Raw genomic sequence first — 57,671 nt, 5'->3', positions numbered from 1 at the left:
AACAGAAGGAACGGCCGCTTATCGAATCCTTGCAGGACCATATCCGGAACAAATGCATGCTTCTCGTATTCGACAATTGCGAGCACTTGATCGATTTCTGCTCTTCTCTCATCGAGCGGTTGTTGTCGGCATCCCCTAAGGTCGCCATTTTGGCCACCAGCCAGGAGCCGTTGAACATCGGCATGGAGCGCGTATGGAGGATTCCGCCGCTCACGTTCCCCACGGAGAATGAGCTGCGGAATCATGCAGCAGATGACGCCATTCTGTCCTGCGAGTCCGTTCAGCTGTTTATCGAGCGCGCGACCGCTGTATCTCCCTCCTTCCGTGTGACGGAAGCGGACGTGAAGATCGTCGGACGGATCTGCGAACGCCTGGAGGGCATCCCGCTGTCCATAGAGCTGGCTGCCGCCCGGACGAACGTGCTCAGTATCGAGCAAATCGACGAACGGCTGTTCGATTTGTTCGCCGTCCTTACAGCCGGGAGGCGAACGGCTGCCCCCCGTCATCAATCGCTTCGATCCACCCTGGAGTGGAGCTTCGCCCTGCTCACGGAGCAAGAGCGGCAGCTGCTGCGGAAGCTGAGTGCTTTTACCGGGGGATTCGAGCTGGACGCGGTCGAACAGATATGCGCGGATGAAGAATCGAACCCGTCGCTCGGACGGTTCGATCGTCAGGAAGCCTTAAACTTGGTTGCTAGCCTATTCAATAAATCGTTTCTTTCTGTTGATTTGGCAAGTAGCGGACCTAGACGCAGATATTCGATGCTCGAGACCATTAAACAATTTGGAATTGAACAACGGGAAAAGCACTGCACGGACGAGGAACGCGAACGGATGATCAGTCGCTTCGTCGAGCACTACTGTCGGTTCGTAAATAGAGCGGAACGGGGATTCCGCAGTCGAGACCGGGATGCCGCATTCGTGGCGATTCGGCGGGAATACGCCAACATTCGCTCCGCGCTGAGATTAGCCTGCGATCATCCGCGGGAGGCGGGAGCTGCAATACGAATGGCGTCCTGCCTCTATTATTATTGGCTGCATGAAGGAACCTTGCAGGAAGGATCCGCGCTGCTTCGAACGGCTCTGGCGACGCACGGTCAAGCTTCCGTTCAAGAACACGTGGTCAAAGCGAAGCATGGTCTTAGCGTGTTGCTATGGGTTATGGGAGAAGTCGAGGAAGCCGAAGATTTGGCCAGACAAAGCGCGGATGAAGCTCGCAAGCTCGGACATCCGGCGCTCCTGGCATCTCAGCTTCGCATGCTGACTCAGCTGGCATCGCGTTCGGGCTTAGGGGACGAAGCGATCCGGTTAGCGGAAGAGAGCGTGCTTCATGCCAGGAATTCAGGCGACGATTGGAGCCTCGCGTCATCCTTAGGTTCTCTGGGCAACATTCTGGTGGTGCAACAGCATTGGGAACGAGCCGAACCCTTGCTCGTCGAAAGCGCCTCTCTATTCGAGAAAGCAAAAGACGATTTGGAGTTGTCGGGACCTTTGCGGACATTGGGATATATCGCGTTAAACCGGCGGAAGCCCAGAGAAGCGTTCGCACTCTTCAAGAGAGGCATCGCCATCTGCCAAACGTATCAGAGAACGTGGTTCCTCGCGCGAGGAGTCGAGGGACTTGCAAGCTCGTTGTGCGGGCTGGGAGAATACCGGGCGGCCGCTACGCTTATCGGAGTCTCCGAGAAATTAAGAGCGAAGCTTGGCTCCGCGGCTCAGCCTCAGTTTCAATTGATTTACGAGCAAGCGAAACGAACCTGCAGGCTAGAATGCGGCGATGAGCCGTTTAACGAGGCCATTACGATCGGAAGAGGAATGACGAGAGAGCAGGCCGTTTCTTATGCGTTAGAAGTATAGGGGCACTCCCGAATGGAATGCACAAATGACGCCTTGCCCTACCGATGGCTTCATGCTTCCACCAGCCTCCTTGAACGCTTGAACGGCAAAATTAAAGGGCTATTTTTCGAGGGTGGCCCTTCGGACTTACATCTGATTCTGCAATGACAAGCAGGAGGCCATCCCGCAAGGAATGGCCTATTCGTTAGGGACGGATTTCGGATGTTTTCTTAAAAATTTCGTTTTTATTACAGCTCCTAGGCGAGCAGAAGCTCTATCTTTGGTTTGCCTATATTTTGTAACCATTCATCAAAAGTTAGCAAGCCGGGGTGTAACTTCCGGACTTCAGCAATATCAATTCTTAGCTCCTCATTATTAATAAAGGAGTGAAATAAGAGTTTATGATAGAATGAATGCATGGTAACGAAGCCCAATTTTCCTTAGATCGCATGCTGCAAGTGAAGGAGCATGCGCTACTTTTTAATCTTCAGGGATCTTCGGCTCAGGCCATTTGAAGTTGTCCAAGGGGTACTGTGACATCACAACATACCCTCGTCTGCGCCCCGCTGGGCTTCCGAAGTCATAGACGTTCAGGCCTTCGCTTGGGCTACGCTCCCCTCCATTATAATCCTTACCAAATATTAATTAAAGAACATACGCGGGTAGCATGTAGTGCTTTTAAAGGAGCCTTATCTTAATCTAAGCACTAAGAAAACACTTAATTTTTCAGTCTAGAACTCTATTTTCTTTTGACATCTGTATCCAATGAAGTTAAAACACAGCCGGCCCCAAAGAGCCGGCTGTTCGCCATTTGCAATCCACACACAAAGTCTAAATATTCCGTTCCTCATACTCAAAGGGTTCTTCACATGAGTAAATGTCATGGAAAAAGCCCTTATATGGGATATCCTCTTCCAAACATTTTATGATATACGACATTACCTCGTCACTCCTTGGCTCCTCACCGCTGTTCTGCATCACCTCGAAGTAGTCGACGATATTTTCCATGTCACACACCTGAATAAATAAAGGTAACTGATCCAACATCGAATCTTCGATCTGGGTCTCGGATCTGTATCCCTTGAGGACTATTTCAAAATAATCATCCATAAACGTTTTACGTTTAGCGACATCTGGTTCAAATTGTACCCAGCCCACTCCGCTTATCCAGAGACCTGCCAGATCAAACATATACCAAGCGAAACATGAATTATCGAAATCATATACGGTTATTTGCCCGGTATCAAAATCTATCGAATAATTCCCATCGTTATAATCAAAATGGTTCATACCGAAAGATTCACGATTCCTATCCAATCCTTCTAAGGTATTAAGCAGCTCAACCAGCTTCTTCTTAACCAGAGAGAAGGAGTCGGGTATCAGTTTATTCATATATTCGGCATTGTATTTGTCAAAAAAACTATACCGACGATGGACAGGAGTATACTCTTTCGATATGTGGTGCAGTTTCCCCAGGGTTTTACCACAGTTATAAAAGTATTCGGAGAGAGGAACCCCTTCCCGGTACCGATAATGATTTTCCACAAGCAATTTTCCCTTGGCCTTTTCGAACAGGCAGATATAGAAGGTATGATTTTTATGCGTGATCTCTTCCAGCAGATTCCCCTTTTGGGAGCTGACTACATTCGAGACACTTCCGCCATGCTCAAATAAATATCGGATATACTCCACTTCGGCCAGGAAATCTTCCCGCTTCCTGTCAGGTAAGAAGGCGATTCTGAGAATTTTAGCGTCAGCTCCCTCTTTCTTACAGGTATATACGACATTCCGCCCTCCGTCATGTGCGGGAATAAGCTTAATTTCATAGCCTTCTAATCCGAACAACTCCGTTACTACTGGAAGTAAATAGGTATCTCCGATTGAAACAACATCGTTATGAGTCATGATATTTTCTTTTGTTTGCAACCTCTCAGCGCACCTTCCCTCAAAAAATTCATCATTAATCTACAACTTGACCTAATTGATAACCACCTTGTTTAGCATTGACATAACACTCCCCCCAGCATTTTCTATTTTAAATAGTACCTAAATATCCCAATCAAAGTCTAGTGGATTTTCTATATCCGTATTTTGCAAAAAACCCAAGAAGCGATTTTCCATCAACGACTTCTGAACTTTAACGGGCCTTATTGGGTCTACCCTATCCATATTGGCAACCATATTATTTATGATTCGCTTCATCGGTCTGGATGCAGTCTACATGATGCTGAACTTTCCAATTGCCATTCAACAATTGGTTATTGCTATATGGTTAAACGTGAAAGGATTATTGCTTATTTGTATATCTGCAAAAAAAGAGAACTATATTCAGTTCTCTTTTTTGCGCTTTAATGATTTCACAAGAAAAGGTAATGCCCGACAGTGATTTATTATCTTCCCAAGCCGCATATTTGAGATTAGAAGACGAAGCAATCCAAGTCACAAAATCCGCTGCCATGATGATGATTGCAACTGTGATGCAAGCGCTGTTGCCTATATGGTGGCCCTCCGGATCCATCGCCTCCGTCGTTCATTCCGTTATAGTAGCCTCCGAAGAAATTATGCGGTGACCAATCAGGGCTCGCTTTTGGAGTAGGTGGTGCCAAGGACTGAAACTCTTGTGTGCCGTATACGATCTTGCCTCCTACAACTGTAAAGACTGACTCGATTTTTTTAATATCTTCTTCGGCGACTTGAAAGAAATTGTCCGAGAGAATTGTAAAATCAGCGTAATGCCCGGCTTTAATTTGTCCTTTAACATCCTCCTCTTTAGAGAACCATGCATTCCCGGTCGTATACATACGAAGCGCCTGATGTCTCTCTACACGATTGGAAGCAGGGTACAAACTAAGCCCACCAAGTGTTTTTCCGGTTACTAGCCAGTATAAGGCCAGCCACGGATTATAACTTGCAACTCTTGTTGCATCTGTCCCTACTCCGACACGTAAACCAGCAGTCAGCATCTTCGTTATCGGTGGTGCATGCTCTGCTGCCGCTGCCCCATATTGATCAACAAAATATTCTCCTTGAAAGGCCATGCGATTCTGAACGGCAATCGAACCGCCAAGCGTGATGACGCGTTCCAAATCTTTTTCCTGAATTGTCTCCGCATGATCGAGAATCCAACGTATGTCTTGGAAAGGAGCTTCTTTATTCACCCGTTCAAATACATCAAGAAAGCGCGTAATAGATTCTCCATAGGTTGCATGAAGACGAAACGGCCATCGATGCTTGGCAAGATGCTCTGTTACCTCGAATAGTTCATCTTCCAGTACGGCGGGCAGTTCTGGACGAGGTTCAACAAAATCTTCGAAGTCTGCCGCACTGTATACAAGCATTTCTCCGGCACCGTTATGACGGTAGTAAGAGCTGCCCGTGTACGGCTGCGTTGTTTCCGTCCAAGCTTTGAAATCGTTCAGTTCATTATTAGGATGCTGCGTAAATAAATGATAGGCTGTACGAACTGTAATCTCACCACGCTTATCCAGCTCTTCAAACACTTTATAATCATCAGGATAGTTCTGAAAGCCGCCTCCAGCATCAATTAAACTTGTTACTCCAAAACGGTTCAATTCCCTCATAAACAGTCGGGTAGAATTCATTTGATCATCATAGGTAAGCTTCGGGCCTTTAGCTAATGTGGCATACAAAATAGTCGCATTCGGGCGAGCGATTAACAATCCCGTTGGATTGCCCTGGCCATCCCGTTGGATTTCCCCACCTGGCGGGTTCGGTGTGTTTTTCGTGTATCCGATCACACGCAAAGCCGCTTTATTCAAAAAGGCTTGACGATAGAGATTAAGGATGAATACGGGAGTATCAGGGGCAATTCGGTTAATTTCATCTAATGTAGGCATCCGGCGTTCTTTAAATTGAAACTCGGTCCATCCGCCAACAACGCGAACCCAATGAGGCGGCGGTGTTCGATCAACTTGTTTTTTCAACATCCTTAAAGCATCAGCCACAGAAGGTACGCCATCCCAGCGCAATTCGAGATTAAAGTTAAGTCCACCTCGAATAAGATGCAAATGCGAATCGTTTAACCCCGGAATTAACATGCGTTGGTTAGCGTTAATCACTTTTGTATTTGGGCCGACAAGCTTCATTATCTCAGCATCGTCCCCTATAGCACAAAATTGCCCGTCCTTTACTGCTAGTGCAGTCGCTATGGGGTTGTCATCGTTCATCGTTATGATACACGCATTAATAATAATAAGTTCAGCATCCATTCGATTCGGCTGCTCAATCATCTTTTGTCCTCCAAGCCAGCTATCGATTTCGATATCATATAGTTTTTTACGATGGATCCTATAGAAAATTGATGATGGTTTGCCCGTTCATGACCCCATACACTTAAGACATGCAACAGAAGTTCGAAATCAACTCTTTTCCGTTGCCACCATACTTAAAGAAGGAAGGGATCACCATATGTTTAATGACAAAACAGATTTACTGACACCCGAGAACTCTGCAATCATTCTTATAGACCATCAGCCCCAAATGTTGTTTGGAACACAAAGTGCTGACCGTCAAACGATTATTAACAATACCGTTGGATTAGCCAAAACGGCTAAAGTATTTAATGCCCCCATCATTTTAACAACGGTTGCTTCGGAATCATTCTCAGGCCCCCTTCATCCGCATATTCAAGAAGTATTTCCCGATCAAAAGCCAATTGATCGAACATCAATGAACTCCTGGGAGGACAAAAACTTCGTTGAGGCCGTAAAGCAAACGGGGCGCAAGAAGCTGATTATCGCAGCTCTCTGGACGGAAGTTTGTCTTGCATTTCCAACGATTTCGGCCATCAAAGATGGATATGAAGTGTATATTGTTACAGATGCTTCAGGTGGTACGACGACAGAAGCACATAACACATCCATTCAACGTATGATTCAAGCGGGGGCGATCCCTGTCACATGGCTTTCTGTCCTTCTTGAATATCAACGAGATTGGGCACGTGAAGAAACATACGATGCCGTTGTGAATGTTGCAATCCAGCATGCTGGGGCTTATGGTACGGGCGTTGTTTATGCCAAAACGATGTTTGGCGGCCACGAAGGTTAAATCCAAATCCTCTACAATAGCTATCAACGTATAGGTTTAGGTACAGTTCCAATAACACCGGACTGTACCTTTTTTAGAACACGATCTGTTACATGGTAAGTGATTTCGCTGGTTCTAAAAAATAACTTATAAAATTTTGAATCGCGGGCTCAATAAACCGATCCTTTTGAACAATAAGCTTGACTTCACGTGCAGGAATCGGGTCTAAGAAACGTATTACTTTTACTTTCGAACAAGCAGAGCTTTCTAAGAATGAAATTGGCAAAATAGCCACCCCCATTTTTTGAATGACCATATAGAGAACAATGGTAGATGAGGTAGACTGAAATTTCGTTTGAGCAGGCTTGGCAGTTTCGAACCCGGAAGTTTGCATTAGCTCTTCTGTATTTGTATCGCTAACAAACACATCTGAATCTATTTGTTCCAATTCGTGAAGAGAAATGGCCGTTCGATCCGCCCATGGATGATCTGCGTAAACGATGAGCGCCTGTTCTTCTTTATATACATGTACAGCATATAGTTCCTTGTTAAGTTCCGAACAATCACTGAAAGCAATGTCAATATGCCTATTCCGTAAGTCCCCATAACCATTTTCGATATTTACAAAATGAAGCGCAATAGCCGGGTTCTGTTTATGAAATTTTAAAAAAAGGGGCATCAAATACGGACAATCGAATGGCGAGATGCCGATCGAGAGCGAGAGTTGATTGGCTCGGGGATAGTTTAGTTCATATGTTTCGGTTTTCGACTCATCGATTAGCTCCATTACGGAACGAGCTTTCTCATAAAGAATTTGCCCTGCAGCTGTAAGCTTTACCCCTCTACCTGCCCTTTTAAATACAGGAATTCCGAATTCTTCCTCGATATATCGAATCTGCTGGCTTAATGCAGGTTGAGAAATCAGGAGCGATTCTGCGGCTCTAGCAAAGCTGCCTTCTTCGCAAATTTGAATAAAGCACTCTAATTGTCTGAACACGGATTCACACCTCAACCTCTCTTTGTTATCCAGCCATTTGGCCTCGAATAAAATGATTCATCTCTTCCATGAATGCACGTGCCGTCATGTTCCATGCAAAGGAATTCAGATGGATAAGCGATACGTCCCAACAAGGTACGAAGTCTTCAAATCTCACCATCCGAAAAGCATACTCCTTGAAACTTTCAACCAAACATACCGGAAGAAGCGCTGCTCCAAGCCCGTGACGAAGCCACTGAATTAATAAAGAAATGGAAGTAGTTTCGATCATGGAACTCACAGTAAGACCACAGGCTAATCCATACATTTCGATTACTGATTTGTATTGCTGCAGAAACAAAATGGTATTCATTTGCTTCAATGATCGAATAGGAAGGAAGGAATGAGCAGCCATAGAGTGCTTCGAATGAACGAAGAGCGCCATTTCTTGTCGATACAAGTAAGTCGATACGATGGAATTCCTTGTCTTTGAATCGGAAGTAATCCCAATATCAACTTCTCGTTCTAGCACACTATGCTGCACATTCGCAGTCTCAATAACCTTTAGTTGTACATGGGGATGCTTTTCATGAAATTTTATAAAGCAAGGTGCAAGATATTCAAGCTCAGCAGGACAACAACCAATTGCGAGCGTTTCTCTCACTGCTGTCGCTTCGTTTTTCATTTGATATCGAGCTTCTTCAAGCAAATTCATTATGGTGTTGCCCTTATGTAAAAGGATTTTGCCTGCTTCCGTCATCTCCACCCCCTTTGCGCCCCTATTAAACAATGGCGTATTAAATTCATTCTCTAATACACGAAGCTGCTGACTTAATGTAGGCTGCGTTACCCCCAATTCCGCTTTGGCTTTGGTGAGACTTCCCGATTTGCATATTTGGATAAAATATTGAAGCTGGCGCAGTTCCATTAGCGGCACTCCTCTCTATCTGTATGTCAAGCGACTTACTTTTATTGTAAAAATCGCTGCATAAAATGAACATGTGCAATCCTATGCGTATCAGTAGCGATATTACTTCATTAAAAAAAGCATGAATCTGTCATGTAGCTGACGAATTCATGCTTCATATGATAATTACGGTGTTACGGGTTGACTTGAATCGTAAACGCAGAGGTTGGATTGTTTATTTGTGTTGTCCCGGGCCCCATATTCAGAAATTGCAAGTTATTGAACGTAACGGATCCTACTGGCTGGTTCGCCCAGATTCCAAAGCCCGAATTGACTTCAAATGCATCTTCGCTCTTGCGAACGCCCGATATTTTAATGTTTGATAAAATCGTATCCGTGATCGGGAATTCCGGCGTAGAACCTTTATAGTTCGTCTGAAACATAATCCCATGGTAGGTTGGGTCAATAATTTCCACATCACTTATGCGAATACCTCGGTACTCTTTCGAGGCCGAAAATAGCCAGAGAGCCGGGAATGTCTGATTTCCCCAGAAATGACCGCCTGTACGAAGAAGCGAGACATTCTCGATCTTTGTTGGAGGAGCCGAACCAAAACCGCGGAACGCAATGCCAAAGTCCAGCGAACTGACGGTTAGACCCGAATAAGCGAGTGTGTCCGCAATGTAAATATTGCGAAACGTATTGTTGAAGCCGCCGTATACGGCAAGTCCTGCAGCCCGCCATGTGAGTAGCGATGTTAAATTTTCAAAGACGTTGCCTTGATTGTCTTCGGAAGTGCCGCTGTCTACAGCATTAAACAAGGCAAAGCTATCATCACCAGTGCTGCGAGCCTCGTTGTTTGTCACCAAGTTGTTCGTGCTTCCGTTTGTAAAATTGATAGCATCTGCAAATACGTTTCGAATCCGGGAATTTTTAATGATAGTGTTATCGACGTTCTGTCCCCAGAACATACACATCTGATGCTCGACCCAGATGTTGTCGAAAGTCATGTTGGCTACGTTCGTAAATGCGAATACTTTGCCTGCCCTATCATCACGGATGTTATAGTTGCCAAAATAAGCAAAGTTGGCAAAAGTGGAGCCGTCAGCGCCTGCACTTGCTGCAAAACCGATATCTGTATTTGTCTGATTGGAAGGAGCTACAAACCGGGTATACCATGGACCAGCGCCGACCACTTTCACAGGCTTGCCGTATACTTGAAACTTGGCCCCTGTTTCATAGGTTCCGGCAGGCAAATATACCCCAATAAGTTTTCCAGTCGGATCCATACGAACTTGATCCAATGCTTGTTGAACAGCCTGGTGTGTAGTGTTTGTAGGTGTTACGTATTGGGAAGGATCGGGATTAGGCAGTGGCGATACTTGCTCCAGGCTGATGAAATCGATCGCATAGGTCGTTGTGTTTGCCGGATCCTTTTGCAGCTTGATCGTACTTCCCGCAGGAATCGTGTTATCAAACATAATGTTCGCTTCATCGTAGATAAACCGAGCAGCGCCAGCAGAAGGGGAATTGCTTGGCGATGCCTCATTGCCGTAGAGCCACGAATACCTTGATGTCAGATTGAGCGACTTTGCAAACACGTTGTTGACATAAACATTCAGTGTATTACTCAATCCATTCCCGCTAGGAGCATCAGGTATGGAGAAACGCGCAACAAGCGTGTTCGTACTTGCTTTCGTCTTAAATTCAACGAAACTGCCTGTTGAGTTTAACGTGACTGCTTTTCTGCCGGAAGCTTCTCCAGCTAAATCACCAATGTTTCGGTTCGGACCGACGATAACTGCCCCGCCTCCGATAACGCCATCCTCCGCTTCATACCTATCATAAGGCATTGTCGCGCCTTTTTGTGGCACCAAAGAACTGTTGGAGAATTTGAACCAGTTGATATTGAATAGTCCATCCCCGCTGCCCTTAAACTTCAGAAAGACATGGTGTAAACCGCTGATTGGATTTATACTGCAAAATTTTGTCGTCCATGTCTGCCATCCGCCTGTCGGCTCAACTGCACAAGTACCTGCAAGTGTGCCTGCCAAGCTGTCCAATCGGATTTCAATAAGTCCTCCGCCGCCATTACTTGCCACCCGCACCTCAAACTGCGATACACCGGAGCCAAAATCGATATTGTGATAAGCTGTATAGTCATCATTTTCGATAAAGCCGATATTAAATCCGCCTTCACTGGATACTTCCGTTTGAATGCCCATTTGATCGTCGTAGCTTTCTGCTTCGATGGTGGACAATGCAGATCTCGACGACGCGAACACTCCAAACTCAGATAACTGGGCGGCTACCCAACCATTATTGGCAGTGAAATTCAGTTTTACGTATCTTGCTGCCGTAGCTGGGAAATGGATGGTTACCGTATTCCCACTGATTGGACCAAACGAATAGCTGGCCGAGGCAGCCAATGTCGTATAATTAGCATCATCGATACTGCCCGACACGGATAAGGTTTGCTCTCTTTGCCCCCATGTTTCCGGGAGCTGCAGAACGACTTGACCGATCGTGCTCACATGGCCAAGATCGACACGAAGCCATTGCGGGAATGCATTGTTCGCACTTTCCCAATACGTCGACGGATCGCTGTCTACCGCTTTCTCAGGCGTGTAAATATCGTTGTAACTGCTTGCCCAGACGGGCTTGCCTGCTGCCAAATTGGAGGAGGCTTGCACGGGGGTTGCACCTAGTGACAACTGTGTAAGTATTAAGCTTACAATGAGGAATAACAAGAGAATCGTGGACTTTCTCGGGAGTCGTACTCGCATCTTCATAACCTTCCTTTCCTTTTTGGTTGAATCGAATATTTTAGACATACTTGTAACTCTATTTTCACACATGATGCTTTCTTATTTGACTGTCATCTGATTGTAAAACCTCACCTGTACAAGCTGCGCAGCCGCCACCAACACCGTCTTTGGATCTGCATCCTCGCGTGAGAAAATATCCTGAACGACACCGGCCATCGTCGCGTAGTACTCTTGCGTATTGAACTGCGCCTCCAACTTTCCATCCATTAGCTCCAGTGTCTCAGGGGGGTATTGATACACATTGTCGTATTTTTCATAGATCGCCTTAACTTTTTCCGCATAGGCAGAATCAGGTGTGAAATACTCAATAACAGGCGGAACAAAATATTTTTGATCTTTCTGTCGCTGCTGGATACTCGCCTCTATCGACAACAGTCCTTTATCGGTGAAATAATCAAACGTAGCATAACGAAAGGCCATCTTTTGTTCTTCACTCGTCGCTTTCGGATTGATAACTAGGAAATCCCCTCCAAGTACACCTATGTGCTTGCCTCCTTGTTCGACCGCCGGCATCGGATATACGACAATATCCTCAGGCTTCATCTTCCCTTGGTTGAGTGCCTGATCGATTGGGCCGTCAGGACCCGATATGATCATCGCCGTTCTTCCTTGAATCAAGGCGCCTATAGCATCTCCCCAACCAAGCGCCCAGTCTTTCGGGATTACCTTCGCTTCCCAAGCTAGATGTTGATAAAATGTGAGGGCCTTAATGCCAGCTTCCGAATGAAATACGGCCATAACTTTACCGTCATCTGCTTTCTGAATATCGCCTCCTGCTCCAAATAGAAAGTTCGTCCAGTTCCACCCGGCTTCATTCCCCTTGCCCATCAGGGCGATGCCCGAGATGCCCTTCGCAGGCTCAGCCGCCGCCTGTGCTGTAGCAAGCATGTCAATCCAAGTCCAATCAAAACGGGGCAGCGCAATTTTTTTATGAACGAAGAGACTTTTGTTTATAATTGTGCCGGTAACATATCCTTGCTGGGCAATTCCGTATACCCTGCCTCCAATAATGAACTGCTCCTGCAGTATCGGATTCATTTGATCTTTAAACGCATAATCATGAAACAAGCTCGTGATGTCAGCTGCCCATCCCTTATCTGCCAAAAATCTTCCTTCCGTTGCATATGTATTGAATAAAGTTGGCGCCTCATTGGCTCCCATCTTAATTCCGATTTGATTCGGATCATACTGCCAATCGCTTTTTACGACTTCCACATTCGGGTACTGTGCTACAAAACGTTTGATCTTGTCATCTTCAAGCGCCCTCTTCTCGATTTGATCAGGCGGAGGGTAGTAGATGCTGATCGTTACCTTAGCAGATTCCGCTGAATATTTTGATGCATCGTCAGTGGTGATACTTGATGAACGACTACATGCGGTTAGCATCAATGCAGAGATACATATGATTATCGAGGTTACGAGAATAACTCTACGTTTATCCATAAGGATAGTGGCTCCTTTGAGCGAATCTATTTACAATTATTATTGTAATTTGGCAGATTAACGATGAACATGTGTGATTCTCTGAAGATCATAGGCGATTCTACTTTTTGAATTCGCTCAGACTTACTCCATAATATTTTTTGAATATTTTACTGAAATGCTCCGGTGATTCGTAGCCGACCTTTTCAGCGATTTCATAGCGTCGCAGATCAGTAGTTAGTAGCAGCAGCCTGCTTTCTTCCATTCTCAGTTTCACGACATAGTCCCATAGGTTGTAACCCGTTATTTTTTTGAATAAATAACTTAAATAATTTGGACTCACATGACTTTTTTGAGCAATTTCCAAGAGTGTTAATCCCTTTTGGGCAAAATGCTCATGGATATATTTCTTAGCCTTATCTACAATTTGATTAGACTGCATGTGCAGTTCGTCCTTCATAGGCTCTTCCCCATCATGATTCCAGCAAAAATCTCCATAATAAAACACATAATGATCTGGGAATACGCGGTTAAAGCGGACTGCTCGTCGCGCCTGTTGATCCAATACGCTGATATACTCAAACCCCTGTAAAATATGGCTCATGCCGATCACAGATTGCAGTGATAAGTAACCTTGAATATTCAAGCAGAGTAATCTACCAATCACATCTAATTGACTGATTTTGTCTTCACCTGGATCGCCATATGTTTCACTATCCCACTGGAGAATGACCGTAATCTCATGCTCTGACGAACAAAAAGCAATATAATTACACTGCCCTTCAAGCAGTTCATTTGTCATGTTTAAAACGGCATACTGCAGCAACTGAACATCTTCTCCCAACGATCGCTGTCTGTTTACTGGGGATTGCAGTTGAAGATCGATTTTGAGCACCGAAAAATAGGGCCCCACTAATGAGAGATCACTCAACTGCTGAACGGCAAAAGCGTCCTTACATACTATATCAGGATGAACAAGCAGCCTGTTTAATAACGCTGTTGTCGCCGGATCTGGTTCGTTCATACGAAAGTGTTCATTTAATGGAGTGGCAACTCCATCGTGTGTGGTCGTTTTTGTCAGCCTCAGCAGCACGCTGCGCACGGAATCTAGGAACTGGCTGCTGTTAATGGGCTTGATCAAATAATCTTTTGCTCCCAGCCGCATAGCCAATTGTGCATATTGAAAAGTCTCATGCGCGGAGACAACAATGGATTGAACGGACGGCTTTGCCATTTTAGCTTGATGCATTAATTCGATACCGCTCATTTCACCCATCTGAATATCTGTAATTAATAAGTCAATGTCTTCCATTCGGATAAAATCCATCGCCTCATATCCACTGTGAGCGATGAAAACATTATGGATATGTAATCCTGAAGAAGCAAGCAGATTGCTTAATCCTTTGCAAATCCATGGCTCGTCATCTACGATCAAAATGTTATACATATAAAAATTCACCCCATAAGTAGTTGTTTGCCGTGAGTAACTTCGCTTTTAGGCAGCGTAATGGTGACAATCGTCCCCTGATGCTCTTTTTTGCTATAGCTAATCCCATAGGAGCAGCCAAAGTGCAGCTTAATCCTCTGCTGAATGTTGCGGATTCCATACCCGACAGATGGCTCCTCCATCTCTTCATTCAATAATCGGTGGATTTCTTCATAATCGACCTCTTTATATCCATTGTCTTCTACTCGAATAATCACAATATCGGATTGAATGTCGGCAGAAACAACAATTTCACCGTCATCCTCCATATTTTTCACGCCATGAATAATGGCGTTTTCAATTAATGGCTGAAGGGTAATTTTGGGGATCTGCAAATGGCGCACCTCATCGCTTATATTCCATACAACACGAAACCGAAACTCGTATCTACGCTGCTGCAAACTAATGTAAGCTAAAGCATGCGCCAACTCCTCTTCAATGGTTATTAATTCTCTTCCTCTGCTTAATCCGATTTTCATTAATTTGGCTAAGTCTTTAATCATCTCGGCAGATTGCGTGCTTCCTTCCAACATGCTTTTCCAGTAGATGCTCTCCAGCGTGTTATACAATAAATGCGGATTGATTTGCTGATATAAAATTTGCAGCTGCGCTTCCTTTTGCTTAATTTCATATTGATATTTATCGTTCACAAGATGATTTAGGCGGTCAGCCATATCATATACGGACGTAATCAGTGCACCCAATTCATCATTTCTGTTCCCCTCAACTGGTCTGGCCGCATGTTTCCCAGGTGTATAACTGCGAATGAAACGTGACAATTTTTGCATCGGGTTCATCAGCGATCTCCAAAAATAGATGAAGGCCGCAAAAACGAGTAAGGCGTAAACAATTGAAATGAACTGAATAATTTGTTTGAGTTGGCTTTGCTGCTGGAGCAAGGAATGAAGCGGGAGTCGATAGACGAGCTTTTGCTGCAGATGATAGCTATAGTTAATGACATAGATGTGACCCGAATGGATAATGTCTAGATAGCCATCTTTTCGCTCGATTTCTTTTGCACGGTCTGGGAGTTCCAATATGGATCCTACTCCTTCTGCTGTTGAGGCAAAAATTTGATTGGACCAATCTGTTAAAAAAATTTCTCCTTGCGGCAAAGAAACCGTGCTGAAATCGTTTTGAATTATTTTTTCAAGCTTAGTGACTACGAGTACGCCAATCACACCGCTAGCCTGGGATATATTATTGACAGCTCGGACATAGCTTAGCGTCTTTGGCTGGGACGAGGAACTCATACTATCAATGACTTTTAGACTCCCCTTCCCCTGCATCCGAACCGCTTCCAGAAACCAATCGGGCTTGTCTTGCTCCGTTAAAAAATAGACACCGGCTTGAGGAGCGGATCGATCTTTTGGAGCGAACGAATAGTAGTCAGCAGGATCATAAACATACAGGGAAAAATAAACCGCCTCCCCCCCATTTACGCCAATCGAGTAGCTTTTGAGCAGTTTGTCCAACGCTTCGTATTTGCTAACCCGTTCAAGAATGGAGTCGGTACCGCTCGGAATCATATGCTGTGTAAGCGGATTTTGAATAATGGTTTTGGTCATAAGATCAATGGAGTCTATATCTCGATTTACAAGGTTTAAGTTCTGTTTATTTAATTCAAGATAGGCGTTCGTGACGGTTTGCTTCAATATGTGCTCTGCTGTCAAGTTTCCATAATAGGTAAGAATAAAAATAGGACTTACCATAAATATAAACAGGAGCAGAAGTTTGTAGGTAACACTCATTTTTGACCTAGGTTTTGAAAGCATTGTTCGCACGCACTTCGCTCCTTCAAAACTTCCGTTTGTTGAATCGGGCGAATCGATAAGAAATAGGAAAGAAAGATAATATATATTCATCAGGAGTAGATCGTTTAGGTTATATGAGGTGGAAAAAATATTTACTAGGTTTTAGTAATGTGATTACTCTTAGTATATACGATCTATGGACAGCTGCGAGAAAAGAAATATGCAAATTGATGATCATCATCAATAGCTCAAACAACGGGCGGCATATTTTTTCTGTTATCTTTTATTCTCGCCTGAAAAACAGAGATATTCATTTAGTTAAGACTCTCCTAGTCCAATAAAAAAACCAGCGGTAGTCTTTGACTGGATGATCAAGTCTTAGACTGCCACTGGTTTATTGAAAGTGCTTTGTCAATATGGTTACAGCTCAGTAATTGTGATGAACAATTCATGACATTACCAGTAGCTTCTAATTCCGCATTGCAGACGAACCAAAGCCTCAAGATAATAATAATCTCCCCAGATCATGTAATCATCCGGCCCACGATTTCCTCTTACGTGATAAGAGCCATGCTGCAGTAAACCCTCTGCATCTGGCATATTCATTGTTGAATAGTTCGCAACAAGTGACTTCATCTGTTCATGCAGCGAATTGGTGAAATACTCACGATCTGGATCTTCCACATCAAGTAGGCTGTTCAGCTCAATCAAGCCGCAGGCAACAATTGCGGAAGCTGAGCTGTCACGAGGGGTTGACGCTTCAACTGGAACGTCAAAATCCCAATACGCAACATGATCCTCTGGCAGATGATCGATAAAATATTTCGCCATACGCTTAGAAGCAGCAAGGAATTCAGGATCTTGCGTATATCGATAAGCAAGCGCAAAGCCATAGACACCCCAAGCTTGGCCTCGTGTCCAGGTTGAGCCATCCTGATAGCCCTGATGCGTGCCTCCACGCAGAGCATTGCCATTCTCCTGATCGAAATAGAAGGTATGGTAGGAAGAGGAATCGCCTCTTACTAGGTAGCGCAGGCTCTTGCGTGCATGCTTATACGCAATATCATAGTATTCCTGTTCACCTGTCTGCTCATATGCAAAGAACAATAACGGTAGATTCAGCATGCAATCGATGATGATTCTGCCGCCGTTCTCAGGATCCCCTTCCTTGCCCCATGCTTGAATAATGCCCATCTTCGGGCGCCAGCGATTAGCAAGCACACGTGCTGCCTGCAAGGCTACCTGCCTTGCTTCTTCACTCTTTGTTATGCGATACTGGGCAACGGCGGATAGAGAATAGAGAAAGCCGATGTCATGATGATCCAAATCCACATGATGATCCAAACGATGCTTAAAGTTCTCCAAGAAGGACTCTGCTGCTTCTTTATAATACGAATCTTGACTATATTCATAAGCCAGCCATATCATCCCGATATAGAAGCCCTCGATCCAATCGTTGTTCTCTCCCCATTCATAGCACTTGTCTCCCGTAATATGAGGAAGCAATCCTGGATGATTGCGCAGATTATTTACTATTTTAGCCTGTGCATCTTCAATTGCTTTACGCCACATGAGCTCTACTCTCCTGCCTGTTAAAAGTTTATTGATTCCTCTATCATCCCTTGTGATTTGTCCCAGGAGACAAACTCTCTTGGTGTTGTTCCTACATCACGCTTAAATAATTTAATAAAATAGCTTTTGTTCGAATAACCGAGCAAATCTGAGATTTCCTCTACCGTTTTGTTCGATTGCAGCAGAAGCTCCTTGGCCTTCTGAAGTTTAACTCGATTCACATACTCAATAAAATTGATATTCAACTCTCGCTTAAACAGCCGACTGAAATAACTCGAGTTGAGATTTAAATAGCTGGCCATCTCCTCCAGCGTTATCCGCTCCGAAACATGCTGAATGACATATTGCTGCGCCTTAATCACTTCCGGACGCGAAGATATCGTAATCTCACTTAACTTAGCAGCCATACGCGATAAGTAGTCAAAGAACCACTCCGATAAATGCGACAAGGTTACGATTTGGCTTATGGTTAAATAGAGCTTCTCATCGGAAAACTCGCTTTGAAAATGAAGTGTAACTTTTATTTTCATATGTAAATCCAAAAGCAATTGCAGAGCCCATTCTTTTACATAATCAGGATGAAAATGAGAGGCTTTCACCCAATTCGACCAATCTTGTATCGTCTTTACGAGTCCAGACTGATTCTTAGCTGCTATATGCTCACTAATCATGGAATAATACTTTGCATACTCTTGATACATATCAATTTTGCTGAATTCCTGCTTTGACCATGTACTCACGCTGGATTCTGCACTATAAAATCGATGCTCCAACTCCTGCAGCATAGGAAGCAGAGCATCTTGAATTTCTTTGGGTTTGCTTACCGTTCGACCAATGAAGCCGGATACATGGATTTTTATGTACTGTTTTATGTTTGTAATGCAGGTCTGCATCATGTGATAAACATAGGACTGCTCAACACTCGGATCATCCGTTAAATAGAGAACTACCAAGTCGCGACTATTATAGTTAAAAATAACGAAATTCCCTTTGTCGCTCAGAATCTCCTGAAGCACATTCTCCACCGCAAAAATAATCGTATGATCATTCAACCTGTGCAGACGAGTCATCTCATTCAACCGATCTACAGAGAGGATCATTGTGACGTACTGTTTTGATTGAAGATTAATACCGTTTATTCCTGCCTTTTCAATCCAAGCATGCTTCGACCAGGAATTTTGATACAGGGTGTCCTTCAAAAACTTGTTTCTGACAGCGCTCTGATTCATTTTGCCAAGTTGCTTGTAATGTTGAAATTCAGCCAATTGATCCTGTTTGGAGCATAATCGAAGGGTTATCTTCTTTAAAATCTGCTCTAATTGCTCCACTTCCAAGCTTTCCTTCAAAATATAGTCCTGAACATTCAGCTTAAGTGCTTTTTGAGCGTAATGAAATTCATCATGGCAGGATATAATAATCGCCGCAAAGTCAGGGTTAATCGAGCTATACTCCGCAATCAGTTCGAGTCCATTCATCTTCGGCATGCCAATATCCGTAATCACGATATCTGGCAATCGCTCGCACATCCGAATCGCTTCCAACGCTTCTAATCCATTGGAATATGTACCGAGCAATTCGATGTGAAGCTGGTTCCATTTGACGGCTTGAGACAAATATTGAAGAACAGGGTAATCATCATCTACTACAATCGCTGTAAACATGTAGCTTCACTCCACTTCACGGTTTACTTGGGGTAATTGAAGCGTAATTGTAGTTCCTACATCAACTTCACTGCTAATCCTCATCAGAAACTTTCCGCCATATATTAATTTCAATCGCTGATAAACATTCGTCACGCCAATTCCAGAGAAGCCTGATTTATTAGGCGCAGCCTCTCCCTGCCCATTCTCCAGTTTGGTTATCAATTCTTGCAAACGTTCTGGCGTCATTCCGACGCCATTATCATGAATCTTAATCAAGAGGCTGCTTTCTTCATCCACCTTAACCGTATACGCTTCGATTTCAATTTGGCCGCCATACTGATGAAACCCATGAATGATAGCGTTTTCTATTATGGGTTGAATCATAAATCGAGGAACGAATACGTGGTCACTACCCACGTCTATTTTCTCGATCAACTGAACCTGATTCGCATGCCTGAAGTTCATCAAACGTATATAATGCTGAATGGTCTCAACCTCGTCACGAAGCGATATCCATTCATTATCTCGATTAATGGTCATCCGAAGCAATGATGATAATGAACCGATTAACTTCGCATTCTCTTCATCGCCACGAATCAGAATGCTTAAGCGAATCGAATTTAACAGATTGAACATGAAATGCGGATTAATTTGTGCTTGAAGCATCTCAAGCTCTGCTTTGCGCTTCTGAGTCTGCTCAAGCGTAATCTGTTCGATCATCATTTCGATTCGATCCAGCATTTGGTCAATCGATTTGCCAAGTTGGCCTACCTCATGCTGTCCTCTAATCCCTGAACGAATATTTATCTGCCCCATATTGACCTTGGCAACAAATTTACCTAACTGCGTGATCGGATTGGTGATCGCCGAGATCAGAATCATCAGCAGAATGCAGAACCCTGTAAAGAAAAGAAACTGCATAATAAAGCTGGTTACTAATATCTGATTGTTAGGGCCCACTGCCGAAGAATAGGGAACTAGACTGAGCAAGGACCATTTGGTTCCAGCTACGGGCTCTGAAACATAAATATACTTTTCATTGTTGTAGACGAGCGTATTCTCGTTAATCGCATAATCATGGTATCGGAATTGTTGTCCGATGTTTATGGAGTCCGACTGAGATAAGATCGTTCCTTGATCATCCATCAGCATAATTTTCTGTTCCGAATAGCTGTTTAGCTGACGTTGAATCTTACTTTCGTTCACGCTGACAATTACATAGCCCAGCGAATGACCGCTTGAGTTTTTCATGGTACGAGCGATGGTAAGCACCTTCGGAGACTTCTGCTTCGCTTCGAAATTGCCGTAGTAATTGTCCTGTAAACCAATCCATGCCGTTGAAAAAGCAGCAAGCTTATCCAGTTCCTTAAAAGCAATTTTTCCATTAAAGAAATTTGGGTTAAAATCACTAAAAGAATAATTCGTATACGTAAACCCATTAATACCTAACACGGTGATATACATATCTGAATTCTGGGCAAACAGATCATCCAGATTAGAAATCAAACGCATGTATTCTAACTGCTGACCTGAGTTATTACCTCTTGCAAACTGCTCTTTGCTAATTTTCACATGGTTATTGATTTCATTATTCATCAAAATTATATTCGACAAAGATAGCATCTGTTCAACTATACCGGATACATTGGAATCAACTAATATTAACGTATCCTGCGTGCTAGAAACCGCTTTATGCAGTACAATATCTTTGGTTACATACGTAGTTAAGAAGTAATTCACAATCAGGGGAATCATAAAACACATCAAAGCCGCAATAACTAGTTTTGTACGAAGTGAATATCGATCTATTTTCATAAATGGAACCCTCAAATGTTCATCACTCTTAGAATAGGAACAGGGAAACGATTTATCTCATTTCCCCTGTTACCTATATATAATGATTCGATCTAATTTCGGTCAAGCAACAAGATCACATTTTCTATTTTTTGTTACTATTGATTACATCTGTAATTTTCTTGTCCATATTTTCAATTGTCTTTTCGATATCTTGTTTATCTAACAAGTACAATTCAACCTCAGCAATGGCAGCTTTCTCGACCTCACCAACGTAAGGAACCGGAACTGGCGCTTGACCAGGCTTCGTGTTTTTCATTGTATATTTCAAGGATTCCATATCCACCTTGGAAGGATCCTTCGAAGTGCTGACGATTTTCTCTGTCAACTTGTCGGAATCCGATTTAGCCCAACCGGAAAATACACGACCACCGATCTCCAAGCCCTCAGTTGTATACCATCTAACGAATTTGTAAGCTGCTTCTTTGTTTTTGGACTTAGCAGCAACCCCCATGTAAGTAGGTTGTACTGGGGAATAATGCTCAGTTGTACCTTCCAGCTTAGGAATGGGTGCAAACGCTGCATGGAAGGTTGCAGGGATTGCATCTGTACCGCCCGATTCAGCAACCATCCAGTCACCGATTGGTACCATCGCTGCTGCACCGTTAAAGAACTGTGTACGATAATGCAGCTTTTGAGAAATAATGTCTTCGTAAGGATTTGCTGTTTTATCTGTGTACATCATCGTTTTCAGCATTTTCAAGCTGGATGCAAGGAGTGGCTCCTTCGCATTCGAGGTTCCATCCGCTTTCAAGAAATTGTTATCGATTTCTTTACTCTTTAGCTGCAAGTTGTAAAGATCTGGCCAGTTATGGAAGTATGCACCATACACTTTGGAAGCGCCTTCACCTTTCGTGAGCTTTTTAGCATAATCTTCGAAATCAGCCCAAGTCCAATCTTGTGGAACCGGCAATTGTGCTGCGTCAAGCATGTCTTTGTTTAACAGAATGAACCAACGCTGCAGAGAGGAAGGGAGTGCAAAAATTTTCCCATCCACTTGAGTATCTACTAGGTATTCGTCACCGTACTTATAGCCTTCTTTTTCAATGTAGCTATCAAGCGGTTCCAACAGACCAATAGAAGCACGCTGCGAGTAGTTTGTATACGGCATTTCGATAATATCCAATTGATCATCTGATGCAGCCATCAAATCAAGCTTTTGCATAGATGCAACCGAATCGCCTTTTTCGTTTAGGAGATCAAGCTCTACTTTGATGTCTGGATTCGCCTTCTCAAATTCTGGTATGATTTTGCTCCATTGCGCCTTCGCATCTGTTTGCCAAGTGCTCAGCTTCAATGTTACTTTCCCTGCAGAAGTGCCATCTGCTGCTGGAGTTGATGAAGAATCAGAGGAATTGTTGCTGCCGCAAGCAGTTAGCGATAAAGCTAGTGATGCTGCTAATACAGTTTGAATTATCTTTTTCATGTAGACCCTCCTCATATGATGATGTCGAAAGTAACTTCCTAATGTCGGTATAATCGTAACATGATTAAAATCTATTCAAAGCAGACAATTTTTACTGAGCTAAGATTATTTTTACTTCTTTATAAAAAAAGTAGAGCATGATGTCGCTTATGTTGATCGGCATGGTTATAGGCACTATCCCTCGGATCCTAAGCAATTCGCGGATTGTCCAATTAGAGGATATATTCAAAATATAAGGGAAACAGGAGGTAAGTCCTGCTTCCCTCAGACTGTAGACAAACTATTTTTGGAGAGTTCAGATGTAAAAAATAGTCTGTCTCTTGCTTTATAGCATATTTATCCAACAAAATTTATACGTAGTGCTTTCTATGCTACAATTTACTATAAGTGAGGAAGGAAGGTGTTTTATGAAAATATCCGTTTATGTTGCAAGTGCATTTAGCAAGGATCATAAAGGCGGAAATAAAGCAGGAGTGGTATTTATTGAGAATACATTGACCACTACTCAAAAAATGGAAATAGCCAAACAACTGGGCTATGCGGAAACCGCATTTATATCAGAATCTGAAATTGCTGATTATAAATTTGAGTATTTTACACCAAAAGAAGAAGTTGATTTATGTGGTCATGCCACAATTGGCTCTTTCGCGATACTGATGCATTTAAATAAACTTTTCAGGAATCGCTATACGATTGAAACGAACAGCGGTGTTCTTACTATTACTATAAAAGATGACATCATATTCATGGAACAAAACAAACCGATATTCTATGATGTTGTATCTCCCAACGAGTTCATCCACTGTTTTGATAGTAAAGCTATAGACAATAAATACCCAATTCAAATTGTCTCCACGGGCTTAAAAGATATTTTAATTCCTATAAAAAGCGAAACACGATTACATGCACTGCAACCTAATTTTGAAAAAATTAAAGAAATCAGCAAGTATTATAATGTTGTCGGGATGCATCTATATACTTTTAATGACAATCGAATTATATGCAGAAATTTTGCTCCACTATACGACATCAATGAAGAAGCAGCGACTGGAACTTCAAACGGTGCATTAGCTTGCTACCTTTATGAACAGCACTACTTGCAAAAAGAAGTCTATGTATTTGAACAAGGTTATTCTTTACAATCGCCTTCCGAAATATTAGTTAAATTAGCAACCAATAGCAAGAATGAAATAGAAAAAGTTTATGTTAGCGGCAAAGGCTATTACTGTGAAACTAAGTGTTTAAATGTAGAAAATATTGAGTGAAAATAAAAAAACACCGAATAAAAAGGTTGAGAAAATAATTTTTCAACCTCAGACTGTAGACATAGTATCTGATTATTCGATACTTTTTCTTGGTAAAATGGAGAAAAGGAGCCGATTTGATGTTGAAAAAAACAAGATATGAGTAAACGAGATCAAATTGGTTTTTATTCTTTAGATGATCTAGTTAACGATTATTTGGAACAGCTAAAGAATTTCATGGTCTTCGCTATACGAATATGATTGGTAAAGAAAAAATGCATATGAAAATTGGGCTTACTTTTGCTTGTCTAAATATAAAAAAATTAGCAAAAATCCTGAAATTAAGAGACCAAAAGGACTCTATTTTTTTCCTATTTCTGTGTTTTAATTCAAAAATAGAGAAATAGATAAAAAAACAAACACATTATTTAATTGAACAATGTGTTTGTCTTCAATCTAAGGGAAGCAGGAGGCAAATCCTGCTTCCCTATGAATTAGGAATGCCGCTATTGATTTTAGAGGTTATCCATTCTATCTTCTAATCTCGTAATAATAACCGAATAAACCTTCTCCGAGCTGTCTTGTGTAGTTGCCTCATCATACACAGAGGCCGTAACCGTTGTTTGATTCATCATTGCGCCTTTAGGGACTTCCAAACCCAATAGATCTTTCTCTAAAGATAGTTCTTTATCTCCAAGCCACTTCGCATATAATACGATATCGCTTGTAATCGTATCCGTAGCGAAATTCCACGCATTAGTTAATTCTGCATCTCGGAACCAGCCACCGAATTTACTTTTAGCTTTGGTTGGTGCTGTTGGCTCGGTGATTGTCTCCCCTATATCAGCAAACTTCATCGTAACTTCACTGCCACCATTGGAATCAAAAGTTACCGCATAAGGGTTGTGCACGCCGATCGAAGGTGCCCTATCGCCTAGTGGATTTCCAAAAAAGTCCGTTCTCTCTGTCATATGAGGCAGAGCGTTCGCACGATCAACATACGGGCTTATTACCTTGACACCTGAACCATAGGCTATGTTGTCGCCATCGGCAAGGCGGAATCCGTCCATCACACTGTAATCAAGCTTAGCATCAACGGTTCCACTGCTGGCAATCCAATGTTCCGGTGCAATCTTATAATCTTTCAATATGGAATATAGTTCATTTTCCGTTACGTAGCGGTTGGCAGCTGTTGTTACACCTGCACCTAAATATCCGCCCCCGCCTGCGTTCATACTTCCAAAAAGATTAGCTGGATAGACAATGTTGTTCGTAAACCGTCCGGCTTTAAATGGAGCGGAGGTTCCGCCACCTTTTAGACCAACGCTGCTGTTAGCACCAGTATAAGCAAATATGTTATTTTGGAAGTAAATATGCAGGTTGGAGGCCGCTGGGTCAAACACTAACGAACTGTTATTCTTCAATGAAGAGATGATGATATTGTTATAGAATAATCCGCTTAATTCTTCGCTTGTTGAAGAACCTCCCGCAAGTAATACAAGACTGTTATAACTCTTGTTAAAATCCGGGCTACGACCGTCGTTCACGCTAATGTTATAGCGAACGATGTTGCCCTTGGCAGCATTCATCTGCAAGTACCAACCGCCATAGTTGTTCCGGCTGTAGTTATATTCATACACATTGTCCTGACAATAATTGTCGATATCCCAAGCCATACCGTCATTACTTGCATGATAAGGGTTATCTATAGCTTCATTGTAGCGGAAAATCGTGCCTTTACTTGCCATAATCCAAGCTGCGGCATAGTTCTGTGAACCAAGATATGTTGGTGTTGTATTATTTGAACCCCAGTTCGGTACCAGTTTACCGCCCTTATCGCTTAAATAGCTGTATCCACTGTCCGTAACGACATTTCGTTCTACAAGGGAATTGTTCCCGCCGGACAGAACAATGCCATCTCCAACCGAACTAGAAACCCAGTTGTTTCTAAATACAGCGTTAGATGCCCACGGATAGCTTGAATTGCTCCAAGTGAGGCCCGTGTTGTTAGTCCCCGGGTTGTTTGGCCCATAAGCATTGTTGCGAATACCTTCATTATCGCAACGAAGGGTCTTATTGCCTTCAACCCGTACATCTACATAACCATTAATAATGATGCCGCCGGATATCTTACTCGCTCCATTCGCTTGATGCAGTCCATTTACATCATGAACATAGTTGTCTCGAATGACAATTCCTTGCATACGAGCATCCGCATAATCCTGAATGTTAAATTGACCTTGTCCCAACTTGGATATACGAGACATCACTGCAATACCGGAGCGGCCGTCACCTGCTGTAGTGCCGATGTTCGTGACTTCGATTCCACTGACTACCCAATAATTGACGTCGTACAACTCAATTGTACCGTTTAAGGAAATACCTGATGGGCTTGACGCAGTTCCTCCACCATTAATTATCGGTCGTTGGTTAGGATCGGTCGTATTATATTTAGTAAGTGTAATCGGATTTCTTTCTTCGCCGTTGCCGCGCAGTCTGATTTGTTCATTCCATACGCTGTTTGCATCCAAATAGATGGTTGAGCCTGGAAGGAATACGTTTTCATTTATTTTGGAAATGGATTTCCATGCTGTCTCCGGTGTGCGTCCATCTGCACTATCATCACCGTTATTGGAGAAATAATAATTACGTGTTTCACGAGGTACAATGTTCAGATCAAACGTAATTTCAGCAGGGTTGAGGTCGAGTCTAACGGTATATTTTCCTGGCACAATGTTGTTTCTAACAAATGCTTTTTTGAAAATGGTTAGTACATTGCCGCTAACCGTATAATCCACAGCTTGTTCCAAGGTTGCATCGCCGATTTTAACACCAGCTAGATCCGCTAAATCAGGATTCACGGTAATTTTATAATCTTCCAAACCAAGAACATAAGTGCTGTCTTCGGAGTGAGTGTACACTTTAGGTAAGAGATTTAATGTAACAGATGCTGTTGCTGTTTGGGCTGTTACTGCACTATCCATGACATATACGTCATCGATAAAATGCTTGTTCTGCATATCTTTAATCGTTCCGGCTTTATTGCCCCAGTTCGTAGCAAGCTGCAACGCATCAATCTTAAGAACATTGTTCGCTACATTAGTATTAAATGCGCTTCCATCTGCCATTTGTCTCTTTATTACTTGTCCATCAATTTTATAGGTTGTTCCCGTTGATGTAACGAACCATTGGAATTTATGCCAGCCTCTGCTGCGCTTCACGTCGACTGGATAGAACCTTCCAGTTGTTCCGATTCTAACCGCATAGTTGGTCTGGTTCGCCGCCCAGTTTCCATCCGCATTGCCGTAATTTATTGTGATATGTTCATTGGCCGACGGAGTTAAGCCGAATACCGCGTGATCACCGGATGCAGCCCCGCCATCGTCGTAGTACCAGGCAGTGACGATTGTTGTCTTGCCGGCTTTTGGAGCGTAATTATAGGTACCTGGGACAGTAGCAACCTGGCCAGCGCCACTCGTTGTCGCAGCCCTTGCTCCTGTGCGGGACATCACGTCACTTTGGACGTACCCGTTCTCACCATTCGTAAACTTCTTATCCCCTTCAAATCCATCGTAGAACATCGTGTCCGCCTTATTGAAGTAATCAACGCTGACATTCACGGTTACCACTTCGTTCTCTGTTGGAACATAGCCTTTCTTAACTGTTACCCATCCAGCACCATCAACTTCGATCTTTTCTTTGTCTTTATTTGCTGGGCTGAAGCTAATGTTATCAGCTACGAACATATCGGCAGTGTCAACAATTAGTCGTGCGCGCTCCCCTGCCTGTAAAGTTTCGTTCTGACGGACTAGCGCAATATGAGCTGAATATGCTGCACTCTCCCCTGATTCATCAGAATCCAAGAAGCGTGTCGTTGCGCTGCCGATCGCTCTAACTTTAAACGTATCATCAAAGCTCGGGGACATAGCTACATCATTACTTATTGCTGCGACGGGACTTCCTTGTGCAGTTCCGTTACTGAAGAGCTGAACCGAATATGCAGATGCATTAGCAACGCTTTCCCAAATAGCATAGGTACCGTTCCATCTACCATTTACCGGTGTAGATAAGTTCTCGATCGTTAATGTTCCATTAGCTGTAACTTCTTCACTTATGTTCTTTTCTGTATTTAGGACGATGGCTGAAACGGTGTAATTACCCGCTCCTAATGCCCTTGCATATGGCAGAACATGATGTCTTTCATGATTGTTCAGTTGGTCGGGATCCCCATTTTTAGATAAATAATAACCAACGGGTACACCATCTTTGAACAGTGTTATAAGGGTATCCCCGTAATTGGAACCGCCCGTATAAATACCCGTGTTCAGGTCAAGCCTCGGGTTAATTGGCGCATTCACCTGTGTATTTGTCTTAATCAACAACGGTGCTGCGTGGGACGTCACAACTCCCTCTGCCGTAGACACTAGACAATAATAAAACTTACCTTGCTGTGCAGCTGAGTCAACACTCGGCAACGTTAATACCGCATCATTGGCTCCAACTACTTCCGTCCCGTTCAAGCCTGTCTCGTCGTTGGATACATACCATTGGTATGATGCAGCAGCAGTTGATGCTGTAACGCTAAATGTTGCTGTCTCGCCTTGATTCACTTTCGCTGCTGTTGGTTGAGTGATTATTTCCAAATCTGACGCTCCACCTGGAGGTGCTAATTTCAATGTTAACGTTCTTGTACCTGTTACTGGAGCAACGTCTTTTACAACATAAAAGTCGTCGATAAGATGTTTGTTATTAACATAAGAAATGTTGCCTGATTGGTTATTCCATCCCCCAGCAATTTTAGGCTGAATGGTTGTACCGCTCTTCATCGCTTTGTAGATATCATACTTTGCTGAATCAGGAATTGGAATCCCGTCAATTTGCAAAGTCGCACCATTCGGTGTAATGAGCCACTCAAATTTATGCCAGCCTGTGGAACGTTCAACCCCGCTGTCTTTCCAACGTTTCGCTGCTGAGCCAGCTGATGATGGTGCAAATGCCCAAGTATATTTTGTCGGGTTATGAATAACGTCGACCTGTGAACTTTGATAGAATGTCCCGGCGAAGGTCGCGTTTTTACCATCCAAAATCGCAAATTGGGTTCTTGCAGTCGCTGTCTTCTCCTCATCTGGAAACGGGTCGTAATACCATGCCGTCATTTTATAGTTGCTTCCGGCAGGTAAAACCACGTCTTGGCTTACATTCTCCGTATTCGTTGAACTTGTTGGTGTAATCGCTTTCACACCAGTTCGCGACTGAGCATCAGACAGTGTGAATGATGAACCAAGTTTGCTCGTTGCTGTCAGCGGACCATTGTTGTTCTCGAAGTCCTCCATGAATAACACATCTGAGTCATGATAATAACTCGTCGTGGCTGTGATCGTCACCGGGATGCCTGGATCACCTGGGGCCGCAAAAGTATAACCATTTGCTAATGTAATGTTTCCATTATCATCAACAGTCAGTAAATTCGAATTGCTTGAATCATAGCTGAACGCATCGATAACCGGCCCTTTAATCAGATTGCTTAATGGTGCACCTTTGTAAGTAAGGTTCACTCTGCCTGCATGATCCGTCGCTTGTGTCAGTTCCAGTGCAACAGAGTCAAAAGATTCAACCACTCTCTCTGCAGCCGAAACGTCAGGTACAGGCATTAAACCAGTCAGACCTGAGAATGTCAAAGTTGCTGCCATAACAATCGATAAAGCTTTTTGCATCCATTTGGATCGTCTCATCTGGCAATCTCCTTTTCTATGAATTCATATTTATATAAATCTGAACCTATGAGAACCAAAATAGATTCAGATTTATATAAACGTAAGAATAGAATGTAACCTATTTCACTTCTAATTCATTGAATTGATTGCCGTTATACACAATCTTCGCCTTATCAGTTCTAGATGCAATCAACGCCCGCAAGTCAAATTCAGCCCGCCCGTATATCATGGAATCTTTCACTTTTTCCAGTGTAAGGTTGGTTATTTCCGGCTTTGTCATTAATGTGGCGATGACATCCTCACCCATGTATTTACCGATTACCGTCTCACCTACAGAGGCGGCCGCCAATGACTCCCAAAAGTGTAGAGATTCAGTATCATCCTTGGATATATCCAATCGATTTAGTACTTTCTCTTCCATTGCTTGTCCATTTGTTGCGAGCAGGACCGTTAATTCATCAGCAGTGCGAACATATTCTGCGCTCCTTGAAGCATATTCAACTTGTAACTCAGCATCGCCCATTTTCGTTTTTTTGACCTGGGTTTCAACCAACTCCGGCCAACGGGCGCCACTTACATATTGCATGTATTGGTATAAATCTAACTCAGGTAAACCGTAGTAAGTATCCCCTATATCCTCCATCTCAGCCCGCTTCTTGTTTTCGTCCTCCATGTCGGATTTCAGCTCGTCAAAACTTTTGTATGGGGCAATATCCCGCTCGTCAGCAATAATTTGCTCCTGTTTAACTCTTAGCAATGCAGTCATCGCAGATTTTTTGGCATACTCAGATGGTGTTTCCTTATTTTTTCCGTATTGACGTGTCCAGAAGCCTTCATCTACTTGCGTACCATAGGTTCTGTAGAAATAATCTACTGTTACCGCTCTCTGGTCGTTGATATAAAATAGAAATTCTTCATCTGTCACAGCGTATCCATCCACTGTAAATAACCAATTATCAGGCAATGCAGCTTTTTTGTTAGTTAAAATTATCATGAATACAGCAAGTACAATTAGTATTACGGCTGCAAACCATATCATAACTGTTGGTTTTCGTTTCACATAACCCATACCAACCCACCCTTCTAATGATCAATCTAGCTTTGCAGATTTAAATACTTTTAAGTGCATTTTAGGTTAGCTAAAATAATTAATATGAATATCCAACTTGTTTCTTCCTAATTAGATAAATTCGGTTTTATGGATAAAACCGTCTTTGAAAGCGCTTTTATTAATAAATATATCTATTTTCAGATGACCGACCAATTTCATATTTTGACCTTTTTCAGACGATTTTGACCGGATACTTTCCCCATAAAACAAAAGAAATGAACGCAATGGTTCATTTCTTCTCGTTAACTATCTATTTGCACTGCTTCTATCTTCTCGAGCATTTCTATCCCTTAACGCCTCCGAGCGCAATCCCCTCAATCACTTGCTTCTGCCCGATGATAAAGATAATGACCAGCGGCAAGATTGCTGACACAGCACCAGCCATCATCAAGGAATACGTATCTCCATATTGGTCACCGAACAATCTGATTCCAAGCTGAATGGTAAACAACTCTTTGCTTTTCAAGAAAATCAGCGGATACTGATAGTCGTTCCATGTCCAAATAAATCTGAGGATCGCATAGGTTGCGATGGCTGGACGAATAAGCGGCAACGCGATTTGGAAGAAGCTTCGCGCATGTCCGGCACCGTCTATTTTGGCTGATTCGATATATTCGTTGCTGACACTCATAAAGAATTGTCTAAGCATGAAAGCTCCAATTACGCTAAATCCGTTCAGCAAGATAAGACCAAGATGAGAATCAAACAAATGTAAGGAACGGAAGAGCAGGAACTGCGGAACTAATGAAGCTTGAGGTGGAACCATATAAAGCGCGAGGACGAGAAGAAACATCGTATCTCTTCCTCTGAACTGGATTTTGGAAAACCCATAAGCCGCAAGTGCGCACACCGATACATTGAGCACAGTGGTTGCCACTGTTACATAAATCGAGTTTGCATAATATTTGACGAAGCTGCCTGTCCACACTTCCGCATAGTTCTCAAGTGCATTCCAGTTTCTCGGAATCCATTCAATTGGGAATGTAAAGACATCCGCCTCAGGCTTGAATGATGTCGATAACATCCATATGAAAGGAAGCAGGAATAGAAGTCCTATAGCAGCCATAATCATTGTGAAAATGATCTTTGAAACCGAAATTTTTTTCATGGATATTGTTCCTCCGTTCTAGATCTCTTCTAGTAGTTAACCCATTTCTTCTGGGCAATCCATTGTCCGGCTGTTATGAATAAACAAATGAGGAACAATATGAGCGCCATCGAAGAGGCATAGCCTGTTTTCAACTGATTGAATGCAGTGTCATACAAATCGTAAACGATTACATTTGTTGAATTCGCAGGTCCGCCTTGCGTTAATACTTGAATGAGATCGAACACCTTGAAGGAACCGATGATTCCTGTTACTAGCAAGAAAAAGGTCGTTGGTGAAACATTTGGCACTGTGATCTGGCGGAATTTCACCCATGTTCCTGCGCCATCGATGTCCGCTGCTTCATACAGATCCTTCGGAATGGACTGCAGCGCAGCAATGTAAATAATAATGTTATAGCCAAGCATAATCCAAACTTGAATCATCATGAGGGATGGCAATGCATAATCGATATCTGCCAACCATTTAGGTGGATTCTCAATGCCAAATGACATTAGCAGCTGATTTACCGGACCTAATGATGGATGGAAAAGAACCTGCCATACCATTGCGACGGCAACGACACTGGAGATATAAGGCAAGAAATAAACAACCTTAAATCCATCTTTGAAATAAACATGTTTGTCAATGAGAATCGACAGCAACAGCGATAAGATCAAGGTTATCGGAACCGTTATGATAAAGACCAAGTTGTTCAATAAGCTTTGTATAAACACATCGTCTTGGAACAAACGAATAAAATTATCAAAGCCTACGAATTTAATAGCACCATATCCCGCTACGAAATTCCACTCCGTAAAGCTCAGCAATAGAGAGCACACAACAGGAATAAGTGTTAGGACCATTAATCCGATCATTAAGGGGGCTACAAACATATAGCCAGCTAGTGTCTCTCTAGCGCTAATTCCTAGTGATTTCTTACCTTTCATTCCTTATTCCTCCTCTGAGAAAATACGTCTTGTTCTATAGTGTCATTGTAATAAGAACGAAAGTCGCAAATAAGAACTAAAAACGTTCATTTTGAAACGAATTTTACTTTTCTCAGCTCATGCACTTGATAAAAAACAAGCGTTCTCTGAGTCTATCAAGAGAACGCTTCATATATTTATTTTATTTACGCGCTTGCTTAAATGCCTTCACATACTGATCAGCCTTGGCACGAACGAGTGTATAATTGCCTGTTTCAATGGCTTCCTTCGTAAGATCCGAACCAATTCCTACTGCAAATGCACCTGCTTTGATCCAGTCACCCAAGTTCTCTACATTCACTCCGCCGGTCGGCATTACATTCGCGTGAGGCAATGGGCCTTTGATATCCTTGATCATCCCTTGCCCGAATTGACTTCCCGGGAACAGCTTTACGACATCCACTCCTAAATCTAGAGCGCTTTGGATATCGTGAATGGTCATAACGCCCGGCAGGATTGGAACGCGATAACGATTGCACAGCTTAATCGTATCTGGATTCAACGTAGGGCTTACTACAAATTCAGCGCCGCTTAGCATTGCTTGGCGTGCCGTTTCAGGATCGAGCACCGTACCGACGCCAATTATCGCATTCTGAGATGAATCAGGATGATTCCATGAATAATGGTTGGCAAGCTCTTCGATCGCCTTAAGTGCATGCGGAACCGTCATCGTAATCTCAATCACCTTAATGCCGCCAGCAATGGCTTCCTCGGATAGTCGCACCACCTGCTGCCAATTCTCTCCCCGTAATACCGCTACAACTCCTTCTTCATGAATCCGATTAATGATGCTCAGTTTCTTCAATTTCCTCTCCTGCCTTTCATTTAAAGATAGATTCATTGGACTTAACGTTCAACATGCACTTTTCTACTAAGCTTCGCTTCTACCTGTGCCATTGTTGGGAGACCCTGCCAATCGCCTTCCGTCTGGATCACCATAGATCCAAGCAGATTTCCGATGCGAACAGATTCCTCAAGGGATTTATTTCTTAGTAAACCGCTAAGGAAGCCGGCACAGAAGGCATCGCCAGCACCAACGGTGTCTACTACGTGATCAGCAGCAAAATAAGGAATTCTAGCTTCCTTTCCGCCCTGTAATAAAACGTTTTCATAATCTCCGCCCTTGACGACGCATACGTTGCCAAGCTCATGCAGCTTCGCGAACAAAGTACTTTCGTCGTTAATTCCATAGAGAAGCTTCAATTCATCAAGCCCTGGCAGGAAATAGTCTGCTTCCGCCGCTAGAGGCAGAATGAATTGCCGAGCCTTCTCCACGCTCCAGAGCTTCAGGCGCAGATTTGGATCAAAGCTGACTTTAACGCCATGCTTGCGTGCAAGACGCACAGCCTCAATAACTGCTTGACATGCCGTTTCGCTTATTGCCATCGTAATGCCGGTTACGTGCAAAATGCGAGCACCTGCTATGTACGCCTCATCCAGCATATCAGGCGACATTAGACTCGCAGCCGAATTTCGCCGAAAATAATAAACGGAGGATTGTCCGGCTATTACCTCACGCATCATGAGACCCGTTGAAGCAGCAGTTGTGCACTTCACGCGTGAGACATCAATGCCTTCGCCCCGCAATGCTTTGATCATCATCGTCGCCAGCGGATCTTCACCTAGTTGAGAGAACCATCCGACACGAATGCCAAGCCTAGCCAAACCGATGGCTACGTTGGTTTCGGCCCCACCAAGGGTGCATTCCAACGTATGGCTGTATTCGATTCCTTTATTTCCCGTCGGCAGCATGAGTGCCATCGATTCCCCAAAGGTAACTACCTCAGGGCTTGCTTGCATATGGGACATACTTTGATCCTTCATCGACTTCCCTCCCCTTAGGTAATGAAAAGACTGTCATGGGTAATCCATAACAGTCCCCATTTTATGGGTTAATTCTATTGAATCGTTCATTCGGTCAATGCTTTTCAGGATTTGGATGATACATAACGAATATCCATGTTTATACTTTCGGCTATACATATATTTGGTTCTAATCCAAAGCTTATAAATATGATTGTCTTAACTATACACAGTCGAATTTTGCGGTACAGGACATATATTCGTGCATTCTCAAACGAATTTGACATGTTTACAAAAAAAACGACCCAAATGCTTGGATCGAAATGTGTAAGCTATTTCTATATTTGCTCCATGAAACGAAAAAAAGCTTTTTATAGTTACCCTTGTGGGAACATAAAAAGCTTTACTCTGCAATCGCTCAATGAGTACATGACCCAATACAATTCTGATCGCCACCAATGAAAATGGAAATTAAAGAAGCTGACTCCACTTGCAATAAGCGTAAGTGTATCCATTCTACATAGGACATGTAGAATGGGGTATTCTGCTCTGGCAGAATGGCAACTAAGGGAGAATGCCTGTCTAGTTGACTACTCCACACTTGGACTATGTTAATGGATTGAATGGATTCGTTGTGCTTAACATAGAGCGTATGGTACAGGATGGAATACTGCGAGGTGATGAGACGCTAATTAGCGTTAATTTCCAGTTTCTTTACCCATTCATTATTGTTCCAAATATCGGGGTTATCAATGGTCTGATTCTCTCCACGCACCATAGAATCATAACTATCCTTTCCACTAGAATACCAATCCGTAATTACTAACCTTCCATTCAAGTTCTGTACAAGAAATTCAGTCGGTTCTGCAAAGCTGCCTACATCCTTTTTCACGCGCGTGTCTAGTTTGAAGTAGAAATAAGGGTTATCTTCACCAACAAGCTCCACTTTTCTAGCACCAACATCGATATCTGTCACCAAATTATCGGTTAGTTTGTTCTTACGGAATAATTCATGCTGGGAAGTAACTTTCTTTTGCATATATTGTTTCAGGCTTTTATTATCAAAGAAAGCATTCAAGTTGATATCTGTGCCGTTCCAAATCGCCTTGTAATATGCAGACAGAGCACCCTCACACATTTCATAAGCGGTTTTATAATCCCAAACAGACAGACCATTTTTATCTTCTGCTAAAAATTCGAGAGAACTCTTCAAAGCATTCTCTTTCGTGATGGTTGAATTTTCTGTGTTTTTGGCTATCTTCACGTTGACTTCCATAGGAGTATTTTTTTCGTCGATATTCCCAGCAGCATTATTACACGCGCTTAGAGCGAATATAAGCACTAATAACAGGCAAACACGTTTCATTCTTTTCCCTCCCGTAAAAAATAATGATCATGGAGCAGCCATTAGGATTGATGCACACCACTTCTATAAGAATAGTTTGAAGTGATGTGCATCCTTCTTCAAATTTTACTTATAATAGCCAGACAATTTGATAACTCTTTTGCTATCACCTGGATAGACTTCTTCTGCCTTCTTGTTATTATTATATGAACCTTTTCCACTACGACCGGTTACCAATGCTCCTAAAACTAAAGCCGTATTAGTCTCGTAGTATTCCGTGATTATAGTTGAATGCCTCCAATTGTTATATGAACCACTCAGATAGAATTGCAGGATATCTCCAATAGCATATGGGTAACCTGAATTAGGATTATATTTGAATGTTGAGTAAGTAGTTGCGGAACCAGCCGGTCCTTTTGTAGTATTGTTCACCAGAAAATCATGCAAGTTAGGGACACCTGACCAGGATGAAGAACGATTGCTCAGACTTCTGTAGTACCAACCCTTAGAGGAAATACCTGATCCATTTGTGTCATAGGGAATTGCGCCGCCAGCAAGCAAAGCATGAGATACAAAGTTAGTACAATCCCAATTTCCGGATATCTGAGAAAAATCGTAATAAGATACATTAGATCCGCCACTTGCAGGTGAATCTTTAGCCTTGTTGTTTTTTGCATAGTTGGCTATGGCTGTCTTATTTAACGAAGCAAGGGTAGCCAATGGTGTTATCACTTGATTGGTTGCCTCCACCCCGTCTTACTAGTCATTTCTACTGGAAGTTCTCGATTAACCGAGAAATAATCAGTAATTTTTTTCTCAAGTTCCGTTTGTTTTTCGGCAATATTGGAGCTTTCTGAAATAGAGTTCATTGTAAGGTTACTTGAATGATCCACTGATCCTCTGACAAATTCATCATAATAGTCATCTGGCATATACCAATCGGACATCGTTAATCCCGTATCAGTATAGGTAAATACCACATTCGATACCTCGCCAAACCCAGACTGTACCTCCATTCCGACATAATTAAATGAAGCTTCTGTACTGATTGTTAGGAGAATCCCTTCTTTGGTCACTTCTGAAGATAGCAAGTTGAATGTTAAGATCTGTGCCAAGATCAATACGTTCATAATAATTTTTCAAAATATCTTTTGCCATAGAAAAACAAGATTCAACCGCTGACAAATCTAAGACATTCGATGAAGACTTATCGTTCAAATCATTGAGCTTATCAGATGATAGCAAAGTATCTTCAACAGGGCTCAAAGGCGAGTTGCTCTCAGCTAGAACAGTAGAACTACCCAAACTACTGACAAGTGCTGCAACGAGTGCAACAGTTAATAGCTTTTTCAATGATACGTCATTCCCTTCCTTTAATTTGTACCACATTAGTTCGCGGACAATCTGCTCTCAGTCGTAGCTATCAGGTAATGATTTAAACAAAAACAATGAATAACTTGCCTAGCATCGACTCCTCACTTTTAATATTAGTAAGAAGGCTAATCTAAGAGTATAAAATCGCTTGTATGTAACTCCTTACCTTAAAAAAGACGCTCATACGCTTATATGTGCAACACAATTATTCAGATTTTATTTCAACAAAACTGTTGGTACCTATGATTGATCGGACGCGAAAAGTTTGTATTTGGTTGCATAAATTAGTAAGAGTTTTTCTGCGACAATCGAATGTCGCTATAGTGAGTTCAAAGCGAGGGTACCGGGACGAGAAAGGAGGTGAAACTGCGGAACATCTTGATTTTATCAAAAAGACACTACAATGAATTGAACAACGTCAACTAGCCCAACTGCTTCCGGCGGGTTTATGCCGCTGTCTTTTGAGAGTAAGAAGGAATCCGAAGTGATATAACCGGGTTGTGGTCGCCTAACAAGTAAATTCAGAAATAGTACTCTAACAGCTTTCACTGACACAATGGATAAAAGAATGGCAATTAAACATATAGATAACCCCAGTGCAATCTTCAATACTGAAACAATATTAAAAAAACTGAAGATTCTACAAAGAAAAATCCCCCACTTTACTCGTTTCTCAAAATCCCTACTAACTGATTTAGGCCATTTTGAGCAGTAATTCATCATACTCATCCATTAGAGCCTGATGACTCCCTGAAATTTTTTTAGTCACTCTCCCTCACCTCAGTTTTCAGGAGATTCAATGCCCTACGTCTGGCTCGTGTTAAATACTGTCTAACGTTATTCACAGGGATACCCAAATGCCGAGAAATTTCACTATCTTTCATATCCATATTGTACTTGTAATAGAGCAAAGTTTTATCGCGATCTGTCAGCTTAGACAGCCTACTAAATATCTCCTGTCTGTCTTCTCTCCTGAATATCAATTCTTCTACGCTCAGTTGGGAGTCGGGAAGTTGATTAAACATATCATCGGTTTGTGCTGTACTGACCAATATTTTCTGCCGCTCCTTTGCTCTAATATAATCGACACCCATGTTTCTAATAGAATAAATGATGTAAGAAGTCTTTTTGCAATTTTCCATGGTTTGTAAAAGGGGAGTTTTTGGTATCAGTTTTAGGAAAACGTCTTGAATTAAATCATCCACGACATTGTAATCATTGGTTACTTCGTAAGCTTTCTTTCTCATAAAAGGGTAATACTAGTAAAATAAATCAAATAAGAAATCTTTATCTTTTTCTTCCTCAATGACTGAAAAAAGAAGCAATAGCATCTCTCTAACCGCCATTCTGAAATAGGTTCATTACTTTCTATATTAGTTCATTTGGAACTATATGTAAATAAATTCATTATTATGCAGAGTTACTTCATTACAAAGTTTTTAAGCTTTAGATCCATAGCTACATTAACGATTCATAAAACGAAAAAAAGCTTTTTATAATTACCCTTTCGGGTGAACATAAAAAGCTTTACTCTGCAATCACTAATGCAATTCGTTTAAAATTTTTCGGGAAACTGTTTGACAATGCCTTCTGTCAGGATGTCGGCTAAATGAATCATATGGATCTCGTTTTTGTCGGTTGCTGCAATATCCGCTTTCCAATCTCCTTTGAGACAGCTCAGCACGATTTCCGTAATCAATTGAAGGTGCGTATACAGCATATCCTGAAGCTCTTTAAACTGCCAGTTCGGATTCGCATCGCTCAAAAATTTTGCGATCTCATCAGCGTTTTTATGCCAGTCTTCCTCTAGCCTCTTCACATCTGCCTGGTTGCCCGCTTTGGCCGCCTCTACGATTTTAACCGCGATTAAAATATGTTCTCTTAGAATTTCAGCCAGCTTATTGCCTGCGGCTTCCCCGTAATAAGGTTTGATTACATTTCCAATATCCTGCTGGTTCCGTAAAAGCCGATCCATGCACCGTAGTTTATCTCGGAGAGCTTGTAACACGCTAATCTCGAAGTTAAGGGATATCCCGGATTACTCACAAAAAGAACTCTCCAGACACAGAGAATGGCGAAATGTAAACGAATATAAACTAACTGCATCTGTACTGGATCGACGGATCAAACAAGCAAAACACTCAGGCTCCTTCTCTGAGAGGGACAATCGCATTCCTAAAGAGAAGAAGAATATTGTGGTAGCGAGTTCAAAAACAAGTTGATCGATGAACCGCATACTACGTTCCAAATCGAACGTTGAAAGGGTTCCCTTATGATAACGCCGTTGCTGAGGCATGAAACTGATGGTTCTTATAAGCTCCTAGCTTTTTCTCTTAAATAGTGCAGTCAATAAAGCTTCAGTACCGAATACATGACTTGGTTGTTTAACTTCTCTCATTTTGCGCATCTCAATAACTTCAAAGTCATGGAATATTAATTTCAGCTTATCTTCGGTGAATCCTAAACCTCCTTTTAAACTTCTTACCCGATACACGTCCCAATCTGACATCTCGGCCCCGCCGAATTTGCCACCTAAGACAAAACAAGTAATGGCAAATAATCCATCAGGTTTTAGGGCTTTATTTATTAATTCCAAGTAGCTGATTCTACGATGCGGTGTGATATGATGCAGGCAGCCTGAATCATAAACAATGTCATATGAAGCCTCTTCAATATCCAACTCAAAAATGTTCTTATGAAGAAAATTCACCGTTAATTCCTTTTCTTTTGCCCGCTCTTTTCCCCATTCAATTGCTTCCTTCGATAGGTCTATGGCATCCACAGTACATCCACGCTCTGCTAAGTATATGGCATTACGGCCAGGACCACAGCCAAGTTCAAGCACCTTTCCAGGGTTTAATCGTTTGTTTTCGAAATACCCCACTAAATTCTCGTCGGGAACATTCACAAAGAAGGGAATGGGTTTGCCCCTATCGGAGTAAAATTGATCCCAATTAAACTTGGATTGTTCCTTAAGAAGAGTGTCCAGCATTTCAAACACATGTTCTTTTCTGTAAATAATCTCCTCTTGCATATACTATTCCTCCTTATTTTTGAAATGAAAATGAATGGATAACAGAGGATAAATGGAACTTCGATACTGATTCCATTTTCCAAGCCAGGGGCCTGATAGGCTTCACCTTGTCTTAGTCGGGTCATGTCTATAAGTGTGTTCTCAGCTACAAATTTATTTGTTCTGAGGCTTTGGTTGGAATGCCTCGGCCGTTATCAGAAACCGTTGCACTTCCATCCTCATGCTTTCTGCTTTCCCCTAATAAATGCTTGGTTATCTCTGACATCGGACATGCTCAAGTAGTCGCTGGTCTCCAGCAATTCCGAGCTTGCAGCGAGAAGCAATAAAATGAATATCATATCCAGACCTCTTATAGAGCCCAGAGTATGAGATCAGCGCGACAACGCCGCTTTCAATATTGGTTTGTAAGTCATGGTGAGGTTTCCGTACCAACGATTGAACCGTTTCTTGAAGTTATTTGACCTATCTTTTAAGAAATTTCAATTTCAACCGAAATATTATCATTCACCGCTTTCATCATTTTATGTTATTACGTAATTACATTTTATCATGGGTATGTCCAGTTGTATATAATTTCCTTTCCTTACCCTTCAAGAAAAAAAGATTGGACCAAAGTGAATTGGTCAAATCTTTTGTGTAAGTTAAACTATTCTGCTCGTTATCTTAATGAAGTATCGTCAGTCTATCGCTTTATTTTTTAGTCTAGAACTTTATTTTCTTCTGACATCTGGAAGAATGGTCGCCCATCAGATAACTTCAATTTCGTATTTGAAAAATGGACAACAAACATAAAGAACTCCCGCGGTATAGTATTTCACGGGAGTTCGTCTTCAATCTGAGCCCGGCCTTAGGCCTGGTTGTGTGAAGTTGTTTTATTTTTGCGTCCACTTTTTAGGCAAATATTTATTGATCGTATGAATTCCCTCATCGTTGATTGCATAGTACATACATAATTCCCCGTTAGCATCCAGCTCGTAATGAACCTCGTCAATCAGTCCGTTAGCCTGCAAGGACAGCATATGATCCAGAAAGTTTGCTCTTGTAAATTGACGTTCTCCACCATATTCGCTTTTCAATGCGTCCATTGCATCATCAATATTTGCCTGCTGCACAGTGGACATGAAAAGCAGCACCCGGGAGCGAATCGGCAACAATGGCATTTGCTTACGCCTCCTTCTTCTTGAACAGATCCATTGGATTCATCGAAACTAAAAGCGCGCCAAGTGTAATAATAACTGCGCCGGCAATTATTGTTGGAGTCAATGAACTACCGAGGAAGATAGCAGCAAAGACAACCCCCCACAGTACATAGGTAATATTGAGCGACATTCCGACTGCAACACCAACCATACTATTGGCCATATACCACGTCAGGAAAGAGATTGCCGTAAACAGGGCTGCAGCCGCAATAATGAGCATAGGCGATACGGAGCCAAGTACGGAAGTAAAGAGATCTGTCGCGCTGAAGATAGGTATCAGCACAGCAATATATACGAGTCCGGAAACGCCCTCGCGAATGGTAATGGCGATATTGGAATCAAGCATAGACATCCCGAAAGTAGCAAATACGCCTTCCAATCCCCAGCCAAGCGCGGCCACCAGAGCAAAAATAATGCCTAGTGTGAAATTATCCACGCCACCTTCAGGCTTGACATAAGAAATGAGCGCAGCTCCGATAACACAGATGAACATGCCGACGGCCACCCGTTTATCAATTTTCTGCTTAAGGAACATTCGCGCGAAAATAGCACCAAACATCGGACAAAGCGCCGAAATAGGAATAGCCGCCGCTCCAGCCATATCAATTCCAACCAGATAGGCCCCGTTGGCGATTGGACCGCCAAACACCGCGGCAATTGCGACCATCAACCCTGGTATTGTTACCAGACTGCGGCCAATTTCTTTGATCATCCCATTCTTGAAGTTCCAAATCAGAAGCCAGATCGCCGCCAAAGCATCGTTGATCGCCGATGCCACTATAGGCGCAGCAAACGCTCCTACGACCCCCAGAAAAGGCTCCTTCATCATAGCCAGGGCAACGACGGTACTGTAAAGGCCGAACGTTAACCCGGAAATCAGTCCGTAAGCGATTCCATTTCTTCGGAAACGACTGTTCATCTTTTGTTTCAGCATGCCGGCCGAAGCCACTGCTTCCTTCATCATCCATACACCTCTGTTAAGTAGATTTGTCTTCGTAGATGTATCTTCATTGTAAAGCAATGCGGCCATTTCGCCTGTCACTAACCGTACCTCTTATTTGGACTTCCTGAATCACTTTTTTCTTCAATCTGGTACTTTTCGTACTTTTAGGACGACATCGTAAAATAAAAAAACTCCGGCCCGATATTTAGTCGGGCCGGAGTATCCTTGATTCTATCCTATAAAGCGTTTTTACACTCGCGCTAGAGCACTTTTTTTGTATTCCTTCGGTGTCATTTTCATTTGCTTGTAGAAAACTCGGTTGAAATAAGACGGATCGGTAAAGCCGCATTCTGTGGAGATGCGATAGGCGGGATACCCGGTAGTCTCAAGCAGCTTGCAGGCATGTGCAATCTTGAGCTTGTTCACATAATCCGTATATGTAACGCCGAGCTCCCTTTTGAATATGCGGCTAAAATATTGAGCATTCATGTACACATGACTCGCCACCATTTGCAGGGTCAGCTTATCTTTGTAATTCTGCTGAATATAATCGACGGCTTCTTGAATAAAGCGCTGACATTCTTGAGTGGATTCTATCAGATAAGTTTCTGTTACACCATCTTCTTCTGATTGAGCGGCCCTCTCCAGCCCCTTACGAATCAATTGCCGCAATTTGTCCGGCTTGACAGGCTTAAGCAGATATTCGTGTACCTGCAGACTGATTGCCGCCTGTGCATAGGAGAAATCCGAGCTGGCCGACAAAATCGTCACGCAGGCGTTAGGGAGAAAGCGGCGAATTTCCTGCAATGAGGATATTCCGTCCATTTCAGGCAGCATGATATCCATAAAAATAATATCCGGCCGATATTGTTTGGCGAGCTTAATCGCTTGCATACCCGTATCGCAAATAAGCAGCTTATCTTCAGCACCCAGAATTTCCTGCGCGATGGATTGAAGAAACTCTAGTTCTATCGGTTCATCTTCAACAAACATAACTACGCTCATTGCATCACCTCGCAATTGGTTGGGTGGGGATGCGGATGTTAACCGTGCTCCCGCTGTAATCCGATTTCATAATCGATAACCCATACTCTTCTCCGAAATAACGCTTCAAACGGCTGTCGGTACTCCGGAAGCCAACACCGATTTTGCTGTCCGGCTGATGAATGAGCTTGAGTACCTCCGGTGAGAACCCGTTACCGTTGTCTATTACAGAAATGGTGATATCATTTCTGTACTTTTCGGCAATCAGACGAATGGTTCCTCCGTCACGCTTAGGGGTAATCCCATGTATGACTGCGTTTTCCACAATAGGCTGAATCACCAAATTCGGAATGCGATAAGCCTTTAATTCATTCGGAACAATGATTTCATACTGCAGGCGATTTTTGAAGCGCGCCTTTTGTATATACAAATACTTCTCAATGTTATCCAATTCGGATGCGATGGTATGAAGCTGATCATCCTGCTTCACATTGTATCGCAGCAAGTCGGACAGGCAATAGATCAATTCCTCCGTCGTATGGGAGTGTTCGAAATAGGCGATGCGGGCAATGGAATTCAACGTATTGAACAGAAAATGTGGATTGATGACGAGAGACATGTTTTTTGCTTCTAAGTCAATCACTTTCTTCTCCAGTATTTCCTTTTCCGCAGACAGACGATTGATAATCCCTGTGTTGTCCTGCGCGCTTTCGGCGATGTCGAGCGCAATATTCCTTGCAATATGATGGCACAGCTGCTCGTGAATATCCGCTTTATCTTTGTCAATGGTTGGAAAAGCTGATATCGCCTTCGCGACAACTTCCAAATCCAGCCCCTTCATTTCAGCCAATTCCGCCGTGTTAATCAGATACTTCTGATACTCCCTCTCCTGGGAATACGCTTGCATCCCCGATATGAAGCCAACAACTTCATCTTTGACCATAATAGGCAGCAAAATGTTCTCCAGGCCGTAACAGCAAACAAATCGCCCCTGCTCGCCGGTATTAAAGCGCTTCAAATAATCTGCACAAGGTCGCGTAGGATTCTCCCAACAAAAATGCCTGCAGAAATCAGGGGACGGATTGAACTCTAGCAAAACGTCTCCATTGTGATCGTGCAGCAGCAGCGAGAACTTGGAAAGAGACAGGATGCCGCTGTATCGTGCGTATACTTTGGTTGCGATCGGACTATCGGTTTTCAGCATAATCTCGTTGCACCCTTTCACCGAAAATGAACGGGAAAATAGACGTCACATGCTAAATTTTTCACAATATAATATCTCTATTATAACAATTTACAAACTGTTTGGAAATAGTACATCCCCCTTCCTCAAAGCTCTATTTATAGAAATACACCACTTCGACAAGCTTTCGACAAGCGGATTGTTACAGACAAATATAAAAAGACCAAAACCCGTTTTACCGAGTTTTGGCCCTTTGCAGAACATCGATATAAATTATAGCTTAGCAGCGGGAAGAATAATTTCCACTTCACTGTGAGGACGAGGAATCACATGTACGGATATCAGTTCCCCTACACGCTGTGCGGCTGCGGCACCAGCGTCCGTTGCCGCTTTTACTGCTCCTACATCGCCTCGTACCATTACGGTGACAAGGCCGCCGCCTACCATCTCTTTGCCAATCAGGGTGACGTTGGCTGCTTTGACCATAGCGTCCGCTGCTTCGATAGAACCTACCAAACCTTTTGTTTCAATTAACCCCAATGCTTCTGATTTCATGATACATTCCTCCTAAGAGTTTTGTGAGAATAAAGCGCTAGCTCACCGAGCAAAACTTGCTTCGGAAGCATAGGCTTAGTTTTGTGAGAATAAAGTGCTAGCTCCGAACAAAACTTACTTCGGAAGCATAGGCTTATATATATGCTTTATTGAATTATGCCTTAGTAGACGGAAGGATGTTCTCCACTTCACTGTGGGGACGAGGAATCACATGTACCGATACGAGTTCCCCTACATTCTTCGCGGCCGCAGCGCCAGCATCTGTTGCTGCCTTCACAGCGCCTACATCGCCCCGTACCATTACGGTAACAAGGCCTCCACCTGCCATCTCTTTGCCAATCAAGGTAACATTGGCTGCTTTGACCATAGCGTCCGCTGCTTCGATAGAACCTACCAAACCTTTTGTTTCAACCAAACCAAGAGCTTCCGATCTCATGTTCATTTCCTCCTAGCGATTTTTTATGATTTTAACCACAGACGCTGATGTCAGATCCATCGCGTTGGCCTCTTCAACGTCAATATGACAGTCGAGAGCAGCGTCACTGCTAACTCGGATTGCGACCTGATTGTATTCTCCGCCCCGGTGATCATCAAATTGAATGCTGACCATCTCTCCGTCGGTTACGCCGAAGAAAAGAGCATCATTAGGCGTCATATGAATGTGGCGCTGTGCAACCATCAAGCCGCAAGTAATATATACGCTTCCCTTGGAACCGACCAATGTGACGCCAGGTGTGCCTTCAAGCTCCCCGGATAAGCGCACTGGAGCTTTCACGCCCAGCTTAAAGCAGTCTCCCCGCATTATTTCTACCTGAGTCTGTTTCCGCACTGGACCGAGAACCCGCACTTTTTCAATCGCACCCTTGGGACCGCAGACCGTAACAGTCTCATTACACGCATACTGTCCAGGTTGGGACAAATCACGCATTTTGGATAGCGTATATCCGGATCCGAAGAGCGTCTCCACATCAGCCTGAGAAAGATGCACATGGCGATTCGAAATCCCTAAAGGGATGGAGCGCGGCTCCTCCCCAGCCTTGCCAGCACCGGATACCACCTCCATTAATAATGAAAGTACTTGATCATAGCTCCCCACTAGCAGTCACCGCTTTTCTGCAAAATAGACATCAGCTCATCGACCAGATTCAACAGCATTGCATCCTCCTGTTGCTTCGGCTGTTGCGGAGAGGAAGCAGAATAAGGGATTTGTGGTGTGCAGTCCTTAATGCCATAAGCCACACGCTTGATATTAATCAAGTGCTGTGGTCCCACATTATCTGAAGTGGCGCTGCCCCCCCAGGTACCACAACCCAAAGTGAAGGCCGGGGCAAGCCCGGTGCTTGCGCCCACGCCGCCCTGAGTGGAGCCCGTATTCACCAAAATGCGGAATACAGGTTTTTGTGCAAATTCCATGACCATATCGTGATTCTGTGTATGGATGGAGAAGCTATGGCCTATTCCTCCATTACGCAGCAGCCCAACACTTAGATCGCAAGCCTCATGCCAGTCCTGTACGGTGTAAAACGCCAATACGGTAGTAAGCTTTTCATAGGACAGCGGGAATTTTTCTCCCACGCCCTGCTGTTCACCTAACAGCACCTTGACCCCTGCAGGAATTTGAATGCCGGCCGCTTCTGCAATCACCTGAGGCGAACGTCCCACCAGTTTTGAATTCATGGCATGGCCTTTTACAAACAGCTTGGACGCGACTTTGGCAGTCTCCTCCTGATTCATAAAGTAACCGCCCTGACGCTCAAACTCCGCGATCACCTGAGGACGGATGCATTCTTCCACGATAACAGCCTGTTCAGATGCGCAGATTGTTCCGTAATCGAAGGTTTTGCTGGCTATGATATTCGCTACTGCTTTTGGAATATCAGCGGTGCGCTCTATATATGCCGGTACATTACCCGGTCCCACACCCAGCGCCGGTTTACCCGCACTATAGGCAGATTTCACCATCGCCGAGCCGCCTGTGGCGATAATCATGGCGATTTCCTCACACTTCATCAGTTCCTGTGTCGCCGGCATAGAAGGCATGGCAACGCAGCCAATGATTCCTTCGGGAGCCCCTGCCTCAACAGCGGCTGCATGCATGAGTTCGGCGGCCCGCATAATGGATTTCTTTGCCGATGGATGCGGCGAAAAGATGATTCCATTACGAGCCTTTATTGCAATAATCGATTTAAATATCGTAGTGGATGTCGGATTTGTTGATGGAATAATACCCATGAGCAGTCCGACAGGCTCGGCAATCTCTATTAATTGATTTGTCTTGTCCTCGCGGATAACCCCAATCGTTTTCGTATCCCGAATGGATTCATACAGCTCCGTGGAAGCCAGACGGTTTTTGAAGATCTTATCCTCAATCTTGCCAAATCCTGTTTCCTCCACTGCTAGCGCAGCCAGTTCGGCGGCGTTAACCTCCGCTATCCGCACCATGTTTTGTACAATTCTGTCAATCTGTTCAGCATCGTACCCGGCAAGGATATCGGCGGCTGCTTTTCCTGTACGAGCCAAATCCCGCGTTTCCTGAATCGATTGCAAATCATAATCATAATTTTCCAAGTGAAACATCCTCCTCTCGCTTACTGTTTACTGTTGATAATAATGGCGGAACCGCTTGAGCAGTTTCACCTTGTTTGCCTTGGAAATCGTCGTCATGCTCATCCCATACGCAGGGCCGTACTCTCTGGCCAGTCCGCGCAGCTTCACGGCTGTCATCGTTTCCAGCAGCTCCATTGCTTTGTCAAGCCCTGCTTCCTTTACCTGCACGTCAATCTGGTGTTTGAATGGATTGTCCAGCACTGCCTGCTCTCCATCTACCGGATCTTGATTGTCTGTTTCTGGACTGACGTCTTTAGACGCAAGAGCCTGAGCGTGATCGGCTGTTAGTACAGGGAAGTCTTCATCACCACCGATATTGAATGAGACTTCGGGCGCTGCTTCCAGTGGAACCTTAGGAGCCGTGTCTAGTGGAATATTGGGCGCATCGCCCAGTTGAACATCAGACGCTGTGTAACGTTTCGAGGTCTGCTCTGGCGTTTGCTCAGGCAGCTGCTTTGGAAACTGTTCCGCCGCCTGAGTATGCTGTACTGGCAGCGCCAGCTCGTCCTTCTCCTTGGTGAAATTCGAAACGCTGCGCCGGCCGATGATGCTCGCTATGTCGTTGTGGGGTCTTGGAATAACATGTCGGCTGATAAGCACATCACTGCCCAATTGTTGCGCCGCGGAGGCACCCGCCTCCACGGATGCTTGAACAGCGCCAACATCGCCGGTTACCGCGATGGTCACTAGCCCGCCACCCACATTGCATTTTTCTATCAGTTCTACCTGAGCTGATTTGAGCATGATATCCAGACATTCAATCGCCGGAAGAAGTCCCCGCGTTTCAATTAATCCAAGCGCCTGCATGCTATCACCTCCAGTTACTGTAGCTTCCGATCAGGACAGCCCGCCGGATAAGTTATATAAAACATCCTCGCGCAGTTCGACGATCCCTTGGTCGCCTTCACCCCTTTGGGGATGAAGAGTACATCCCCTTCATGAGCGGTGAAGGTTTTCTCGTTCAAAGTGACATCGAGCGTGCCTTCCATCACGATATAAGTTTCTTCGTGCGCCGTCTCCTGCTCGAAGCAACCGTGATCGACAGTCATAAACCCTGCGCTCATGGAACAATCCGGCTTCCCGATTACCTCTTGACGGTATACCTTGGCACCAGATGTTCCCGTATCGTAAGCTTCCATTTTTACCGTTCGGCCCCGTACAAGTTTTAAGCCCGTCGGATCCGTCTCTGCCTGATAAGGTGGATCAAGAGTCATCCCCAACAGCTTTTCAACCATTCCTTTTTCCGATAACATCTTGAAAAATTTGAAAATGGCATTCATGTCGAGATCATCCTGAGTTTCGCTGCCTGCGGCCGCGGAACTCAAAGTGCCACATGGCTCATCGGTAAACTCCAGCCCCAGCTCCCTTGCCTTATCATGGGCTGCCGGTGTCACAATCGTGTTTCGGTCAATGCAGCACCGCTTCTGTCCGGAAGCCACCCATTCTTCCACATCCGCAGCGCAAATCAGTTTTTTCACAGTTCTCGCCCCCTTTCGAATTATAAGTAAGTGTTCAAAAAGTCAAACTTTCAGCACCGAAGCTTATGCTTCCGATGTGCGTTTTTTCAAAACGCTTCAGTTGGATGAAGCTAGGACCTGAGGAGCGGAGCGTACGTTTTGGGTACGTGAGCACCTGAAATGTTTCCGCAGGAAACATGCTTCGGAAGCTTCTACCTAGGCCCGGCTGAATTCAAGATTCGATGTCGAATATGCATTCAGTGTTTCTTCGTGATCAAAGGGGGACTTTTGAACAACCTCTATAAGATTTCTGTTCGATTATTTATTCGAACATACAGTCCGCGTCGATGATGCCTACGACGACGGCATCTACAGGAACATCGTCTGTATGCAGCATTTTGCGGGCCGAAGAGCCGGTGCAGACAATCACTCGATCGCCTGTGCCAGCGCCGATCGTATCGACTACGATCAAGCGGCGCCCGTCGTCGCTTCCTCCTATCACCTCGGCCAGCATCAGTTTCATTCCCACAAGGGAATCTGCTTTACGGGTAGACCAGATATTGTGAATCAATTCAGCGGCAATCATAGCAGTCCGTCCTCCCCGATTTTCCGCTTCTCTGCTTAATCTCGGCGATGGCGTCTTCCACAGAAGCCGTGTCACCAAAAATAGCGAGGAGAATCATGTTCTGCGGGCAGCTGCCGCGAATATCCTCCACTGTCACGCCCACCACTTTTTCAGCTACATCAGCGGCCCATACCATGTCAATCAGCCTTCCCTGCACCAGACCGACCGCGTCGCATTGGGGAACTTCCCGGCTACTGGGCGCTCCTCTGCGACGAAGCAAAATGTCCAGCGTCCCCTTGGATGGAGATTTGATAATCCGAAATTCCACTTACATCGCCTCCCGCGTGCAATTCAGAGCAATGCCCAGTGGCGTGACAAACAGTGGGTTGCTAGGCTTATAGGTAGCAATGCCAGTCCTCTGCTCAATGATCGTCTCCATACCGGTCAAGCAGCAGGTTCCGCCTACCAAGTACAATTCCTTGACTTCATGGCCCACCACATGGCGGTTGATGATAGAGGAAACCTTATCAATAACCGGCCGAAGCAGCGGCAGCAATTCTTGGTGATGGGCAGGGTCGCGCTTAAAGCAGTCCGCTTCAGAAAAACTCATCTGGTATGCCCCGGCAACCACCAAAGAAAAATGGGTGCCTCCCGTTGCTTCGTCTGCGACATAGACAACCTTGCCATCCTTCAGAATCGAAATGCCAGTCGTTCCGCCGCCAATGTCTACAATGGCTCCGTTGGATATTTGCAGCACGGCATTAGCCGCCGTAGGTTCATCCAGTAAAGCCGTAACTTCAAAACCCGCACCTTGGATCACATGCTTGATGGCGCCAGCATCCAGTAAATCGGTACCCGGTGGAATCGCCGAAGCTGCATATTCAAGTTCTGTACCCAATTGCTGCTCCAACTGTGCTTTAAGCTCCCTCACGATCTGAATCGCTCCAAGGTAGTCCACCACCATTCCGTCGCGGACGACATCGGCGTAACGGTAAGCTCCCGCCACCGGCTTCCGAGAATCATCCAACACCGTAAGCACCACACAGGCCGTTCCCAGATCCACACCGGTATAGTAGAACGAAGACCGTCCTGGAATCGGCTTCTGGATGACCGCTTCAAATTGCTTTACGAGTTGATCGCAGTATGCAAAGGGTTTTGTCTCTGGCATGTTCCACCTCCTGTAGTTCTGCAAATAAGCGAGCTCAATTCATTAATCATAAAGTTGATTCCAGCAACAATAGGTTCCTCCGGCTTTTCTTGAGGACTGCCTGCTGCGGCTTCCAACATCCCAAACCCAAGCTCCCGCAAAGCGCATCGCAGACGGTGGAGCAACGCAATTTCTCTGCCTTTCTCCAATTGAATGTGAAACTCGGTTACCTCAAAGCAATCTCCTGCATCCTCAAAAAGAACAGCGGCTGTAATACCGGTACAACCCTGGAAAGATAAGTCGGCAGTGGATGTGCCGCCTCCTTCCCTTTTCTGAAGGGCCGAAAACTGCCTTGACAGCTCTAGCACCTTCTGGGCCAGAAGCACATCCCGCTCCAGCAGCTCCTGCCCGGTTAACAAGAACAGGGCTGAGACGGATTGCATCTGACAGCGCAGCTTTCCACGCCGCCAATCCGGCTTTTTCGCCTGTAGCTCTGGATTCGGTAGTGGCTCTTGCTTTTGTTCTTGATTTTGCTCTTGCGTACCATAGGAAAGTGTGATCTGGCGATCCGTCAAAAACTGGCGCGCTTCCGGCGTCAATCGGCTTCCATGCTCCACCATATATGAAGTAAAAGGCTCTAACCTGTGCATATTGCGCAATTCCATTTCGGTAATAAATTTCATGGTATCAACTCCACTCTTATTACCCGAACAAATAACGTTTCAATTCCCCGATAACCAGTAATATACGTTTTTTCATGTCCGTGTAACTTCCGCCGTCGTAAAACCAAGACTTTCGCCCAACGTCTCAATGATGGCCCGCAGCGCCGTTTCCACACTGGCTATATCTCCGGTGAGAAGCACCGAACCAGCAAAGCGATCCAGAAAGCCGATTTTCACATCTGCCACCTTGGTCGCGATATCGGCGGCTATAATGGAGGTTTCGCTGGGCGACAGTGTTAATATACCAATAGCCCCCGCTTCATCGATGCCCAGTCTTTCATACATGTCAGGCACGGGTGAAGCAATCATATGGGCCAGCGTCACTTGTTTGCCCGGCACCGACTCCTGAATGATCCGCCCGAGATCCGGCCCAGCAGGCTGCTGCATCAAAGACCTCGCCTTCTCCTAAAAGTATTGCGAGCCTGTAAAACGGTAGCTTTATCGAATAAAACTGGCTTTGAAAGCATGCACTTAATGTTTGATAACCCGTACCGGGAAATCGTATTGGCTGATTTGTTGCTCAATACGCTCCAGATCGGCTTCATTAAGGCTTAAATCACGTTCAACGGCGTAAACCATATCCAATTGCCTGTATTTGTTTATGCCCAGCTTGTGATAAGGGAGCAAATCGATGCCTTTAAAATTCTGGTATTCCTTATAGGGAAGCAGAAACTCTACCGTTTCGCGGATGGTGTCCTCATCATCATTGAGCCCCTTCATTAGCGGCATCCGCACCTCCACGTTATGTTTGCGGGTGATCAGTTCCCGCAAATTTTCGAGAATGCGCTCGTTGCGTACACCCGTCAGTTGATAATGGCGATCTGAATCCATATGTTTCAGATCGTATAAGATCAGATCGGTAAATTCGGCCATGGCCAAAATCGCTTCCGGTTTGGTATGCCCGGAGGTTTCAATGGCCGTATGGATTCCGGAGCGCTTGCATTCTTTGAGCAAATTGACCGCAAACTCGGACTGCGCACATACTTCGCCGCCGCCCAACGTGACGCCGCCCCCGGATGTCGTGTAGAACAGCATATCCTGCTCTACAATTTCCACAATTTCCGATACCGTCATATTCATCCCGACGATTGAGAGCGCCCGTGCGGGACAAACCTTCTCACATTCCCGGCAGCCCATGCACTCGATCTTCCGGTCCACCACATGCTGCGGCTTGGACGGCTCCTGCGAGCCGGAAGTGTCCACACGGTGGATTCCCCGGGGACACGCCGCAACACATGCGCCGCAATCGTTGCACAAATCCCGCTGGTACATCACCTGATATTGCTTTTCCAGACCCTCCGGGTTCGCACACCACTGACAGCGCAGGGGACATCCCTTGAAGAAAACAAGCGTCCGGATACCGGGGCCGTCGTATATGGAATATTTTTGAATGTTGAAAATACGTGCCTGCCTTTCCGGCATACCTGAATCCATAGCTGTGGCTCCTCCCTTTCCGCATATCTAAATGCCAGAATGTCCCTTCCCTGACGTACAGCGCCAGAGAAGAAGCACAGGGCTATTTTAGAAATGCTCAATCATCGTTCTGCTGATGATCTCATCCTGCACTTCTTTACACAATTCCACGAAGTATGCGCTATAGCCAGCGACCCGAATGATTAAATCACGGTATTGATCAGGATTTTGCTGCGCTTTAATCAGCGTTTCATTATCCACATAACTGAACTGCATTTGACCGTTTCCGAGAATGGAGGCCGTCCGCAACAGATTAATCAGTCCGTTCTCTCCTTCAGGTGTTTCCAGCAAACCGCGCAATAGCTTGAAGTTATGCACCATACCAATATTCATGGCCTCGACATCTATTTTGCTAATTGATTTGATAATAGCCGTCGGGCCCTTCTTGTCATGACCCTGAGTCGGGCTGATACCGTCGGACAGCGGCAGCCAAGCCTTGCGCCCATTGGCGGTAGCACCTGTCATCTCGCCGAAAGGCGTATTGTTCGAAATCGAAAGAGTACCATGGCTGAAGGTAGAGTACAGCGTTTTAAAGTTGCGGTGATAGTTCTCCGTCCACCCCGTGATATCGGCGGCAATGCGATCGGCATAATCGTCGTCGTTGCCGAATTTTGGCGCATCCAGACAATCCCTGTGGATCTGCTCATAACCTTCGAAATCGGCCAGCAACGCATCACGGATTTGCTCGAGCGAATATTTTTTGTCATCGTAAACCAGCTTCTTGATGGCAGCCATCGAATCGGCGTAAGTTGCCAGACCGGACCAGATCAAGCCAGGTCCCCAGTTATACATGGCGCCGCCAGCGGAAACGTCTCGGCCGCTCTCCATTGTGCCTTCATACATGATCGACATAAGCGGCTTCGGCGCATAATCCCGGTGCACGCGCTGGCTGATTACGGTACCGACTGCGGAAAGCTCGGTGATGTATTCTACCTGCTTCTTCACCGCTGCTTCAAATGCTTCATAGGTCTTGAAGTTGCTCAAATCGCCCATGTCCAATCCCGGATTGCTTCCGTGCCAGAGCATTTTGCCACGATTAAGGACGAACTCAATGGCAATCGGCCACTGGGTGTATCCAGTGGAGGTCCACTGATACAAGCGTCCGGATTTTTGCGGCTCCACACAGCCCATCAGACAGTAATCGCGGGCATCTTCGATACTGCAGCCCTTCATCAGCATCATCTTGATGTGGGAATCATCGAAATGGCAGGCCGGGAAGCCCAATCCCGCACGGACGACATCCACAATCTTCTTCAAATATTTCTGAGGAGAACTATTGTGGATACGGCAAGCGAGCGAAGGCTGATAAACGCCGACATGACGTACTGCATCCATGAGCAGATAAGTCAAGTCGTTGGTGGCGTCGCCGCCCTCTCGTTTTTGCCCGCCGACACACATATTGACGAACGGCTGGTAGCCGGCAAAAAACTTGGAGCCACCCGCGCTGGAAACCCACATCATTTCCGAGCATTTGATTAAGAAACAGCCTGCAATCTCGAAAGCTTCAAACTCTGTCAGACGGCCAGCTTTTCTGTCCGCCTCATAGAAAGGATACATATATTGATCCACACGACCGACAGACATGCCTGTCTGATTTTCTTCCACCACAAGCAGAGATTCTACGGTCCAGACCGATTGCACTGCCTCATGGAATGTAGTCGGCGCATGAGCCGGCACGCGAGCGTTGATCTCGCCGATTTTTTGCAGCTCAGCCTTGCGCTTCGGATTTGTTTCTTTAGCAGCCAACTGGTATGCGTAGTCAGACATCCGTTTGGCATACGCCATTACGCCTTCGGTTGTGTCCAGCACGGATTTATAGTAATAGATTTTGTCGATGTCTTCCGGGTTTTGCATGGACAGCTTCGCAAGATGCTCCTTGGCTTCCCGCTGGATATCCAGCATCCCTTTTTTCATTAGAATGACATCGTAGCCGGGGTTGGAGTCTCCGCCGCCGTTAATCTGATGATAGGAAAGGTCGCTGACGAATGCTTCGCCGGAAAACTCCCAAAGACCAGCATCGCGGTATTGCCGTTCACATATTTCATCCACCGATTTGCCTTCCCAGAATGGGAACAGTTCCTCTTGCATGATCCGCTTGTCTTCCTCAGAGATATAGAATGGATCCTGAGGACGGTTGTGAATGGTGTCGAGCTCATCCCGGGTCCAGCGCCAAGCAATGTCAGGCGAGAAGGCGCCCGCGCGCGGCGCGCCGCAAGGATGACCAACGATCAACTCGTTGTCCTGGATGAGCAGCGGAGCCTCTTCACACGCTTTGCGGAAAGCCTTGGCACGCAGCATGATCGATGGCAGACCTGGATTTTCCTTGTATACCTGAGTAAAGGCTCTGGCACGGAAGGTTGTAATGCTTGGCGTAGCGGTCAAATAATGTTCTTTCAAAGCCCGCAAACGCTCGGTCATTCCTTCCGGGTATGCGCATTCTTCCTTATGAAGCTTACCGAGGCTGTTTTCGACCTGCGACTGAGCTCCCTTATCTGATAGCCCCTTAGAAATTCCTTGGAACAGCTTCATGATCGCTGCTCGTTCTTGAGGAGCCATGGCTTTCGTAGCTTCGGCGAATTTGCTTGAAAACTCATGAATATCCAACATTTTTCCCTCGCAATCTTGTAAGTTTTATATTATTTAGAAGCTTTTACGGTAAATGTGCTCCAACTCTTCCTCCGTTGGCTGACGAGGACTGGTTGGCGTACAGCGATCAGCCATTGCGTTCCGCGCCATGCGGGACAGCGCCTCATTAAAAGCATCCTGGTCAACGCCAAGCTCACGGATTCCATTTTCGATACCGATAGATCGTTTCAGCTTTCCAATCGCCTGGATCAGACTTACGGTTCCTTCACGGGCGGTTCGGGCCGGCAAGTGCAGCAGTGAAGCAAGCCTAGCATAGCGTTCACAAACCCTATCTATCGTTTTTCCGCCCAAGTTGGCGTTATACTCCATTACCACCTCTAATAGCAGGGAGTTCACCCGCCCGTGAGCAATGTGAAACGTTCCGCCAAAGGCGTGGGACATACTGTGAATGATACCTAGACCAGCGTTAGTAAACGCCATTCCCGCCATACAGGACGCATTCTGCACCCGATCCCGCGCCTCTGCATCTGCCGGATCATGGTAAAGCGTTTCCAGATGAGCAAATACCAATTGGACGGCTTTTTCAGCTAAGGCATCGGTAAAGTCGGTCGCTTTGGTGGAGACATAAGCCTCCAGCGCATGGGTCAGAACATCCATTCCGGTGTCCACCACGATTTTGTTTGGCAATTGCTTGGTAAGGGTGGAATCGAGAATCGCGATGTCCGGTGCGATAAAATTGTCCACGATAACCATTTTGTCTCCGCCCGCCGTAATCACCGAAAAGTCTGTCACTTCCGATCCGGTGCCGCTGGTGGAAGGAATGGCGATAAACGATGGTTTGACAAAAGGCTCGTCTTTCTCTAACGCATATTGCCGGGCGAAGTACAGAACACCCTTCGCTGTATCAATGACAGAGCCGCCGCCCAGCGCCAGCAACACATCAGCGCCACTTTCCCAATACTCTTGAAGCGCTTCGGCTACAATACTCACACTTGGATCGGGCTTAACACCGGTATACACTGAAGTGGAGATTCCACCGCTTTGCAGTAGATCAACCACCTGCCCCAGATAACCCAACTTCTCCATCATCTGATCGGATACGATACAGGCTTTCGTGCCATGGATTTCCGCAAGTTTCTTCAGTGACTGTTCCCCTGAAAATACTTTCGATTTCATAACAAAGATGTCGTTTATGACGGTCACCTCCCTTGAATTTCTGTCGATAACCTACCCCTAAGCTGGAAAGGCATAGCGGGCAATGATCTTTTCAATGTCTGGGTGTGGATTAGGAATAACGTTTGAGCTGTACACCTCAGTCCCCATCGCCTGTACTGCGGCGACGCCGGCATCTACTGCAGCCCTTACAGCCCCTACATCTCCGCGAACAAGGACAGATATATAACCGGACGCTACGTTTTCATAACCGATCAAATCTACATTGGCCGCTTTGCACATGGCATCTGCCGCTTCCATGATGAATACAATTCCAAAGGTTTCAATGAAACCCAGTGCATCATGCTTGCTCATGAACCTCTTTCCCTCCCCGGCAATTATGCGTTTATAGAATGCGCTTTCACAATTCCTGCAATAGAACTGAGCGGACGCGGCATCACATTATGGGCCGTGACTTTGCCAATCTTCGCTGCTGCTTCAGCGCCAGCCTCTACTGCCGAACGAACCGCCGCCACATCACCTTTTACCATTATCGTTACGAGTGTGGAACCAACATTCTCATAGGATACTAGAACAACATCTGCTGCTTTAAGCATAGCGTCCGCTGCTTGGATGGCAGGAACCATG

At 44.5% G+C, this 57,671-nt stretch carries 46 protein-coding genes and 2 pseudogenes (2 of these 48 cut by a window edge); 4 read left to right on the top strand and 44 right to left on the bottom strand.

Going from position 1 to position 57,671, the window contains the following annotated elements:
- Positions 1–1,856, top strand: the 3' portion of a protein-coding gene (locus tag ABN764_RS03755) for a helix-turn-helix domain-containing protein (RefSeq protein ID WP_446670964.1). It extends 715 nt beyond the left edge of the window; only the last 1,856 of its 2,571 coding nucleotides appear in the window; the start codon falls outside the window, past its left edge; it ends in the stop codon at positions 1,854–1,856.
- Between the two features lie 810 nt (positions 1,857–2,666).
- Here the strand turns inward: ABN764_RS03755 and ABN764_RS03750 are convergent.
- Positions 2,667–3,740 (bottom strand): phosphotransferase enzyme family protein, encoded by a 1,074-nt coding sequence (locus ABN764_RS03750; protein ID WP_446671326.1) that lies wholly within the window; start codon positions 3,738–3,740, stop codon positions 2,667–2,669.
- 512 nt (positions 3,741–4,252) lie between these two features.
- Positions 4,253–6,085, bottom strand: coding sequence for an amidohydrolase (locus ABN764_RS03745; protein ID WP_446670963.1), 1,833 nt, complete (start codon positions 6,083–6,085; stop codon positions 4,253–4,255).
- A 178-nt stretch (positions 6,086–6,263) separates the two neighbouring features.
- Here ABN764_RS03745 and ABN764_RS03740 point away from each other — a divergent pair, with 178 nt between their 5' ends.
- The gene (locus ABN764_RS03740; protein WP_174808617.1) at positions 6,264–6,902 is read left to right on the top strand and encodes a hydrolase; all 639 of its coding nucleotides are present in this window, start codon (positions 6,264–6,266) and stop codon (positions 6,900–6,902) included.
- Positions 6,903–6,990: 88 nt separating this feature from the next.
- Here the strand turns inward: ABN764_RS03740 and ABN764_RS03735 are convergent, their stop codons facing one another.
- The 10 genes from ABN764_RS03735 to ABN764_RS03690 form a co-directional block, all read right to left on the bottom strand.
- On the bottom strand, positions 6,991–7,878 hold the full coding sequence (locus tag ABN764_RS03735) for a LysR family transcriptional regulator (RefSeq protein ID WP_446670962.1): 888 nt from the start codon (positions 7,876–7,878) through the stop codon (positions 6,991–6,993).
- A 25-nt stretch (positions 7,879–7,903) separates the two neighbouring features.
- The gene (locus ABN764_RS03730; protein WP_446670961.1) at positions 7,904–8,785 is read right to left on the bottom strand and encodes a LysR family transcriptional regulator; all 882 of its coding nucleotides are present in this window, start codon (positions 8,783–8,785) and stop codon (positions 7,904–7,906) included.
- A gap of 173 nt (positions 8,786–8,958) precedes the next feature.
- Positions 8,959–11,550 (bottom strand): carbohydrate-binding protein, encoded by a 2,592-nt coding sequence (locus ABN764_RS03725; RefSeq protein ID WP_446670960.1) that lies wholly within the window; start codon positions 11,548–11,550, stop codon positions 8,959–8,961.
- A gap of 81 nt (positions 11,551–11,631) precedes the next feature.
- Positions 11,632–13,035, bottom strand: a complete 1,404-nt coding sequence (locus ABN764_RS03720; RefSeq protein WP_446670959.1) for an ABC transporter substrate-binding protein — start codon at positions 13,033–13,035, stop codon at positions 11,632–11,634.
- 100 nt (positions 13,036–13,135) lie between these two features.
- Positions 13,136–14,461 carry a response regulator transcription factor gene (locus ABN764_RS03715; protein ID WP_446670958.1) on the bottom strand — a complete coding sequence of 442 codons (1,326 nt, stop codon included), beginning with the start codon at positions 14,459–14,461 and terminating at the stop codon, positions 13,136–13,138.
- Positions 14,462–14,469: 8 nt separating this feature from the next.
- Positions 14,470–16,155 carry a sensor histidine kinase gene (locus ABN764_RS03710; protein ID WP_446670957.1) on the bottom strand — a complete coding sequence of 562 codons (1,686 nt, stop codon included), beginning with the start codon at positions 16,153–16,155 and terminating at the stop codon, positions 14,470–14,472.
- 555 nt (positions 16,156–16,710) lie between these two features.
- Complete coding sequence (locus ABN764_RS03705; protein ID WP_446670956.1) at positions 16,711–17,826, bottom strand: glycoside hydrolase family 88 protein; 1,116 nt, start codon at positions 17,824–17,826, stop codon at positions 16,711–16,713.
- Between the two features lie 20 nt (positions 17,827–17,846).
- Positions 17,847–19,487, bottom strand: a complete 1,641-nt coding sequence (locus tag ABN764_RS03700) for a response regulator transcription factor (protein WP_446670955.1) — start codon at positions 19,485–19,487, stop codon at positions 17,847–17,849.
- Between the two features lie 6 nt (positions 19,488–19,493).
- Complete coding sequence (locus ABN764_RS03695; protein ID WP_446670954.1) at positions 19,494–21,284, bottom strand: sensor histidine kinase; 1,791 nt, start codon at positions 21,282–21,284, stop codon at positions 19,494–19,496.
- A 124-nt stretch (positions 21,285–21,408) separates the two neighbouring features.
- Entirely contained in the window at positions 21,409–22,749 is a 1,341-nt protein-coding gene (locus tag ABN764_RS03690) for an ABC transporter substrate-binding protein (RefSeq protein ID WP_446670953.1), read from the bottom strand.
- A 407-nt stretch (positions 22,750–23,156) separates the two neighbouring features.
- Here ABN764_RS03690 and ABN764_RS03685 point away from each other — a divergent pair, with 407 nt between their 5' ends.
- Together ABN764_RS03685 and ABN764_RS03680 are read left to right on the top strand one after the other, a co-directional pair.
- The gene (locus ABN764_RS03685) at positions 23,157–24,014 is read left to right on the top strand and encodes a PhzF family protein (protein ID WP_446670952.1); all 858 of its coding nucleotides are present in this window, start codon (positions 23,157–23,159) and stop codon (positions 24,012–24,014) included.
- Between the two features lie 188 nt (positions 24,015–24,202).
- A pseudogene (locus ABN764_RS03680) lies at positions 24,203–24,400 on the top strand (transposase); the annotation flags it as partial.
- A gap of 108 nt (positions 24,401–24,508) precedes the next feature.
- Here the strand turns inward: ABN764_RS03680 and ABN764_RS03675 are convergent.
- From ABN764_RS03675 to ABN764_RS03520, 32 genes and pseudogenes are all read right to left on the bottom strand, one after another.
- Positions 24,509–29,725, bottom strand: a complete 5,217-nt coding sequence (locus ABN764_RS03675; RefSeq protein ID WP_446670951.1) for an InlB B-repeat-containing protein — start codon at positions 29,723–29,725, stop codon at positions 24,509–24,511.
- Positions 29,726–29,825: 100 nt separating this feature from the next.
- Positions 29,826–30,776 (bottom strand): hypothetical protein, encoded by a 951-nt coding sequence (locus tag ABN764_RS03670; RefSeq protein ID WP_446670950.1) that lies wholly within the window; start codon positions 30,774–30,776, stop codon positions 29,826–29,828.
- Between the two features lie 325 nt (positions 30,777–31,101).
- Entirely contained in the window at positions 31,102–31,926 is an 825-nt protein-coding gene (locus ABN764_RS03665) for a carbohydrate ABC transporter permease (protein WP_021255544.1), read from the bottom strand.
- A 29-nt stretch (positions 31,927–31,955) separates the two neighbouring features.
- Positions 31,956–32,855: a carbohydrate ABC transporter permease gene (locus tag ABN764_RS03660; protein WP_021255543.1), complete on the bottom strand. Its 900-nt coding sequence runs from the start codon at positions 32,853–32,855 to the stop codon at positions 31,956–31,958.
- Positions 32,856–33,036: 181 nt separating this feature from the next.
- Complete coding sequence (locus tag ABN764_RS03655) at positions 33,037–33,699, bottom strand: bifunctional 2-keto-4-hydroxyglutarate aldolase/2-keto-3-deoxy-6-phosphogluconate aldolase (protein WP_446670949.1); 663 nt, start codon at positions 33,697–33,699, stop codon at positions 33,037–33,039.
- Positions 33,700–33,740: 41 nt separating this feature from the next.
- On the bottom strand, positions 33,741–34,718 hold the full coding sequence (locus tag ABN764_RS03650) for a sugar kinase (RefSeq protein WP_446670948.1): 978 nt from the start codon (positions 34,716–34,718) through the stop codon (positions 33,741–33,743).
- Positions 34,719–35,385: 667 nt separating this feature from the next.
- Positions 35,386–36,063 (bottom strand): hypothetical protein, encoded by a 678-nt coding sequence (locus ABN764_RS03645; protein WP_446670947.1) that lies wholly within the window; start codon positions 36,061–36,063, stop codon positions 35,386–35,388.
- Positions 36,064–36,168: 105 nt separating this feature from the next.
- Positions 36,169–36,774, bottom strand: a complete 606-nt coding sequence (locus ABN764_RS03640) for an amidase domain-containing protein (RefSeq protein WP_446670946.1) — start codon at positions 36,772–36,774, stop codon at positions 36,169–36,171.
- Between the two features lie 294 nt (positions 36,775–37,068).
- Positions 37,069–37,395, bottom strand: coding sequence for a hypothetical protein (locus tag ABN764_RS03635; RefSeq protein WP_446670945.1), 327 nt, complete (start codon positions 37,393–37,395; stop codon positions 37,069–37,071).
- 782 nt (positions 37,396–38,177) lie between these two features.
- On the bottom strand, positions 38,178–38,663 hold the full coding sequence (locus tag ABN764_RS03630) for an RNA polymerase sigma factor (RefSeq protein ID WP_446670944.1): 486 nt from the start codon (positions 38,661–38,663) through the stop codon (positions 38,178–38,180).
- 308 nt (positions 38,664–38,971) lie between these two features.
- Positions 38,972–39,391, bottom strand: a pseudogene (locus ABN764_RS03625) (glycosyltransferase); the annotation flags it as partial.
- A 345-nt stretch (positions 39,392–39,736) separates the two neighbouring features.
- On the bottom strand, positions 39,737–40,450 hold the full coding sequence (locus tag ABN764_RS03620; protein WP_446670943.1) for a class I SAM-dependent methyltransferase: 714 nt from the start codon (positions 40,448–40,450) through the stop codon (positions 39,737–39,739).
- Between the two features lie 872 nt (positions 40,451–41,322).
- Positions 41,323–41,610: a hypothetical protein gene (locus tag ABN764_RS03615; RefSeq protein WP_028532960.1), complete on the bottom strand. Its 288-nt coding sequence runs from the start codon at positions 41,608–41,610 to the stop codon at positions 41,323–41,325.
- 4 nt (positions 41,611–41,614) lie between these two features.
- A complete protein-coding gene (locus ABN764_RS03610) occupies positions 41,615–42,691 on the bottom strand; it encodes a DMT family transporter (protein WP_021255538.1) in 1,077 nt (358 codons plus the stop codon).
- A 150-nt stretch (positions 42,692–42,841) separates the two neighbouring features.
- Positions 42,842–43,597, bottom strand: a complete 756-nt coding sequence (locus ABN764_RS03605) for a response regulator transcription factor (RefSeq protein ID WP_446670942.1) — start codon at positions 43,595–43,597, stop codon at positions 42,842–42,844.
- 4 nt (positions 43,598–43,601) lie between these two features.
- Positions 43,602–44,780: a histidine kinase gene (locus ABN764_RS03600; protein WP_446670941.1), complete on the bottom strand. Its 1,179-nt coding sequence runs from the start codon at positions 44,778–44,780 to the stop codon at positions 43,602–43,604.
- Positions 44,781–45,032: 252 nt separating this feature from the next.
- Positions 45,033–45,314 (bottom strand): BMC domain-containing protein, encoded by a 282-nt coding sequence (locus tag ABN764_RS03595; RefSeq protein ID WP_021255535.1) that lies wholly within the window; start codon positions 45,312–45,314, stop codon positions 45,033–45,035.
- Between the two features lie 154 nt (positions 45,315–45,468).
- The gene (locus tag ABN764_RS03590) at positions 45,469–45,750 is read right to left on the bottom strand and encodes a BMC domain-containing protein (protein WP_019419483.1); all 282 of its coding nucleotides are present in this window, start codon (positions 45,748–45,750) and stop codon (positions 45,469–45,471) included.
- Positions 45,751–45,762: 12 nt separating this feature from the next.
- Entirely contained in the window at positions 45,763–46,410 is a 648-nt protein-coding gene (locus ABN764_RS03585; RefSeq protein ID WP_446670940.1) for a phosphate propanoyltransferase, read from the bottom strand.
- Positions 46,410–47,882 (bottom strand): acetaldehyde dehydrogenase (acetylating), encoded by a 1,473-nt coding sequence (locus ABN764_RS03580; RefSeq protein ID WP_446670939.1) that lies wholly within the window; start codon positions 47,880–47,882, stop codon positions 46,410–46,412. Before ABN764_RS03580 ends, ABN764_RS03585 begins: the two co-directional genes overlap by 1 nt.
- 27 nt (positions 47,883–47,909) lie before the next feature.
- A complete protein-coding gene (locus ABN764_RS03575; RefSeq protein WP_446670938.1) occupies positions 47,910–48,728 on the bottom strand; it encodes a BMC domain-containing protein in 819 nt (272 codons plus the stop codon).
- A 14-nt stretch (positions 48,729–48,742) separates the two neighbouring features.
- Positions 48,743–49,399 (bottom strand): EutQ-related cupin domain-containing protein, encoded by a 657-nt coding sequence (locus ABN764_RS03570; protein WP_446670937.1) that lies wholly within the window; start codon positions 49,397–49,399, stop codon positions 48,743–48,745.
- Positions 49,400–49,700: 301 nt separating this feature from the next.
- Positions 49,701–49,964 (bottom strand): EutN/CcmL family microcompartment protein, encoded by a 264-nt coding sequence (locus ABN764_RS03565; protein ID WP_446670936.1) that lies wholly within the window; start codon positions 49,962–49,964, stop codon positions 49,701–49,703.
- Positions 49,951–50,271 carry a BMC domain protein gene (locus ABN764_RS03560; RefSeq protein ID WP_446670935.1) on the bottom strand — a complete coding sequence of 107 codons (321 nt, stop codon included), beginning with the start codon at positions 50,269–50,271 and terminating at the stop codon, positions 49,951–49,953. Before ABN764_RS03560 ends, ABN764_RS03565 begins: the two co-directional genes overlap by 14 nt.
- The gene (gene eutJ / locus ABN764_RS03555) at positions 50,272–51,111 is read right to left on the bottom strand and encodes an ethanolamine utilization protein EutJ (RefSeq protein ID WP_268623559.1); all 840 of its coding nucleotides are present in this window, start codon (positions 51,109–51,111) and stop codon (positions 50,272–50,274) included.
- Positions 51,069–51,773 (bottom strand): cobalamin adenosyltransferase, encoded by a 705-nt coding sequence (locus ABN764_RS03550; protein WP_446670934.1) that lies wholly within the window; start codon positions 51,771–51,773, stop codon positions 51,069–51,071. Before ABN764_RS03550 ends, eutJ begins: the two co-directional genes overlap by 43 nt.
- Before the next feature lie 72 nt (positions 51,774–51,845).
- The gene (gene eutS / locus ABN764_RS03545; protein WP_174808124.1) at positions 51,846–52,199 is read right to left on the bottom strand and encodes an ethanolamine utilization microcompartment protein EutS; all 354 of its coding nucleotides are present in this window, start codon (positions 52,197–52,199) and stop codon (positions 51,846–51,848) included.
- Positions 52,200–52,283: 84 nt separating this feature from the next.
- A complete protein-coding gene (gene cutD, locus ABN764_RS03540) occupies positions 52,284–53,246 on the bottom strand; it encodes a choline TMA-lyase-activating enzyme (protein ID WP_446670933.1) in 963 nt (320 codons plus the stop codon).
- 87 nt (positions 53,247–53,333) lie between these two features.
- Entirely contained in the window at positions 53,334–55,892 is a 2,559-nt protein-coding gene (cutC, locus tag ABN764_RS03535; RefSeq protein WP_268623556.1) for a choline trimethylamine-lyase, read from the bottom strand.
- Positions 55,893–55,925: 33 nt separating this feature from the next.
- Entirely contained in the window at positions 55,926–57,047 is a 1,122-nt protein-coding gene (locus ABN764_RS03530) for a 1-propanol dehydrogenase PduQ (RefSeq protein WP_446670932.1), read from the bottom strand.
- Between the two features lie 57 nt (positions 57,048–57,104).
- Positions 57,105–57,398 carry a BMC domain-containing protein gene (locus tag ABN764_RS03525; protein ID WP_446670931.1) on the bottom strand — a complete coding sequence of 98 codons (294 nt, stop codon included), beginning with the start codon at positions 57,396–57,398 and terminating at the stop codon, positions 57,105–57,107.
- 23 nt (positions 57,399–57,421) lie between these two features.
- Positions 57,422–57,671, bottom strand: partial view of a BMC domain-containing protein gene (locus tag ABN764_RS03520; protein WP_021255521.1) — the 3' portion only. The gene runs 47 nt beyond the window's last position; only the last 250 of its 297 coding nucleotides appear in the window; its start codon lies off the right edge, out of view; it ends in the stop codon at positions 57,422–57,424.

It is taken from the genome of Paenibacillus wuxiensis, assembly GCF_040195695.1.
Lineage (GTDB): Bacteria > Bacillota > Bacilli > Paenibacillales > Paenibacillaceae > Paenibacillus_B > Paenibacillus_B suaedae.
The sequence above is the reverse complement of the archived record's forward strand: the minus strand, read 5'-3'. Positions and strand labels throughout refer to the sequence as shown.

Coding starts and splice junctions, on each gene's coding strand:
- ABN764_RS03590 (WP_019419483.1), bottom strand. CDS start 45,750: ATGAGATCGGAAGCTCTTGGTTTGGTTGAAACAAAAGGTTTGGTAGGT.
- ABN764_RS03690 (WP_446670953.1), bottom strand. CDS start 22,749: ATGAAAAAGATAATTCAAACTGTATTAGCAGCATCACTAGCTTTATCG.
- ABN764_RS03700 (WP_446670955.1), bottom strand. CDS start 19,487: ATGTTTACAGCGATTGTAGTAGATGATGATTACCCTGTTCTTCAATAT.
- ABN764_RS03600 (WP_446670941.1), bottom strand. CDS start 44,780: ATGCTGAAAACCGATAGTCCGATCGCAACCAAAGTATACGCACGATAC.
- ABN764_RS03715 (WP_446670958.1), bottom strand. CDS start 14,461: ATGTATAACATTTTGATCGTAGATGACGAGCCATGGATTTGCAAAGGA.
- ABN764_RS03620 (WP_446670943.1), bottom strand. CDS start 40,450: ATGCAAGAGGAGATTATTTACAGAAAAGAACATGTGTTTGAAATGCTG.
- ABN764_RS03695 (WP_446670954.1), bottom strand. CDS start 21,284: ATGAAAATAGATCGATATTCACTTCGTACAAAACTAGTTATTGCGGCT.
- ABN764_RS03725 (WP_446670960.1), bottom strand. CDS start 11,550: ATGCGAGTACGACTCCCGAGAAAGTCCACGATTCTCTTGTTATTCCTC.
- ABN764_RS03665 (WP_021255544.1), bottom strand. CDS start 31,926: ATGAAAAAAATTTCGGTTTCAAAGATCATTTTCACAATGATTATGGCT.
- ABN764_RS03670 (WP_446670950.1), bottom strand. CDS start 30,776: ATGGGTTATGTGAAACGAAAACCAACAGTTATGATATGGTTTGCAGCC.
- ABN764_RS03595 (WP_021255535.1), bottom strand. CDS start 45,314: ATGAAATCAGAAGCATTGGGGTTAATTGAAACAAAAGGTTTGGTAGGT.
- ABN764_RS03720 (WP_446670959.1), bottom strand. CDS start 13,035: ATGGATAAACGTAGAGTTATTCTCGTAACCTCGATAATCATATGTATC.
- ABN764_RS03550 (WP_446670934.1), bottom strand. CDS start 51,773: ATGAAATTTATTACCGAAATGGAATTGCGCAATATGCACAGGTTAGAG.
- ABN764_RS03525 (WP_446670931.1), bottom strand. CDS start 57,398: ATGAGCAAGCATGATGCACTGGGTTTCATTGAAACCTTTGGAATTGTA.
- ABN764_RS03575 (WP_446670938.1), bottom strand. CDS start 48,728: ATGCAGGCGCTTGGATTAATTGAAACGCGGGGACTTCTTCCGGCGATT.
- ABN764_RS03650 (WP_446670948.1), bottom strand. CDS start 34,718: ATGAAGGATCAAAGTATGTCCCATATGCAAGCAAGCCCTGAGGTAGTT.
- ABN764_RS03750 (WP_446671326.1), bottom strand. CDS start 3,740: ATGACTCATAACGATGTTGTTTCAATCGGAGATACCTATTTACTTCCA.
- cutD (WP_446670933.1), bottom strand. CDS start 53,246: ATGGATTCAGGTATGCCGGAAAGGCAGGCACGTATTTTCAACATTCAA.
- ABN764_RS03705 (WP_446670956.1), bottom strand. CDS start 17,826: ATGTGGCGTAAAGCAATTGAAGATGCACAGGCTAAAATAGTAAATAAT.
- ABN764_RS03730 (WP_446670961.1), bottom strand. CDS start 8,785: ATGGAACTGCGCCAGCTTCAATATTTTATCCAAATATGCAAATCGGGA.
- cutC (WP_268623556.1), bottom strand. CDS start 55,892: ATGTTGGATATTCATGAGTTTTCAAGCAAATTCGCCGAAGCTACGAAA.
- ABN764_RS03565 (WP_446670936.1), bottom strand. CDS start 49,964: ATGATTGCCGCTGAATTGATTCACAATATCTGGTCTACCCGTAAAGCA.
- ABN764_RS03675 (WP_446670951.1), bottom strand. CDS start 29,725: ATGAGACGATCCAAATGGATGCAAAAAGCTTTATCGATTGTTATGGCA.
- ABN764_RS03615 (WP_028532960.1), bottom strand. CDS start 41,610: ATGCCATTGTTGCCGATTCGCTCCCGGGTGCTGCTTTTCATGTCCACT.
- ABN764_RS03530 (WP_446670932.1), bottom strand. CDS start 57,047: ATGAAATCGAAAGTATTTTCAGGGGAACAGTCACTGAAGAAACTTGCG.
- eutS (WP_174808124.1), bottom strand. CDS start 52,199: ATGCAGCAGCCTGCTGGGCCGGATCTCGGGCGGATCATTCAGGAGTCG.
- ABN764_RS03605 (WP_446670942.1), bottom strand. CDS start 43,597: ATGAGCGTAGTTATGTTTGTTGAAGATGAACCGATAGAACTAGAGTTT.
- ABN764_RS03740 (WP_174808617.1), top strand. CDS start 6,264: ATGTTTAATGACAAAACAGATTTACTGACACCCGAGAACTCTGCAATC.
- ABN764_RS03660 (WP_021255543.1), bottom strand. CDS start 32,855: ATGAAAGGTAAGAAATCACTAGGAATTAGCGCTAGAGAGACACTAGCT.
- ABN764_RS03745 (WP_446670963.1), bottom strand. CDS start 6,085: ATGATTGAGCAGCCGAATCGAATGGATGCTGAACTTATTATTATTAAT.
- ABN764_RS03630 (WP_446670944.1), bottom strand. CDS start 38,663: ATGAGAAAGAAAGCTTACGAAGTAACCAATGATTACAATGTCGTGGAT.
- ABN764_RS03685 (WP_446670952.1), top strand. CDS start 23,157: ATGAAAATATCCGTTTATGTTGCAAGTGCATTTAGCAAGGATCATAAA.
- ABN764_RS03645 (WP_446670947.1), bottom strand. CDS start 36,063: ATGAAACGTGTTTGCCTGTTATTAGTGCTTATATTCGCTCTAAGCGCG.
- eutJ (WP_268623559.1), bottom strand. CDS start 51,111: ATGCCAGAGACAAAACCCTTTGCATACTGCGATCAACTCGTAAAGCAA.